This window comes from Methylobacterium sp. ap11 (assembly GCF_900110515.1).
GTDB classification, from domain to species: domain Bacteria; phylum Pseudomonadota; class Alphaproteobacteria; order Rhizobiales; family Beijerinckiaceae; genus Methylobacterium; species Methylobacterium ajmalii.
Window position 1 is genome coordinate 109,005 of record NZ_FOEB01000008.1, and the last position, 53,381, is coordinate 162,385.

General features: G+C 72.7%; 59 protein-coding genes and 1 riboswitch (2 of these 60 cut by a window edge). Of the genes, 23 read left to right on the forward strand and 36 right to left on the reverse strand.

What is annotated here, in order from left to right; all coding sequences use genetic code 11:
• The 6 genes from BMX97_RS13910 to BMX97_RS13935 all read right to left on the reverse strand — a co-directional run.
• A protein-coding gene (locus BMX97_RS13910) for an SGNH/GDSL hydrolase family protein (protein WP_060845810.1) crosses the window boundary here: on the reverse strand, positions 1-62 show its start. It extends 766 nt beyond the left edge of the window; the window shows 62 of its 828 coding nt (coding positions 1-62); its start codon is at positions 60-62; its stop codon lies off the left edge, out of view.
• Between the two features lie 212 nt (positions 63-274).
• On the reverse strand, positions 275-1,000 hold the full coding sequence (locus BMX97_RS13915; RefSeq protein ID WP_091750965.1) for a GntR family transcriptional regulator: 726 nt from the start codon (positions 998-1,000) through the stop codon (positions 275-277).
• Positions 1,001-1,145: 145 nt separating this feature from the next.
• Positions 1,146-2,423, reverse strand: a complete 1,278-nt coding sequence (locus tag BMX97_RS13920; RefSeq protein WP_091750968.1) for an NAD(P)/FAD-dependent oxidoreductase — start codon at positions 2,421-2,423, stop codon at positions 1,146-1,148.
• 135 nt (positions 2,424-2,558) lie between these two features.
• A complete protein-coding gene (locus BMX97_RS13925) occupies positions 2,559-2,870 on the reverse strand; it encodes an AtuA-related protein (RefSeq protein ID WP_060845813.1) in 312 nt (103 codons plus the stop codon).
• 11 nt (positions 2,871-2,881) lie between these two features.
• Positions 2,882-4,222, reverse strand: a complete 1,341-nt coding sequence (locus BMX97_RS13930; RefSeq protein ID WP_091750971.1) for an acyclic terpene utilization AtuA family protein — start codon at positions 4,220-4,222, stop codon at positions 2,882-2,884.
• 100 nt (positions 4,223-4,322) lie between these two features.
• The gene (locus tag BMX97_RS13935) at positions 4,323-5,636 is read right to left on the reverse strand and encodes a CitMHS family transporter (RefSeq protein ID WP_091750974.1); all 1,314 of its coding nucleotides are present in this window, start codon (positions 5,634-5,636) and stop codon (positions 4,323-4,325) included.
• A gap of 116 nt (positions 5,637-5,752) precedes the next feature.
• On the opposite strand from BMX97_RS13935, the gene BMX97_RS13940 reads away from it, so the two are divergent.
• Positions 5,753-6,775 carry a LysR family transcriptional regulator gene (locus BMX97_RS13940; RefSeq protein ID WP_091750977.1) on the forward strand — a complete coding sequence of 341 codons (1,023 nt, stop codon included), beginning with the start codon at positions 5,753-5,755 and terminating at the stop codon, positions 6,773-6,775.
• Here the strand turns inward: BMX97_RS13940 and BMX97_RS13945 are convergent.
• The 7 genes from BMX97_RS13945 to pdxH all read right to left on the reverse strand — a co-directional run bounded on the left by BMX97_RS13945 (position 6,672) and on the right by pdxH (position 11,830).
• On the reverse strand, positions 6,672-7,760 hold the full coding sequence (locus tag BMX97_RS13945; RefSeq protein WP_091750980.1) for an SPL family radical SAM protein: 1,089 nt from the start codon (positions 7,758-7,760) through the stop codon (positions 6,672-6,674). The genes BMX97_RS13940 and BMX97_RS13945 overlap by 104 nt on opposite strands.
• Positions 7,761-7,921: 161 nt before the next feature.
• Positions 7,922-8,185, reverse strand: a complete 264-nt coding sequence (locus BMX97_RS13950; RefSeq protein ID WP_048426713.1) for a hypothetical protein — start codon at positions 8,183-8,185, stop codon at positions 7,922-7,924.
• Positions 8,186-8,382: 197 nt separating this feature from the next.
• Positions 8,383-8,835 (reverse strand): TIGR02301 family protein, encoded by a 453-nt coding sequence (locus tag BMX97_RS13955; protein ID WP_091750983.1) that lies wholly within the window; start codon positions 8,833-8,835, stop codon positions 8,383-8,385.
• A complete protein-coding gene (locus BMX97_RS13960) occupies positions 8,832-9,296 on the reverse strand; it encodes an NUDIX hydrolase (RefSeq protein ID WP_244538419.1) in 465 nt (154 codons plus the stop codon). The genes BMX97_RS13955 and BMX97_RS13960 overlap by 4 nt, the downstream gene beginning before the upstream one ends.
• On the reverse strand, positions 9,293-10,321 hold the full coding sequence (locus BMX97_RS13965) for a hypothetical protein (RefSeq protein ID WP_091750985.1): 1,029 nt from the start codon (positions 10,319-10,321) through the stop codon (positions 9,293-9,295). Before BMX97_RS13965 ends, BMX97_RS13960 begins: the two co-directional genes overlap by 4 nt.
• Positions 10,314-11,036: an SDR family NAD(P)-dependent oxidoreductase gene (locus BMX97_RS13970; protein WP_091750990.1), complete on the reverse strand. Its 723-nt coding sequence runs from the start codon at positions 11,034-11,036 to the stop codon at positions 10,314-10,316. The genes BMX97_RS13965 and BMX97_RS13970 overlap by 8 nt, the downstream gene beginning before the upstream one ends.
• A 185-nt stretch (positions 11,037-11,221) precedes the next feature.
• Positions 11,222-11,830 (reverse strand): pyridoxamine 5'-phosphate oxidase, encoded by a 609-nt coding sequence (pdxH, locus tag BMX97_RS13975; RefSeq protein WP_244538420.1) that lies wholly within the window; start codon positions 11,828-11,830, stop codon positions 11,222-11,224.
• Positions 11,831-11,951: 121 nt separating this feature from the next.
• Here pdxH and BMX97_RS13980 point away from each other — a divergent pair, with 121 nt between their 5' ends.
• The 4 genes from BMX97_RS13980 to BMX97_RS13995 all read left to right on the forward strand — a co-directional run bounded on the left by BMX97_RS13980 (position 11,952) and on the right by BMX97_RS13995 (position 15,841).
• The gene (locus BMX97_RS13980; RefSeq protein ID WP_091751425.1) at positions 11,952-12,431 is read left to right on the forward strand and encodes an RT0821/Lpp0805 family surface protein; all 480 of its coding nucleotides are present in this window, start codon (positions 11,952-11,954) and stop codon (positions 12,429-12,431) included.
• A 178-nt stretch (positions 12,432-12,609) separates the two neighbouring features.
• A complete protein-coding gene (locus BMX97_RS13985; RefSeq protein WP_091750994.1) occupies positions 12,610-13,539 on the forward strand; it encodes a DnaJ C-terminal domain-containing protein in 930 nt (309 codons plus the stop codon).
• Between the two features lie 160 nt (positions 13,540-13,699).
• Positions 13,700-14,566 (forward strand): enoyl-ACP reductase FabI, encoded by an 867-nt coding sequence (gene fabI, locus BMX97_RS13990; RefSeq protein ID WP_091751428.1) that lies wholly within the window; start codon positions 13,700-13,702, stop codon positions 14,564-14,566.
• 69 nt (positions 14,567-14,635) lie between these two features.
• Complete coding sequence (locus BMX97_RS13995; protein ID WP_091750997.1) at positions 14,636-15,841, forward strand: pyrophosphate--fructose-6-phosphate 1-phosphotransferase; 1,206 nt, start codon at positions 14,636-14,638, stop codon at positions 15,839-15,841.
• Between the two features lie 51 nt (positions 15,842-15,892).
• Here BMX97_RS13995 and BMX97_RS14000 read toward each other — a convergent pair whose 3' ends face one another.
• Positions 15,893-16,141 (reverse strand): hypothetical protein, encoded by a 249-nt coding sequence (locus BMX97_RS14000; protein ID WP_091751000.1) that lies wholly within the window; start codon positions 16,139-16,141, stop codon positions 15,893-15,895.
• A gap of 105 nt (positions 16,142-16,246) precedes the next feature.
• Entirely contained in the window at positions 16,247-17,152 is a 906-nt protein-coding gene (locus BMX97_RS14005) for a lytic transglycosylase domain-containing protein (protein ID WP_091751003.1), read from the reverse strand.
• Between the two features lie 162 nt (positions 17,153-17,314).
• Between BMX97_RS14005 and BMX97_RS14010 the strand changes: the two genes are divergently transcribed.
• Together BMX97_RS14010 and BMX97_RS14015 are read left to right on the forward strand one after the other, a co-directional pair.
• The gene (locus BMX97_RS14010) at positions 17,315-18,196 is read left to right on the forward strand and encodes a methyltransferase domain-containing protein (RefSeq protein ID WP_091751006.1); all 882 of its coding nucleotides are present in this window, start codon (positions 17,315-17,317) and stop codon (positions 18,194-18,196) included.
• A complete protein-coding gene (locus tag BMX97_RS14015) occupies positions 18,193-18,546 on the forward strand; it encodes a DUF427 domain-containing protein (protein ID WP_091751009.1) in 354 nt (117 codons plus the stop codon). The genes BMX97_RS14010 and BMX97_RS14015 overlap by 4 nt, the downstream gene beginning before the upstream one ends.
• Before the next feature lie 129 nt (positions 18,547-18,675).
• On the opposite strand, the gene BMX97_RS14020 is transcribed toward BMX97_RS14015, so the two are convergent.
• Positions 18,676-20,871 (reverse strand): transglycosylase domain-containing protein, encoded by a 2,196-nt coding sequence (locus BMX97_RS14020; RefSeq protein WP_091751012.1) that lies wholly within the window; start codon positions 20,869-20,871, stop codon positions 18,676-18,678.
• A gap of 204 nt (positions 20,872-21,075) precedes the next feature.
• Here BMX97_RS14020 and BMX97_RS14025 point away from each other — a divergent pair, with 204 nt between their 5' ends.
• Complete coding sequence (locus BMX97_RS14025) at positions 21,076-21,921, forward strand: type 1 glutamine amidotransferase (protein ID WP_091751015.1); 846 nt, start codon at positions 21,076-21,078, stop codon at positions 21,919-21,921.
• A gap of 12 nt (positions 21,922-21,933) precedes the next feature.
• On the opposite strand, the gene BMX97_RS34180 is transcribed toward BMX97_RS14025, so the two are convergent.
• From BMX97_RS34180 to BMX97_RS14045, 4 genes are all read right to left on the reverse strand, one after another.
• Complete coding sequence (locus BMX97_RS34180; RefSeq protein ID WP_091751018.1) at positions 21,934-23,394, reverse strand: methyl-accepting chemotaxis protein; 1,461 nt, start codon at positions 23,392-23,394, stop codon at positions 21,934-21,936.
• Entirely contained in the window at positions 23,394-23,720 is a 327-nt protein-coding gene (locus BMX97_RS14035) for a hypothetical protein (RefSeq protein ID WP_091751021.1), read from the reverse strand. The genes BMX97_RS34180 and BMX97_RS14035 overlap by 1 nt, the downstream gene beginning before the upstream one ends.
• A 298-nt stretch (positions 23,721-24,018) precedes the next feature.
• Positions 24,019-25,164 carry an acyltransferase family protein gene (locus BMX97_RS14040; protein ID WP_177202219.1) on the reverse strand — a complete coding sequence of 382 codons (1,146 nt, stop codon included), beginning with the start codon at positions 25,162-25,164 and terminating at the stop codon, positions 24,019-24,021.
• Between the two features lie 129 nt (positions 25,165-25,293).
• Positions 25,294-25,668 (reverse strand): HNH endonuclease family protein, encoded by a 375-nt coding sequence (locus BMX97_RS14045; RefSeq protein ID WP_091751024.1) that lies wholly within the window; start codon positions 25,666-25,668, stop codon positions 25,294-25,296.
• Positions 25,669-25,855: 187 nt separating this feature from the next.
• Positions 25,856-25,967, forward strand: a riboswitch (TPP riboswitch).
• A 58-nt stretch (positions 25,968-26,025) separates the two neighbouring features.
• Between BMX97_RS14045 and thiC the strand changes: the two genes are divergently transcribed.
• The 6 genes from thiC to BMX97_RS14075 all read left to right on the forward strand — a co-directional run bounded on the left by thiC (position 26,026) and on the right by BMX97_RS14075 (position 33,689).
• Positions 26,026-27,930, forward strand: a complete 1,905-nt coding sequence (thiC, locus tag BMX97_RS14050) for a phosphomethylpyrimidine synthase ThiC (protein ID WP_091751027.1) — start codon at positions 26,026-26,028, stop codon at positions 27,928-27,930.
• Between the two features lie 953 nt (positions 27,931-28,883).
• Positions 28,884-30,731: an ATP-binding protein gene (locus BMX97_RS14055; protein ID WP_091751434.1), complete on the forward strand. Its 1,848-nt coding sequence runs from the start codon at positions 28,884-28,886 to the stop codon at positions 30,729-30,731.
• 208 nt (positions 30,732-30,939) lie between these two features.
• A complete protein-coding gene (locus BMX97_RS14060) occupies positions 30,940-31,353 on the forward strand; it encodes a response regulator (RefSeq protein ID WP_091751437.1) in 414 nt (137 codons plus the stop codon).
• Positions 31,354-31,355: 2 nt separating this feature from the next.
• Positions 31,356-32,387, forward strand: coding sequence for a sensor histidine kinase (locus BMX97_RS14065; RefSeq protein ID WP_244538422.1), 1,032 nt, complete (start codon positions 31,356-31,358; stop codon positions 32,385-32,387).
• Between the two features lie 276 nt (positions 32,388-32,663).
• Positions 32,664-33,104 carry a hypothetical protein gene (locus tag BMX97_RS14070; protein ID WP_091751033.1) on the forward strand — a complete coding sequence of 147 codons (441 nt, stop codon included), beginning with the start codon at positions 32,664-32,666 and terminating at the stop codon, positions 33,102-33,104.
• Positions 33,105-33,353: 249 nt separating this feature from the next.
• Positions 33,354-33,689: an Hpt domain-containing protein gene (locus tag BMX97_RS14075; protein ID WP_091751036.1), complete on the forward strand. Its 336-nt coding sequence runs from the start codon at positions 33,354-33,356 to the stop codon at positions 33,687-33,689.
• Positions 33,690-33,693: 4 nt separating this feature from the next.
• On the opposite strand, the gene BMX97_RS14080 is transcribed toward BMX97_RS14075, so the two are convergent.
• From BMX97_RS14080 to BMX97_RS14095, 4 genes are all read right to left on the reverse strand, one after another.
• Entirely contained in the window at positions 33,694-35,349 is a 1,656-nt protein-coding gene (locus tag BMX97_RS14080; protein WP_091751039.1) for a DEAD/DEAH box helicase, read from the reverse strand.
• 172 nt (positions 35,350-35,521) lie between these two features.
• Positions 35,522-36,370 (reverse strand): transglutaminase-like domain-containing protein, encoded by an 849-nt coding sequence (locus BMX97_RS14085; RefSeq protein ID WP_091751042.1) that lies wholly within the window; start codon positions 36,368-36,370, stop codon positions 35,522-35,524.
• Positions 36,371-36,522: 152 nt separating this feature from the next.
• Complete coding sequence (locus tag BMX97_RS14090) at positions 36,523-37,857, reverse strand: Nramp family divalent metal transporter (RefSeq protein ID WP_091751045.1); 1,335 nt, start codon at positions 37,855-37,857, stop codon at positions 36,523-36,525.
• 91 nt (positions 37,858-37,948) lie between these two features.
• Complete coding sequence (locus BMX97_RS14095; RefSeq protein ID WP_091751048.1) at positions 37,949-38,437, reverse strand: nucleoside deaminase; 489 nt, start codon at positions 38,435-38,437, stop codon at positions 37,949-37,951.
• A 44-nt stretch (positions 38,438-38,481) separates the two neighbouring features.
• Here BMX97_RS14095 and BMX97_RS14100 point away from each other — a divergent pair, with 44 nt between their 5' ends.
• Together BMX97_RS14100 and rsmD are read left to right on the forward strand one after the other, a co-directional pair.
• Positions 38,482-40,533 carry a pseudouridine synthase gene (locus BMX97_RS14100; RefSeq protein ID WP_091751051.1) on the forward strand — a complete coding sequence of 684 codons (2,052 nt, stop codon included), beginning with the start codon at positions 38,482-38,484 and terminating at the stop codon, positions 40,531-40,533.
• Between the two features lie 10 nt (positions 40,534-40,543).
• On the forward strand, positions 40,544-41,104 hold the full coding sequence (rsmD, locus tag BMX97_RS14105; protein ID WP_091751054.1) for a 16S rRNA (guanine(966)-N(2))-methyltransferase RsmD: 561 nt from the start codon (positions 40,544-40,546) through the stop codon (positions 41,102-41,104).
• Here the strand turns inward: rsmD and BMX97_RS14110 are convergent.
• Positions 41,091-41,900, reverse strand: coding sequence for a trypsin-like serine peptidase (locus tag BMX97_RS14110; protein ID WP_091751056.1), 810 nt, complete (start codon positions 41,898-41,900; stop codon positions 41,091-41,093). The two genes, rsmD and BMX97_RS14110, sit on opposite strands and share 14 nt — an antisense overlap.
• A gap of 275 nt (positions 41,901-42,175) precedes the next feature.
• Between BMX97_RS14110 and BMX97_RS14115 the strand changes: the two genes are divergently transcribed.
• The 3 genes from BMX97_RS14115 (at position 42,176) to BMX97_RS14125 (ending at position 43,958) form a co-directional block, all read left to right on the forward strand.
• On the forward strand, positions 42,176-42,859 hold the full coding sequence (locus tag BMX97_RS14115) for a hypothetical protein (protein WP_091751059.1): 684 nt from the start codon (positions 42,176-42,178) through the stop codon (positions 42,857-42,859).
• A 234-nt stretch (positions 42,860-43,093) separates the two neighbouring features.
• A complete protein-coding gene (locus BMX97_RS14120) occupies positions 43,094-43,492 on the forward strand; it encodes a Rap1a/Tai family immunity protein (protein ID WP_244538423.1) in 399 nt (132 codons plus the stop codon).
• A 148-nt stretch (positions 43,493-43,640) separates the two neighbouring features.
• A complete protein-coding gene (locus tag BMX97_RS14125) occupies positions 43,641-43,958 on the forward strand; it encodes a hypothetical protein (RefSeq protein WP_091751062.1) in 318 nt (105 codons plus the stop codon).
• Positions 43,959-44,112: 154 nt separating this feature from the next.
• Here the strand turns inward: BMX97_RS14125 and flaF are convergent, their stop codons facing one another.
• The gene (flaF, locus tag BMX97_RS14130; protein WP_060845845.1) at positions 44,113-44,478 is read right to left on the reverse strand and encodes a flagellar biosynthesis regulator FlaF; all 366 of its coding nucleotides are present in this window, start codon (positions 44,476-44,478) and stop codon (positions 44,113-44,115) included.
• 174 nt (positions 44,479-44,652) lie between these two features.
• Here flaF and BMX97_RS14135 point away from each other — a divergent pair, with 174 nt between their 5' ends.
• A complete protein-coding gene (locus tag BMX97_RS14135; protein WP_091751065.1) occupies positions 44,653-44,904 on the forward strand; it encodes a hypothetical protein in 252 nt (83 codons plus the stop codon).
• Positions 44,905-44,945: 41 nt separating this feature from the next.
• Here the strand turns inward: BMX97_RS14135 and BMX97_RS32860 are convergent, their stop codons facing one another.
• From BMX97_RS32860 to BMX97_RS14175, 9 genes are all read right to left on the reverse strand, one after another.
• Positions 44,946-45,089, reverse strand: coding sequence for a hypothetical protein (locus tag BMX97_RS32860; protein WP_177202214.1), 144 nt, complete (start codon positions 45,087-45,089; stop codon positions 44,946-44,948).
• A 95-nt stretch (positions 45,090-45,184) separates the two neighbouring features.
• Positions 45,185-45,502 carry a hypothetical protein gene (locus BMX97_RS14140; RefSeq protein WP_091751067.1) on the reverse strand — a complete coding sequence of 106 codons (318 nt, stop codon included), beginning with the start codon at positions 45,500-45,502 and terminating at the stop codon, positions 45,185-45,187.
• A 179-nt stretch (positions 45,503-45,681) separates the two neighbouring features.
• Complete coding sequence (locus BMX97_RS14145; RefSeq protein ID WP_091751070.1) at positions 45,682-46,194, reverse strand: metallophosphoesterase family protein; 513 nt, start codon at positions 46,192-46,194, stop codon at positions 45,682-45,684.
• 110 nt (positions 46,195-46,304) lie between these two features.
• Entirely contained in the window at positions 46,305-47,291 is a 987-nt protein-coding gene (locus BMX97_RS14150; RefSeq protein ID WP_244538424.1) for a TonB family protein, read from the reverse strand.
• Positions 47,292-47,307: 16 nt separating this feature from the next.
• Entirely contained in the window at positions 47,308-47,784 is a 477-nt protein-coding gene (tolR, locus tag BMX97_RS14155; RefSeq protein ID WP_060845850.1) for a protein TolR, read from the reverse strand.
• Positions 47,785-47,878: 94 nt separating this feature from the next.
• A complete protein-coding gene (locus tag BMX97_RS14160; protein WP_060845851.1) occupies positions 47,879-48,571 on the reverse strand; it encodes a MotA/TolQ/ExbB proton channel family protein in 693 nt (230 codons plus the stop codon).
• A gap of 41 nt (positions 48,572-48,612) precedes the next feature.
• Complete coding sequence (locus BMX97_RS14165; protein WP_244538425.1) at positions 48,613-49,155, reverse strand: Tat pathway signal protein; 543 nt, start codon at positions 49,153-49,155, stop codon at positions 48,613-48,615.
• A gap of 266 nt (positions 49,156-49,421) precedes the next feature.
• Positions 49,422-49,925 carry a photosystem reaction center subunit H gene (locus BMX97_RS14170; RefSeq protein ID WP_177202220.1) on the reverse strand — a complete coding sequence of 168 codons (504 nt, stop codon included), beginning with the start codon at positions 49,923-49,925 and terminating at the stop codon, positions 49,422-49,424.
• A 44-nt stretch (positions 49,926-49,969) separates the two neighbouring features.
• A complete protein-coding gene (locus BMX97_RS14175) occupies positions 49,970-50,374 on the reverse strand; it encodes a response regulator (RefSeq protein WP_091751079.1) in 405 nt (134 codons plus the stop codon).
• Between the two features lie 323 nt (positions 50,375-50,697).
• Between BMX97_RS14175 and BMX97_RS14180 the strand changes: the two genes are divergently transcribed.
• The 3 genes from BMX97_RS14180 to BMX97_RS14190 all read left to right on the forward strand — a co-directional run bounded on the left by BMX97_RS14180 (position 50,698) and on the right by BMX97_RS14190 (position 53,323).
• Positions 50,698-51,711 carry a WD40 repeat domain-containing protein gene (locus tag BMX97_RS14180; protein ID WP_091751082.1) on the forward strand — a complete coding sequence of 338 codons (1,014 nt, stop codon included), beginning with the start codon at positions 50,698-50,700 and terminating at the stop codon, positions 51,709-51,711.
• Positions 51,712-51,716: 5 nt separating this feature from the next.
• Entirely contained in the window at positions 51,717-51,989 is a 273-nt protein-coding gene (locus BMX97_RS14185) for a hypothetical protein (RefSeq protein WP_091751085.1), read from the forward strand.
• A 104-nt stretch (positions 51,990-52,093) separates the two neighbouring features.
• Positions 52,094-53,323, forward strand: coding sequence for a peptide ABC transporter permease (locus tag BMX97_RS14190; protein ID WP_091751088.1), 1,230 nt, complete (start codon positions 52,094-52,096; stop codon positions 53,321-53,323).
• A 2-nt stretch (positions 53,324-53,325) separates the two neighbouring features.
• On the opposite strand, the gene BMX97_RS14195 is transcribed toward BMX97_RS14190, so the two are convergent.
• Positions 53,326-53,381: the end of a hypothetical protein gene (locus tag BMX97_RS14195; RefSeq protein WP_091751091.1), read on the reverse strand. Its footprint extends 226 nt past the window's final position; 56 of the gene's 282 nt are visible here — the last part of the coding sequence; the start codon falls outside the window, past its right edge; it ends in the stop codon at positions 53,326-53,328.

Here is a 53,381-nt window from a genome sequence, read left to right on the forward strand (position 1 = left end):
TGACCGGCGAGGACGGCCGCCGACAGGCAGGCCAGCCGGCCGAAGCTGAACCGGAGGAGCATGGCAGGTCCCGAGAGGGGAGAGAGGGACCGAATCGGTCCGTATTTGCCGGGTAACACGCGGGTTCCCGCGGTTCCACTCGAAAATGAAGCTGAGCCAAGTCCAACCCCCGGGCTCTGCTCGGCTGGTCAGCGAGAACCGAGACGATCGCGCCGAAAGCCGCGGATCGGGCCCACCCGGGATTAAGCTTGAGAGTGTGTTGCACTGCGAAACCTCACGCCGCCTCGGCGCCGAGCTTCTCCTTGCGCGAGGCGTTGGCCTTCTGCAGCGTGCGGACCGGATCGCCGAAATGGCGCTCCATCTCGGCGAGCGCCGGCTCGACCGCGCCCCGCTCGATCAGGTCGACGAGGAGCTGATGCTCGTCGATCAGCGCGGCGTTCTCGCTGTAGCCGCCCATCAGCATCTGCAGGCAGAGCCGGGTCTCGGCCTGGAGCGTGGCGAAGCTGCGGGTCAGGCGCTCGCTGCCGGCCTCGTCGACGATGCGGCGGTGGAACTGCATGTCGAGGTCGGCGACCTGCGGCCAGTCTTTGCGCCGGACCGCCGCCTTCATCTGGCGCACGATGCCCGCGAGGTCCCGCACCACCGCTCCCCGGTCGGCGTTCTCCAGGATCCGCCGCATGGCGACGAGTTCGAGGGAGCGGCGCACGAAGTAGATGTCGATGAGGTCGGAGGGAGCCAGTTCGGGCACGAACACGCCGCGATGCGGCTCGCTGCGCAACAGACCCTCCTGGATCAGGCGCTGCATCGCCTCGCGCACCGGCCCGCGGCTGACGCCGAAGGCGGAGGCCAGCTCCATCTCGTTGAGCTGGGCGCCGAGGGGATAGCTGCCGTCGAGGATCGAGGCGCGGATCTGGCCGGCGATCTGGCCCGACAGGGTCGTGCGCGGCAGGCGCTTGCTGGCGGGCGCCGGCTTCACCGCCTTGTCACTCTGGCTCGCCATGCCGTTCCCGCGCCCCGCTGATCGGATGAGAAGACGACCGTCCTAGCGCGGCGCCCGATCGCCCTGCAACCGGGCGCCGCACTAGGTCGTTGATATAGCCGCATTTTCTATTGACGACCCGGTGCCCACTCCGTCGGAAGATGCTCTAGTGCAGGACGTCCTGCAGACGATAATACGCGCCCACGAAGGGAAGGAACCAGGGCGGGCCGAAATGCCCGGGGATGGCCTTCCAGTCCCAGCCCGCGAAGGGGTTGCGCTCGGCGCGCCCCTCCAGCACCTCGGCCATGACCTGCCCCATATGGGTCGCCATCTGGGTGCCGTGGCCGCTATAGCCCATCGAGTAGTACAGCCCGTCGCGGACGCCCGCCCGGGGCAGGCGGTCGGCGGTCATGTCGACGACGCCGCCCCAGCAATAGTCGATCCGGACCCGGGCGAGCTCGGGAAACACCTGGTCGAGGGCACGGCGCAGAACCCGGCCGCTCTTCTCGTCCGAGAGCGGGTTCGAGACCGCGAACCGCGCCCGGCCGCCGAACAGCAGCCGGTCGTCCGGGGTGACCCGGAAATAGGTGCCGACGTTCTTGGTGTTGGTCGCCATGCGGCGGGTCGGCATCAGCCGGTCGAGCACGTCGCGCGGCAGCGGCTCGGTGACGATCACGAACGAGCCGACCGGCACGATGCGGCGGCGGAACCAGCCGAGCGGGCCGACCGTCGAGGCGCCGGTGGCCATCAGCACCTGGTTCGCCGTCAGGGTGCCGCGGGAGGTCGTGACCTCGTGGGCGGTGCCGGAAAGCCGGCGCAGGCGGGTGACGGGGGCGTTCTCGAACACCGCAGCGCCGTGGCCGGCCGCCGCGCGGGCGAGCCCGCGGGCGAACTTGCCGACATGCATGCCGCCGCTCTTGGCGTAGACGAGGCCGCCGTAGAAGGCGTCCGAGCCGACCTCGCCGCGGATGGCGGAAGCCGGGACGAGGTGGGTGTCCGGGTCGGCCCGCGGCGACAGCGCCTCGTAGGTGCGCTGGAGCTTGTCGAAATGCTCGGGCTTGGCCGCCAGCTTGATCTTGCCGGTGCGGCGGAAGTCGCAGTCGATTCCCTCTTCGCGGACCAGCCGCTCGACGCTGTCCACCGCCGCGTCGTAGGCGTGGTAGAGCGCCGCCGCCCGCTCCTCGCCGAACCGGGCCGCGATGGCGCGGTAATCCGAGGCGAAGCCGTTGTTGCACTGGCCGCCGTTGCGGCCGGACGCCGCGCCGCCGACGCCCTCGGCCTCCAGCACCGCCACCCGGGCCCCGCGCTTCGAGAGGGCGAGCGCCGCCGACAGGCCGGTGAAGCCCGCGCCCACCACCGCGACGTCGTAGCGTCCCTCCGACGGGCCGGGGCTGCCGGCCGTGAAGGGCGGCGCGGTCTCGAGCCAGTAGGATGCGAGCTTCATCGGTGACGATCCGGTACGGATGGACGACGCCGGGGCATGGGCCGCGGCTTAGGCCATCATCATTCTTATCGTAGGATTGTCAACAATTATGCACGCGGGCGTCCGGCGCGGGACCGGACGCCTGGCGGGCGATGCTCACGCCTCGTCGGGGATCTCCAGGTCGAGGAGCGCCGCGCTCAGGCCCTTGCCGTGGGCGTCGAGGGCCAGGGAGCGGGTGACGCCGCCGCCGAGCGCGTCCGCCATCACGAAGTTGAGGGCGCCGAGTTGCGGCAGGGCGTAGCGGACGACCTCGCCGTGGACGATGCCGGCGAAGTGGGCCCGCACCCGCTCGGGCGTGACGTGGCGCTCCAGGCGCGGGTAGTCGGCCGGGTCGATCGCGATCAGCGAGACGTTGGCGGTGTTGCCCTTGTCGCCGGTGCGGGAATGGGCGAGCGCGCGCAGCTTCATCGGGGTTCTCCTCACGCCTCGATCATCCGCACGCTCGGCCGGGCGAGCTCTGCGGGCACCAGCACCGAGACCACGCCGACAACCTCGCGGGCCGATTTCCAGGCCCCGCCGCCGCCGGCCGGGCCGTTGGTGTAGAGGGTCTCGACCTCGTTGCCGATCCGCGCCGCCTCGCCGAGGCTGTCGCAGCGCCCGGCGACGCGGATGCGGACCTCGTAGGGCTCCGGCGCCCCGGCGGCGCGGACCGGCCCGTGCAGGGAATCGACGCCGATCAGGTCGAAGCGCAGCTCGCTCGCCGTCACGCCGGTGAGCGACAGGCGCTCGCGCACGATGTCGAGGGCGAGGCGGCCCCGCGCGGCGGCGCCCGGCCCGGCATAGGAGATCTGGCCCTCGCCGATATACGAATCGATCACCCCGACCGAGACCTTGAGGAGCCCGGTCGCCGGGGTGCCGCGCCCGCCGGTCACCCGCACCCGATCCGGTCCGACCTCCTCCATGGCGACGCCCGAGAAATCCGCCACCACGTCGGGCTGGAGATAGCGGGCGGGATCGTGGACCTCGTAGAGGAGTTGCTCCTTGCAGGTCGCGAGCGTCACCTGCCCGCCCGAGCCCGGCACCTTGGTGATCTCGATGTCGCCGTCCTGCGTCACGATGCCGACGGGGAAGCCGAGGCGGGCGAGGCCCGCCACGTCCTTCACCCCCGGATCGGCGAAGTAGCCGCCGGTGACCTGGCCGGCGCACTCGAGGAGATGGCCGGCGAGCGTGCCGCGGCCGAGGCGGTCCCAGTCGTCGGCTGCCCAGCCGAAGGCGTGGATGAGCGGCGCGAGGAAGAGCGCCGGATCGCCGACCCGGCCGGTGACGACGACGTCGGCGCCCCGGGCCAGCGCCTCCACGATCGGGCCGGCGCCGAGATAGGCATTGGCCGAGATCACCCGGTTGCCGAGGTCGCCGACCCGGCCGCCGGTCTCGAGGATCCGGTAGTCGCCGGCGCCCACCGCCTCCAGCACGTCGTCGCCGATCACCGCCGCCACCTTGAGGCCGGTAAGGCCGAGGTCGCGGGCGATGGCCCGGGTCTTCTCGGCGGCGGCGAGCGGGTTGGCCGCGCCCATGTTGGTGACGATGCGGGTGCCGTTGCGGCGGCACGGCTCCAGCACCGCCCGCATCCGGGCCTCCAGCAGGGGGTCGTAGCCGGAGGCGGGATCGCGCAGGCGGGCCTGCTGGGCGAGCGCGATGGTGCGCTCGGCCAGGCACTCGAAAACGAGGTAGTCGAGGGCGCCGTGCTCGGCGAGCTCGACCGCGGGCTCGATCCGGTCGCCGGCATAGCCGGCCCCGGCGCCCAACCGGATGGACTTCATGAATCTCTCCCTCGCTTGCCTTCGCCTCCGGCGAAGGCGTCCGGCGCATCGGCGCCGACGCCCGTTCGGGCTTGCACGGCCCCGTGCGGGTGCTGCGGACTCACAGGGGGAACACCCCGAAGGCGACGGCCGCGAAGGTCATCACCACGGAGGCCGCGAGCAGGAACGGGAAGGTGAACTTCTGGTGGTCGGCGAGGTCGATCCCGCACAACCCGCAGACCAGGAAGGTCGCAGGCGTCAGCGGGCTCACCGGGAAGCCGGTGGTCATCTGGCCGAGCAGCGCGCCTTGCGCCACCTGGAGCGGCGGCACGCCGAGCTGATGAGCGACCTCGGCCACCACCGGCAGCACGCCGAAATAGAACGAGTCGGGGTCGAACAGCATGCTGAGCGGCATCGAGACGAGGCCGAGCGCGAACGGGATGTGGGGCGCGAGGCCGGGCGGCACGAAGGCCACCGCCCCCTGCGCCATCGCCCTGAGCATGCCGGTGCCCTGCATGATGCCGGTGAAGACGCCGGCGGCGAGCAGGATCGACGCCATCAGGATCGCCGCCTTGGCATGCGCGTCGATGCGCTGGCGCTGGGCGTCGACGCTCGGATAGTTGATGATCAAGGCCAAAGCCGTGCCGAGCATGAACATCAGGGCCGGCGGGATCTTCTCCGCCATCAGCACCATCGTGCCGAGGACCACGAGGGTGAGGACGAGGTTCAGCCAGAACCGCTCCGGGCGCCGCAGGGCGCGCTCGGCATCGCTCAAGACTCGCGTTCCGGCGGTCACGGCCTCGGACGCACGACCGGCGCTCGCCAGCTGGAGCCGGCGCTCCTCGCGCAGGCCGAGCCAGTACGAGACCGCGAAGATGAACGCGAGGCCCACCGCCTGCACCGGCACCAGCGGCGTGAAGATGTCGGGGATCGGCAGCTTGAGCGCCGCCGAGGCCCGGATCATCGGCCCGGTCCAGGGCAGGAAGTTGACGCCCGCGGCGAGCGAGGCCGCGCAGGCCAGGATGCGCCGGTCGATCCCGACCCGGTCGTAGAGCGGCAGCATCGCTGGAATCGTGATCAGGAACGTCACCGCGCCCGAGCCGTCGAGGTGGATGAGCAGCGCGAGCAAGGTCGTGCCCGGAACGATCCGGCTCGGCCGGGTGCCGACGGTGGCGAGGATCCGGTCGATGATCGGGTCGAGCAGGCCGGCATCGCTGACGATCCCGAAGAACAGGATCGCGAACACGAACATGCCGACGACCGGCGCCAGGCTCTGGATGCCGGACAGCACGAACTTGCCGGTCTCGAGCCCGAAGCCGCCGACGAGGGCGGCGGCGACCGGGATCACGATCAGCGCCACGAGGGGCGACAGGCGCTTGGTGAGAATGGCCGCGAGCAACAACGCGATGGTGCACAGGCCGAGCAGGGCCAGCATCGCTTCCTCCCAGGGTTCGGCGCTCGGTTGCGGCGCCGTTGATGACCGGGGGATCACAACTCACAGGTTACGATCTAACAATTGAAAAGATCGGATCGCCTCGATAGCGTTTCGTTATGGATCTCAACCTGCGCCACGTCCGCGCCTTCGTGTCGGTGGCGCACCTGCGCAGCTTCACCCGGGCGGCCGCGCTCCTGAACCTGTCGCAGCCAGCGCTCACCGTGCAGATCCGCCGGCTGGAGGAGGCGCTGGCGGTCCGCCTCCTCGACCGGACCAGCCGCAGCGTCGCGCCGACCCGGGCCGGGCGCGAGTTGCTGCCGGTGTTCCAGCGCGTGCTGCGCGAGCTCGACGGCGTGGTGGTCGATACCCGCGACCTCGCGGCGCGGCGCCACGGCATCGTCAGAATCGCGGCCCTGCCCTCGGTGGCGGCGGGTCTCCTGCCGGACGCGATCGCGGGCTTCCGGGCCGCGCATCCGCGGATGGGCTTCGTGGTCAAGGACGTGATCGCCGAGCGGGTGCTCGCCCTGGTGCGCCAGGAGGAGGTCGATCTCGGGGTAACCGGCGGCGAGGTCCGCGATCCGGACGTGACGGTGCTGGCCCGCGCCGCGGACGCGCTCCACGTCGTCTATCCGGACGGCCACCCGATCGGGGAGGGCGCGAGCGTGACGCTGGAGGCCCTGGTCGAGCACCCGCTGGTGCTGATGGACGCCGCGACCAGCGTGCGCGGCGTGGTCGACGCCGCCTTCGTGGCCGCCGGTCGCCGGCCCGTGACCGCCTGCGAGGCCACCTACATGATGACGGCGGTCGGGATGGTGCGGGCCGGGCTCGGGCTCACGATCCTGCCGGGCTCGGCCCGCGAGATCCGGGCCGAGCCCGGCTTGCGCTCGCGCCCGATCTCCGAGGCGAGCTTTTCCCGCCCGGTCTGCCTGATCGCCAAGGCCGGCCGCACCCTGCCGGCCGCCGCCGAGGATTTTCTGGAGGAATTGATTCCGGCCCTGGAGGCGGAGTTCGCGGGAGGCGGGCGAGAGAGCCGCCTCAGGTCCAGTACAGCACCCGCGCCATCGGCAGCCGCTCCGCGAGAGATCGGGTCAGCTCCCCGCGCATCTCCCGCATCAGTTCGGCGGGAAACACGTACTTGACCGAGCCGAACTTCGTGAACTTGCGGCTGCGCTCATCCTCGCGCATCGGCAGGTCGGAGCCCGGATACCAGCCCTCCAGCACCGTCTTCGAGCCGGGGGTGAAGCGGTGGGTGATGAGCTCGGCGGTGAGGTCGAGGTCGGGCGCGCCCGCCAGCGCCTCGGCGGCTTCCACGAAAAGGTCGTCGTAGGCCGCGCGCCAGTCCGGCAGGGGCAGGATCGGCGCCACCGTGAGGCCGACCGGGTAGCCGGCCCGGGCGACCGCGCCGAGGGCGGAGAGCCGCTCGCGCAGAGGGGCGGTGCCGCCCTCGAAGCGGCCGGCCGCCGCGGGGTTGACCGAGAAGCGCAGGCGCGTGCGGCGCCCGTGATCGAGGCCGAGCAGGGGCTCGACCGCGGCGAACTTGGTGGTCGCCCGCAGGCTCACCGGGGCGTCCCAGGCGCCGAAATGCCGGATCGCCGCCGAGAGCGAGCCGGTCAGGTGCTCGATGCCGAGGGGATCGGTGTAGCACGAGGCCTCGAAGCTCGTGCCCTCCTGCACCCGCTCCGCGCTCGCCGAGGTGACGCCGCCGCGCCCGACATAGCCGGAGAGGTTCGACAGGATCTCCGGCAGGTTGGCGTAGACCCGGGTCACCGGCGGGCCCGCGAGCGAACCGGCGAGGTAGCAATACTGGCAATGGGCCGGGCAGCCCTCGGCAAGATCGACCCGCCAGTCGGCGCTTGGGGGAATCGGCTGTAGCTTCAGCTTGGCGGGCGGGGCCACCACCACCGCCAGCGTGCTCTTGGCCTCGATATAGGCCCGGCGCGGATCGGGATGGCGCAGGCCGGTGAGGCGGTTGCCGGGCAGGGCCTCGACCGGCAGGCCCAGCGCCTCGGCCCGGGCCAGGATCGCCCGGCCGTGGGCGTGCTCCCGCGCCGCCGCCGTGACGACGACCCGTCGCGGGCGCCACAGGCGGGCCGTGCGGAGAGAGGCGGGATCGTGGGCGCTCATGCCCTTCGAACGCGCGGGGCCGGCCCGAAGGTCCCGCCCGTTCGTTAACGGGCGGGTCGTGGTCGTTAACGGCAGTTCTTAGTGTCTCTCACAAAACTCCCGATCACCGCCTCGGCTCGCTGTGGTGGCGACATCGCGGCGGGAGTTTTTGTGAGGTGCACTTAATGCCGGGCCTCCGGCCGCACCGTGTAGGTGCCGCCGCGGATGCGCTCGGGAAAGCCTTCCGCGTAGCGCGCGGTGGCTTCCTCGCCGTAGGTCTGCACCAGTTCCTGGAAGGCCGCGAACAGGGCGGCCTGGGCCATGCAGTCGCCGTCGAGCCCGTCCAGGCAGCCTTCCGCGAAGGCTTCGGAGACGTAGCTCAGGGCGGCCCGCTTCGCGTCCTGGTCGGAGTGGAGCTCGGGCTCGTAGGTTTCGAAATCGGTCATCGACAGCCTTGAGATCGGGTCTCTGGAGGAGAACGGCGGTCTCGAATCCGCAGCGGCCTCAGGTGATGTCCCGATTCATAGGATCTCCGCCGGGCGCGAGCCAGCAAGGAATTGCGAAGAGGTTAACGGCGCCGCGAGAATGCCGCTCTCTTCGACGCCACCGCCACAGCTGTGGCATCACCGCAACAGGCCGGCGTTCAGCCGCCGAACCGGCCGGCCAGCGCGACCGACAGCCGCTCGCCCTCGCCGATGAAGCGGGTCGCCGCCTCGACCGCGGAGGGCGTGCAGACCCGGTAGGTGACCGCGTAGCCGCCGTAGCCACGGTTGTAGGCCCCGGCCAGGCGGTCGCGCCGGCCCTGGCTGGTCCCCTCGGAGTCGAGCAAGGCCTTCATGCGGGCGGGCCATTCCGGCGCGTCGGGATGGCCGCACAATTCGCGCAGGAAGCTCAGGGCGCCGATGATCTCCGACAGCCGCAGGAGATCGCGGTCGTACGGCGTGGGCGCGTCCGCCGGCGGGGGCGGGGCAGGGGTCTCCTTCTCCGGCGGCTTGGCGGCGGGCTTCGACCGGCTCTGGGCCTGGACGGGTGCGGCCGCGAGCAGGCAGGCGGCGAGGATCGCGGCACGCGCCCGGACGAGCGAGGACGGCCTCATACCGCGTCCCCCACGGCGGCGAGGGCCTGGGCGATCACGCCGTGCAGCCCCTCGGTGGTCGGCAGGTCATGGGCCTCGTCCGGTGTCACCCAGCGCAGGTCGAGGGCTTCCGGACCGGTCGTCGGCTCGCCGGAACGCCAGCGGGCGGCGTGGGGATGGATCACGAAATGGTGCAGCACCGCTCCCTCGGCGTCGCGGCCGATCACCTCGAGGGGGGAGAGGCCGGCGACGATCTCGGCCACCACCCCGACCTCCTCGTGCAGCTCGCGCAGGGCCGCCACGGCCAGGGTCTCGCCGACCTCCACCTGGCCGCCCGGCAGGGTGTAGACCCCACGCATCGGCGCCTGCCCGCGGGCGGCGAGCAGCACCCGGCCGTCACGCACCACCGCCACCGAGGCGGCCACGAAGGGGCGCACGGGGTAGCGCCGGCGCCAGGCCAGCTCGTCGGATCCGTGGCTCACGGCCGCGCGTCCCCGTCCCGCACGCTCGCGAGCCGCCCATCCGCCAGCGCCACCACGATGGCGGCGCCGCGCCCGGAGCCCAGGACCGCGAGGCCGGCCCCGACCGGTGCCGGCAGGGCCGCGCGGGCCCGCTCCTTCAGGCTGTCGGCCGGGAGGTAGGCCAGCGCCGTGCGGTCGCCGGCCGTCAGCACCCATTCCCCCTCGCCGAGGGCAGCGCCGGGGGCGGCGAACCCCGCTCCCCCGCGCGCCTGCCGGACGGGGGCGCCGCCGGCGAGGGCCCAGCTCTCGGCCCGGCCGTCGGCGCCGCGCACCAGCAGGGCGGCGGGCGTCGCGCCCGGGCGGGCGGCCGCGAGGCTCAGGGGGCCGGGCTCGGGCAGGGTCGCGCCGCGCACCTGCCAGGCACCGTCGCGGCGCCCGATCACCGCGAGGCTCGCGCCCTCCGGCCGCTCGCTCACCGCGAGCAGGTTGACGGTCCCGTCGATCTCGACCGGACGCGGGGAGTCCGTCGAGAAGACCGCGCCGGGGCCCGGCGACACGGTGCTGGTCGCGACCGGCACCGGCTTCGGGTCGGCGCTCATCGCCACCGGCTGGCGCTCGCGCAGGGTGAGGGCTGCCGCGCCCGGACGCCCGTCCGGGCCGGTCCCCGCGCCCGACAGGTAGGCGCTCAACGGCCCGGCCAGCACCCGGCGCGAGCCCGGCACCGCGCCCTTCGGCGTCTCGCCGGCGGTCAGGCCCTCGATCGCGTCGAGGGGGAGGGGGATCACCGTCACCGTGTCGCCCGCCAGGGTGACGACGGCCGCGCCCGTCTCGCCCCAGGCGACCGCCAGCGGCCCGGGCTTGCGGGGCAGCTGCGGCAGGCCGGCGGTGGCGACGGCGAGCGCCGCCTCGCTGCCGGCGTCGCGCAGCTGCGTCACCCGGAACGGCAGGTCGAGGAGCGCGACCCGCGGCTCGGCGGTGGCGGGGGAGGCAAGAAACAGGGCGGCGATGCCGCCGCGAACGAGAGCGAGCGCCGCCCGCTCAGACATGCTGGCCGCCGTTGATGTGCAGCTCGGCGCCGTTCACGTAGGACGAGGCCTCGGTGCACAGGAAGTAGATCGCCTTGGCGACCTCGTCGGGGGTGCCGAGGCGCCGCTGCGGGATCTGCGCCACCAGCTTGTCGGTCCCGGGCGAGAGGATCGAGGTGTCGATCTCGCCGGGCGAGATCGCGTTCACCCGCACGCCGAGCGGCCCGAAATCGGACGCCATCTCCCGGGTGAGGCCGGCGAGCGCGGCCTTGGAGGTGGCGTAGGCCGCCCCCGCGAAGGGATGGACGCGCGAGCCCGCGATCGACGTCACGTTGACGATCGACCCGCGCGACCGGGTCAGCTCGTCGCGCAGGCCGCGCGCGAGCAAGATGGGTGCGAAGAAGTTGACCTGGAACACACGCTGCCAGTCGGAGAACGGGGTGTCGATGGCGCCGAGCCGCGCGCCGCCCGCCCCCTTCGGCGAGATGCCGGCATTGTTGACGAGTGCGTGCAGGAGCCCGCCCTCGGTCTCGAGCCGGCCCGCCACCTCCTTGACGGCGCGGATCGTGTCCTCCGGGTCGGCGAGGTCGACCTGCAGGTGGTCCTCCGGGCCCATCTCCCAGGGGCAGTTCTCCGGGAAGGCGTGGCGCGAGCAGGTGATGACGCGCCAGCCCGCCGCCGAGAAGCGCTTGACGGTGGCATGGCCGATGCCCCGGCTCGCGCCGGTGAGCAGCATCACGCGGCGGCGTTCGTTCGACGGTGGGGCCACGGCCGTTCCTCGGGATGTCCGGTGCGGGCGCCGCCGGTCTTGCGGGGCGCCGAGAGCCTCAGGGTAGGGCCCGGCGACCCGGAAATCCAGGGCTCGCCGCGCCGCAGCAAAGGTTGCGCCTCAGGGATGCGACGCTCCGAGAGGCCCGCCCCTCACGGGTAGAGCCGGTTGCCCGTCCAGGCCTCGCCCTCACGGGTGAAGCGCACCCGGTCGTGCAGGCGGTAGGCGCCGTCCTGCCAGAACTCCATCGTCACCGGGGCGATGCGGTAGCCGGTCCAGTGCGGCGGGCGCGGCACCGCCTCGTCGGGAAAGCGGGCGCGCATCTCGTCCACCGCCCGGATCAGGACGTCGCGGCTCTCCAGCGGCTGCGACTGGCGGCTCGCCCAGGCGCCGAGGCGGCTGTCGCGGGGGCGCGACGCGTAATAGGCGTCGGCTTCCGCGTCCGAGACCTTCGTCACCGTCCCGCGGGCCCGGACCTGCCGGCGCAGGCTCTTCCAGTGCATCACCAGGGCGGCCTGCGGGTTGTCGGCGAGCTCCTGCCCCTTCATCGACAGGGTGTTGGTGTAGAACACGAAACCGCGCTCGTCGGCGTCCTTCAGGAGGACGATGCGCACGTCCGGCAGCCCGTCGGCGCCGCTGGTCGCGAGCGCCATGGCGTTCGGATCCTCCGGCTCGGAGGCCTGCGCGTCGGCAAACCATTGCCGGAACAGGCCCCACGGATCCGGGTTCTGCGTGAAATCACCCTTCGTTAACCCGTCCACGGCATCGTCCTTACCCAAATGGCACTCCGCTTGAGTGCCGCTGTGACAACCGAACCGGGGGCGGGTCGGCGTCGCAAGGTGATGCGTCGCGGCGGGCCGTCCGGTCTTGAGATTAGGTGTAATGCGTCGCGGTGCGTGTAAAGTCGGTTCGGTGACGCTCGGGCTCGCCTGCGCGGCGGGCGTGCTGGGCGGCGTCCTGGCACTCGGCGGCTGCAGCCAGCCGCTCATCATGTTCACCCCGCAGGTGGACGCGGCCCCGCCGGAGCCCGAGAGCACCGGCAGCATCGAGCCGGCGGCGCCGAAGAGCTTCGGCTCCGACCTCTCGGGCGAGGATTGGCGCCGGGCCAAGGCGGCCCTCTCCGTCGCCCTCGACCCGCAGGGCAACGGCCAGCCGGTGAAGTGGGACAACCCGGATTCGGGCATGCGCGGCATGATCAACCCGACCGGGCTGCCCTTCGTGAAGAACGACGAGATCTGCCGCGGCTTCCTCGCCTCGGTGATCGGGCCGGGCAGCAACCGCTTCGTGCGCGGCACCGGCTGCCGCCCGTCCGGCGGCGCCTGGGAGTTGAAGAGCCTCAAGGCCACGTCGAAGCCGGGCTGAGCCGGACCCGCGGCGTTGGCGCTCCCGCGGGAAGTGACGTAACCTGGCCGTCTGCGGCGTCGCCTGCGTTGCAATCCGGCAACAGGGTCGCCAGATACGGCTCATCTCTCTCAAGCCGCGGCCCCGCTCCCGCCCGGATGCGCCGGAATGGGACCGCTCGAATCGCCATCGGATCGCCATGCGCAACCCATACGACGTACTCGGCGTGAGCCGTTCGGCCGACGAGACGGAGATCAAGAAGGCCTTCCGCAAGCTCGCCAAGGCCTACCACCCCGACAGCAACCCGAACGACGCCAAGGCGAAGGACCGCTTCGCCGAGGTCAACCAGGCCTACGAGATCCTGGGCGACGCCAAGAAGCGCGAGCAGTTCGACCGCGGCGCCATCGACGGCGAGGGCAAGCCCCGCTTCACCGGCTTCGAGGGCTTCGGCGGCGGCGCAGGGCGCGGCGGCGGGGCCGGCGGCTTCGACTTCGAGTCGATGGCCCGCGGCCGGGGCGGGGCCGGGCCCGGGGCCGGGGGCTTTGGCGAGGAGATCTTCTCGCACCTGTTCGGCGAGGCGTTCCGTTCGGGCGGCGCCGGCCGCGGCGCGCCCCAGAAGGGCGAGGACGTGGCGGCCGAACTCACGGTCGGCCTCGACCAGGTGGCCGGGGAGGCCAAGCTCCGCCTCAACCTGCCGAGCGGCCGCGAGGTCGACGTGGTGGTGCCCAAGGGCGTGGTCGACGGGCAGGTGATCCGCCTGCGCGGCCTCGGCTATGCCGGCGCGCACGGCGCCGAGCCGGGCGACGCGCTCCTCACCATCCGCTTCGCCCCCGATGCGCGCTTCCAGGTCGAGGGCTCGGACCTGCGCACCTCCGCCGAGGTGCCGCTGGAGGACGCGGTGCTCGGCGGGCCGATCCGGATCCAGACCCTGACCGGCGCGGTCGAGATGAAGATCCCGGCCATGACCAGCTCGGGCCGGGTCTTCCGCCTGCGCGGCAAGGGCCTGCCGAAGAAGGACGGCACCCGCGGCGACCTCCTCGCCACGGTCGCCATCACCCTGCCGGCAGGGGCCGACGAGGCCCTGACCGAGTTCGCCCGCAAGCGCCGCGCCGCCGCCGCGACGGGCTGAACCACGGGACGCGCGCGGCATTAGCGGAGCCGGCGCACTTCCGTCGCCCGCGGGCGTCGGTTAAGGAAACCCCTGGGGAGCCATGTACGGCCGGGTCCGCCCTGCCGCCGCCGGCCCCCCGTGGCGGCTGTTCTTTGGGTGACTCATGGCTGACTCGAACCTGGCTGACTCGAACCGGGCACAGGTGCAGGATGACGGGCAGGCCGCATCCCTGAAGACCGGGCTCCTCGCCGGCAAGCGCGGCCTCGTGCTCGGCGTCGCCAACAACCGCTCGATCGCCTGGGGCATCGCCAAGAGCGCCCACCAGCACGGCGCCGAGCTGGCCTTCACCTACCAGGGCGAGGCGCTGAAGAAGCGCGTCGAGCCGCTGGCCCGCGAGCTCGACGCGGCGGTCGTCGGCCATTGCGACGTCACCGACCCGGCCTCGATCGACGCGGCCTTCGAGGCCACCGGCCGGCACTTCCCCGAGGGGATCGACTTCGTCATCCACTGCATCGCCTTCTCGGACAAGGACGAGCTGACCGGCCGCTACATCGAGACCAGCGAGGCGAACTTCTCGAAGTCGCTGCTGATCTCCTGCTACTCGTTCACGGCGGTGGCGCAGCGGGCCGAGAAGCTGATGCGCAACGGCGGCTCGCTCCTCACGCTGACCTATTACGGCGCCGAGAAGTGGATGCCGCACTACAACGTGATGGGCGTCGCCAAGGCCGCGCTCGAGGCCTCGGTGCGCTACCTCGCTGCCGATCTCGGTCCCCAGAAGATCCGCGTCAACGCGATCTCGGCCGGCCCGATCAAGACCCTCGCGGCCTCCGGCATCGGCGACTTCCGCTACATCCTGAAGTGGAACGAGTACAACGCCCCCCTGCGCCGCACCGTGACGATCGACGAGGTCGGCGAGACCGCCGCCTACCTGATCTCCGACATGTCGCGCGGCATGACCGGCGAGATCCTGCACGTCGATGCCGGCTACCACGTCGTGGGCATGAAGAATCCCGAGGCGCCGGACCTCAGCCTCGACAAGGACTGAGCCCCGGGGGCTGGACCCCACGGCCGTTCGGCCCACTATGGGCTTCGCGTCGGACAAGCGGAGCCCACCATGCCCCACCCCAGGATCGCCATGCTCACCGCGGGCGGCCTCGCCCCCTGCCTGTCGGCGGCGGTCGGCGGGCTGATCGCCCGCTACACCGACCTGGCGCCCGAGGCCGAGATCATCGGCTATCGCAGCGGCTACAAGGGCCTGCTCCTCGGCGACCACATCCCGGTCACCCCTGAGGTGCGGGCGAAGGCACACCTGCTCCTGCGCCACGGCGGATCGCCGCTCGGCAACAGCCGGATCAAGCTCACCAACGTCAAGGACTGCGTGAAGCGCGGCCTGGTGAAGGAAGGCCAGGACCCGCTCAAGGTCGCGGCCGAGCAGCTCACCCGCGATCGGATCACGGTGCTGCACACGATCGGCGGCGACGACACCAACACCACCGCGGCCGACCTCGCGGCCTATCTCGAGGCAAACGGCTACCACCTGACCGTCGTCGGCCTGCCCAAGACCATCGACAACGACGTGGTGCCGATCCGCCAGACGCTGGGCGCCTGGACGGCCGCCGAGCAGGGCGCGCTCTTTGCCGAGAACATCGTCAACGAGCAGAGCGCCAACCCGCGCATGCTGATCGTCCACGAGATCATGGGCCGCAAATGCGGCTGGCTCACCGCCGCGACGGCACGAGCCTATCGCGACCGCCTCGACCGGACGGAGTTCCTGCCGGAATTCGGCCTCGACCGGGCGCACAAGGAGGTGGACGCGGTCTACCTGCCCGAGATGCCCCTCGACATCGCCCGCGAGGCGGCGCGGCTGAAGGCCAGGCTCGACGCCAAGGATTGCGTCACGATCTTCCTCAGCGAGGGCGCGGGCCTCGACGAGATCGTCGCCGAGATCGAGGGGCGGGGCGAGGTGCTGGGTCGCGACCCCTTCGGCCACGTCAAGATCGATACGGTCAACGTCGGCAAGTGGTTCGCCGACCGCTTCGCGCCGATGATCGGGGCGGAAAAATCGCTCGTGCTGAAATCCGGCCATTTCGGCCGCTCGGCGGCACCGAACGCCGACGACCTGCGGCTGATCCAGGGCATGGTCGACTACGCGGTCGAGTGCGGCCTCACCGGCGTCTCCGGCGTGATCGGGCACGACGAGGAGCGGGACGGCCGGCTGCGGGCGATCGAGTTCCCGCGCATCCGCGGCGGCAAGGCGTTCGATCCGCGGGCTGACTGGTTCACCGCGATGCTGGACGCGATCGGCCAGCCCCACGGCTGACGGAGGCCGGCGCCACGATGGACGCCGGCTTTTCGAACTCTAGGTGCTCGATCACGACCCCGTTGCGTCGAGCGCCGGGGCATCGCCGCCGGGCCCGGCGTGGGACGGCCGGCGGATGAACGGAACCACGTTCCCGGCGGTGTCGACCGAGGCCGTCCCGGATGCCGTCGCAGCGACCGCGTCCGGCTTGAGGCCGGATCCGAACGACATCCACCGCACGATCCGGCCGTCGCCATGGCGCATCATGTGCCGCTCGACCCGTCTCCGGGCCCACCGGGGCACGCCGTCGCCGAATTTCATGGGGCTTCCTCCCTGCTCGCCCGCTGCGCGACCCTCGGTCGGCGTCCGAGCGAAACAGGGTGCGCAGGTTGTGTCATCACCCGTTTGGGTGACGTGGCGTGAACCTCAGGTTTTCAGCACCAGGCAGGCGCCGCCGACGCCGCGGATGCGGTTGCACAGCGCCTCGGCACCGGGGCGGGTCTCGGCGGGCACGCGGATGCGGTAGAACGCCCGGGTGCCGCGGTGGCGCAGCCGGGTGCCGATGACCATCGGGCGCACGTCGCCGAGGATCGCCGCGTAGCGGTCGCGGGCCCGGCCGAAGCTCGCCAGGGCGATCGACTTCGAGAAATTGCCGGCGAGCTGGACGCCCCAGGGCGCGAGCGTCGCGGCGGCACCCGCGAAGAAGGTCTCGGTGCGGCCGCGGATACGCAGGGACGCCGTGACCTGCAGGCAGGTCGTGCCCTCCGGCTCGGCGAGGTCGCCCTTGGTGTCGGCCTTGGCGGCGGCGGCCCAGTCCTCGGCGCTGCGCCCGGTGATCGCCGCGACGTAGGCGCGGGTCTCCGCCGGCAGGCCGCCGGTGCCGGCGAGCCAGGACGAGACCCGGCCGGGCCCGCCATTGTAGGCCGCGGCGGCAAGGCCGAGATTACCGAAGCGGGCGCGCAGGTCGAGGAGGAAGCGCGCGGCGGCGGGGATCGCCTGCTCGGGGTCGAACGGGTCGGTCAGCCCGCGCTCCTGCGCCGTGCCGGGCATGAACTGCGCCACGCCCTGGGCGCCGGCAGGGCTCACCACGCCGGGCCGGAAGCTGCTCTCGCGCCAGATCAGCCGGGTCAGGAAGGCGACCGGCAGGCCCTTGGCCTCGGCCGCGCCCTCGATCAGGCGGCACAGGGCCTGCTCGACCGTCTCCTCCTTGCCTCCCGGATCCTTGGCCTGCGACGCAGGCGCCGGCCGCGCCGGCGCCGCCACGGCGGCGGCCGGGAGGACGCAGGCCGCGACGAGAAGCCAGGCCGGGAGGAGGAGAGGGGGGCGGGTCACCAGTCCCTCTTACCTCGATTCCTTGAACGATTCGGCAAGGGGCTCGGCGGTGGGAACGGACGAGGCGGTGATCGCCGCGGCACCCGTCCGCGGCAGGCTTTCCGGTCTCGCGGGCGCATCCGCCCTGGCGCCGGGCCCGGTGCCGCGCCATCTTAGTGGGCGATGTCCTCGCCGCTCCTGTTCGACGCCCCCCTGATCCGCAAGCGGCTCGCCCGCGCCCGCCGCGCCGGCTTCGCCGACTTCCTGGTCGCGCGGGCGGTCGACGACCTGTCCGACCGCCTCGGTGCGGTGTTGCGGGAATTTCCCCACGCCCTCGACCTCGCCACCCCGGTCCCGGCGGCCGCGTCCTGGCTGCGGGCGAGCGGTCGGGCGCGATCCGTCATCCGCCTCGCGCCGGTGGCGGAGTCGGGCGGGCCCGGCCTCGCCGTCGTGGTCGGCGATCCCGAGACCCTGCCGTTCGGCGACAGGAGCTTCGACCTCGCCGTGTCGCTGCTGGCGCTCCAGCACGCCAACGACCTGCCGGGCGCGCTGGTGCAGATCCGCCGGGCCTTGCGGCCCGACGGCCTGTTCGTGGGCTGCCTGCTCGGCGGGCGCACGCTGACCGAGCTGCGCCAGGTCCTCACCCAGGCCGAGAGCGAGGTCGAGGGCGGGGCCAGCCCCCGGGTGGCGCCGTTCGCGGAGGTGCGCGACGTCGGCGGCCTGCTCCAGCGCGCCGGCTTCGCCCTGCCGGTCGCCGACGTCGAGACCGTGACGGTGCGCTACGGCGATCCGTTCGGGCTGATGCGCGACCTGCGCGCGATGGGTCTGACCAACGCGCTGCGCGAGCGCCGCGGCGGCCTGCGCCGCGAGACCCTGATGCGGGCCGCCGCCCTCTACGCCGAACGCTTCGCCGATCCGGACGGGCGCCTGCGGGCGACCTTCGAGATGATCTGGCTCTCGGGCTGGGTGCCGCACGAGAGCCAGCAGAAGCCGCTGCGGCCGGGCAGCGCCCAGGCGCGGCTGGCCGACGCCCTCGGCACCGTGGAACGCAAGGAGCCGTCATGACAGGCACGTCCATCACGATCACGCCGAACCCGCACCGGATCCGCGTCATGCTCGGCGGCACGATCGTCGCCGAGACCACCCGGGCGCTGACCCTGCGCGAGGGCGCCATGCCGCCGGTGCTCTACATCCCGCGCGAGGATGCCGAGATGGACCTCTTCGCGCGGACCGCGCACCGCACCCATTGCCCGCACAAGGGCGATGCCAGCTACTTCTCCCTCACCGCCGGCGGGGTCGAGCGGGCGAACGCGGTCTGGAGCTACGAGGATCCGTTTCCGACGGTGGCGGCGATCAAGGATCATCTCGCGTTCTACCCGGGCAAGGTCGACGCGATCGAGGAATTCAAGGACTGAACGAGCCGTTCGGCGGGCGGCGTAAGGCACGCCTCACATGATTTGCGCATCACCCGACGCGTGCGGGGCGTCGGCGCCACCGTGCGGGCTCGCGAGAGGAATTCCGGCAGACATCGTCCGGACTTCCTCTCACTCCCCGACCCCGAACAGCCGCTCGAGGAAGTTCTTGTCCTCCCGGCTCGGGCCGCCGCGCTGGGGCGCCGGCTGCGGGCGGGCGGGGGCGGGCTGGCCGCCGCCGCCGAGGAGGTCGTCGATCATGCCGCCGATCGTCGGCGGCTCGGCGGGGTTGGCCGCGGCGACGGCGTTGCTGGTGCGGCGCCAGCGGGCGGCGCCGGGAAGCGGCGCCGGCTTGTCGCCGCGCAGGCCCGCCACCATCACCCGGTTCCAGATCTCCACCGGCAGGTTACCGCCCGACACCCGCTTCGTCGGCTCGCCGTCGTCGTTGCCGAGCCAGACGCCGGTCACCAGGGTGGCGGAGAACCCGACCACCCAGGCATCGCGAAAGTCCTGGCTGGTACCGGTCTTGCCGGCCAGATCCCAGCCCGGGATGTCGCCCTTCTTGGCGGTGCCGCTGACGAAGACCTCGTGCATCATCGCGTTCATCATGCCGTCGGCCTGGGGGTCGATCACCCGGCCGAGGCCGCTCGGGGCGCGCTTGTAGACGGTGCGGCCGTCGACGGTCTTCACGCTGGCGATCACGTAGGGGATCACCCCCATGCCGCCATTGGCGAAGGTGGCGTAGGCGCCGACGAGCTCGAGCGGCGTCACCTCCGAGGTGCCGAGCGCGATCGAGGCGTTGGCCTGGAGCGGCGAGGTGATGCCGAGGCGCTGCGCCGTCTGCACCACGGCCTTCGGGCCGACCTCGACGCCGAGCCGCACCGCGACCGTGTTGAGCGAGTGGGCGAGGGCGTCCCGCAGGGTGACGGGCCCGCTGTAGTTGCGGGAATAGTTCTCCGGGTTCCAGCCCTTGATGTTGATCGGCGCGTCCTCCCGCACCGTGTCGGGGGTCAGGCCGCGCTCGACCGCCGCGAGGTAGACGAACGGCTTGAAGGCCGAACCGGGCTGGCGCTTGGCGGTGGTGGCGCGGTTGAACTGGCTCTGCGCGTAGTCGCGCCCGCCGATCAGCGCCCGGATCGCCCCGTCGGGCCGCATCGACACGACCGCGCCCTGGCCGACGTTGTAGCGCCCGCCCTTCTGGTTCAGTTCGTCGACCAGCGACCGCTCGGCCACCGCCTGGAGGCCCGGATCGACGGTGGTCTGGACCGAGACGTCGGTCTCGATCTTGCCGACGTAGTCGTCGAGCACGTCCATCACGAGGTCGGCGACGTAGTTGGCCGAGCCGCCGCCCTTCGCCCGGGCGGGCTTCGCCGGCTGGGCCAGCGCCACCTTCACGTCCGCGGGCTTGGCGAAGCCCAGCTCCTGCATCGCCGCCAGCACCTGCGCGGCGCGGGCCTGGGCCGCCGGCAGGTTGCGATTGGGCGCCAGCCGCGACGGCGCCTGGACGAGGCCGCCGAGCATCGCGGCCTCCGCCAGGGTCACGTCCTTGGCGGGCTTGGCGAAGTAGCGCTGGGCCGCCGCCTCGACGCCGTAGGCGCCGGCGCCGAAATAGACCCGGTTGAGGTAGAGTTCGAGGATCTCGTCCTTGGTGTACTTGTGCTCGAGCCAGAGCGCCAGGATCGCCTCCTGGATCTTGCGCGAGGCCGTGCGCTCCTGGGTCAGGAAGAGGTTCTTGGCGAGCTGCTGGGTCAGGGTCGAGCCGCCCTGGGCGACGCCGCGGCGGGTCAGGTTCTGGCCGATGGCGCGGGCGATGCCGACCGGGTCGATGCCGAGATGGGAGTAGAAGCGCCGGTCCTCGATCGCCACGAAGGCGCGGGGCAGGTAGGGCGGCAATTCGCGGATGCTCACCGTGCGCCCGCCGGTCTCGCCGCGGTTGGCGAGCAGCGAGCCGTCGGCGGCCAGGATCGCGATGTTGGGCGGGCGCTTGGGCACCGCCAGCTGGTCGATCGGCGGCAGCTGCGAGGCGTGGTAGGCGACGATGCCGGCGACCGCGACGAGCCCCCAGAGGCCGAGGATCACCGTACCGTAGACGAGGGAGCCGAGGAACGAGCGTCGCCGGCGCCGCGGAGCCGGGGCCGTCGCACGGGCGGCCCGCTTCGGGGCGGCCTTGGCCGATCCCTTGGCCGATCCCTTGGATGTACCCTTGGCCACGCCGCCCCCCGCCCGATCGCCCCGCGAGAGGCGCAGGTCGAGGGAGGCCGGATCCCCGGTCCCCTCCGCCTCGAAGCGGGGCTCGACCCGACCCGTCCGCTCGCGTCCCTTCGCCATCCTGCCGAGTTCCCCTTCGCCCCCGGACGAACCGGCCCGCGTGGGGCACTCAAGAGACGGTAATTGAGGCGGGTTTAAGGGCCGTTAACCGAAATTTTGTTGAATGTTTCTCGTGGCTTAGCGCTTCGATCCGAGGCATGCGGCAAGCCGCGCCGGAACGCACCACCGCCGAGGGCGTTGCGGAGGCTCTCACAAGGAGCCGACATGCTGCACCTGCTGGTGGCCGATGGGAACGACCGGGCCGGCCGCGAGACGCATCTCTCGGTCTGCGACAAGACCTCCGCCGAGACCTATGCGGGCATCCTGCATGCGCTCGCGCCGGACGCCGTCTGCTACCTCGTCGCCCCGGCCGACGCGGATGCGGTTCTGCCCCGGGCGCTGTCCGACTGCGACGCCCTGGTCCTGACCGGCTCGACCCTGCACGTCGAGGATGGCGGGCCCGCCGTGACGCGGCAGTGCGACCTGGTGCGGGCGGCGCTCGAGGCCGGCGTGCCGGTCTTCGGCTCGTGCTGGGGGGTGCAGGTGGCGGCGACGATCGCCGGCGGCCGGGCCGCCCGCAACCCGCGGGGGCCGGAATACGGGCTCGCCCGTGCCATCACCCGGACGCAGGCCGGGGCGGACCACCCGCTGCTCGCGGGCCGCCCGCCGGCCTGGGACGCCCCGGCGATCCACGACGACGCGGTGGTCGAGCCGCCGCCGGGCAGCACGGTGCTGGCCGGCAACGACCGCCTCGACGTCCAGGCGATCGAGATCCGCCTCGGCGACGGGGTATTCTGGGGCACGCAATACCATCCCGAGCTCGACCTCGACGAGGTCGCGGCGATGCTGCGGCTCTCCGCCGAGGGGGTGGTGGAGGCGGGCCTGTGCCCGGACGAGGCCGCGCTCCACGCCTACGCGGACGCCCTGCGCGACCTGCACGGCGACCCGGAGGGGCGGGCCGACCTCGCCTGGCGCCTCGGCGTCGCCGCCGAGGTGCTGGCGCCGGAGCGGCGCCGGCGCGAGATCGCGAACTTCCTCGACCGGCTGGTGCGGCCGCGGCGGAGGGCGTGAACCCGGGACCGCTCAGGCCGCCCGGACGCCGCCGAGGAAGCGCTCGACCTCGGTGCCGAGATGCTCGGCCTGGTGCGTCAGCGCGTCGGCCGAGGCGAGCACCCGGTCGGCGACGGTGCCGGTGGTGCCGGCGGCCTCGGCCACCGCGCCGATCGTCGCGGTGAGCGAGCCGGTTCCGGCGGTGGCGCGCTCCATCGCGCGCAGGATCTCCTGGGTCGCCGCCTCCTGCTCCTCGACCGCCGCCGCCACCGCGGCCGCCACGCCGTCGATGCCGCGGATGCGCCCGCCGATCGCCTCGATCGCCCGCACGGCGTCGTCGGTCGCCCCCTGGATGCGGCCGATCTGGCCGCCGATCTCGCCGGTGGCCTTGGCGGTCTGGGCGGCGAGTTCCTTGACCTCGGCGGCCACCACCGCGAAGCCGCGGCCCGCGGCCCCCGCGCGGGCCGCCTCGATCGTGGCGTTGAGCGCCAGGAGGTTGGTCTGGTCGGCGATCGCCGAGATCATCGTGACGACGTCGCCGATCCGGGCTGCCGCCTCGCTGAGAGCGCCCACCAGGGCGGCGGAGCGGTCGGCCTCGGCGACGGCGGCCCGGGCGAGCCCGGCGGTCTCGCCGACCTGCTGGCCGACCTCGCGCACGGAGGCGCCGAGCTCCCGGGTCGCCGCCGCGACCGCGCCGACGTCGTCCGCCGCCCGGCCGGCGGCGGCGTCGGCCTCGGCCGAGCGGTCGGCGGCGGTACCGGCGGTCCGCGACATCGCCCGGGCGGTCGCCTGCAGGTCGCCCGCCGAGGCCGCGACCTCGCCGACGATGCCGCCCACCGCCGCCTCGAAGGCCGCCGCCATCCGCAGCACGCCCTCGCGCCGCTCGTGCTCGGCGGTGCGACGGGCCGCCTCGCCGTCCTGCTCCATGGCGCGCAGGCGGGCCATCTGGTCCTTGGCCTCCCGCTCGGAGGCGGCGAGCCCGGCCAGCGTCCCGGCGACGGTGTGGCAGATCCGGGCCAGCACCGCCGCCTCGATCGTCAGGATCACCGCGTGCAGGACCACCCGGCCGAGGTCGCCCCCCGCCGGGAAGATCGCGGCCGGCAGCACGAGGTTGAGCACGAGGTGGTGCAAAGCCGTGGCGCCGGTGGCGGCCAGGATCACCCGCCAGTCGCACCAGCCGGCGAGCACCGCCAGGCAGGCGAAGAAGTACATGTGCAGGTCGACCTGCCAGGGATGGCCGGCGCTGGCGTAGAGCAGCAGGGCCGCCATGCCGACGAGGGCGAGCGCGCAGGCGAGCCGGGTCCGCAGCCCGATCGGGTCCCGCCACCACGACAGGGTGGCGACGCCCGCGAGTACGGCTGCCGCCAGGCCCGGCACCGGCGTGGCGCCGTCGCCGGCGATCAAGGGCACCGCGGCGGCGACCGGCACGTGCGCCCACAGGAGCGGGATCAGGATGCGGGCGAAGGAGCGGCGGAGGTCGTCGGCGTCGGTCATCAGCGGGCGGTGCTCGGTGACGGGAGAGGATTGCGGGACGTCCCGGCGGGGGCGGAGGGGCCGCACCCGCCTGCGACGAGGGGATCGAGGACCAGCCAAGCGCCGGCACCGTAGAGGCGCCGGACGAAGCCGGGCTCCTCGGAGCGCGCCACCATCAGGCCGCCCGGACCGGGGCGAACGAGCCGGCCGCCGGCGGCGGCGACGATCGCCACCGTCTCGCCGATCCCGCCGCCCGGACGGCCGAGCACCGCCACCGCATCCGAGCGCGGTGCGGCGACGACCAGGAACGGGACCAGGATCAGGAGCAGCAGACCGGCGCCGTCCATGACGCGGAATCGCGCATCCATGAGGCTCGCCCCGTGGGTGTGAACTTGCGGGATCTTGCGGGGGAATGCCTTACGGACGGTAAAGCGGGTTCTACGGTTTTGCCCGGATTGGTCCTCGACTTGAGTATCGGTATATCGCGAGCGGTACCAGCGTAACGGTTAGCTGACGTGAGACCCGCTCGTCCGCGATGGTCGCGCGCACCAACGAAAAACGGCGCCCCGGGGGGCGCCGTCATGTCGGTTCGCGTGATTCGGCCGGCCGAGAGCTTGGCCGAGGGGGCGCCCGGACCGAACGCGGTCAGGCCGTCGGCGCCGGGGCGAGGCGCGGCGCCGGGCGGCCGCCATCCTCGCCGACGAGGTGGAAGGCGGCCGGGCGGCGGAACAGGAAGCGGGCCGGGGTGTGGCGAACCACCCGCTCGATGGCGAGCGGCACCACCACCGCGGTCAGCGTCACCAGCAGCGCGACGAGGCCGATATCCTCGATCACCCCGCTGCGCACGAGCGCCGTGCGCAGGGCCGCCATCGGCAGGAAGAAGGCGAGGTAGATCACGATCGAGCGCTCGCCACAGGCGCGCAGGGCCGCGGTCACCGGACCCCCGGCCCGGGTCAGGAGGGCGGCGGTCGCCACGATGGCGAGCGCGCCCGCGGCGCCGAGCATCAGGCTCACCACCGGCAGGCTCGCGAGCGTCGGGTGGGAGGTGAGCCCGGTCGGCGTAAAGACGAGGACGGCCTCGATCAGCGCCCAGGCCGCGAGGCCGGCGAGCGCGAGGCCGGAGCGCGCCCGCACCCAGTCGGCCAGGGCGAAGATCCGGGCGGCGAACAGGTAGCCGGCGACGAAGTAGACCAGCCGGTCGCAGAACTCGTCGATCAGGGTCGAGCCGGTATGGACCGGGGCGAGCTGGAGAAGCGCCGCGCCGATCAGCAGCACCGGCCAGGGCAGCCGGCGCAGGAGCTTGACGACGACCGAGAACACCGCCAGCAGGTAGATGAACCACAGGGTCGAGTAGGGCTCGATCAGGCCGTGGGCGAGGTGGGCCAGGAACGCGCCGGGCCCGGCGCCGTCGGTGATCTGGCCGTACTTCACCGCGGACTGGAGCACCATCCACAGCAGGTAGAAATACGCGAAGTGGACGATGCGCCGGTCGGCGAAGAGGCGCCAGTCGCGGTCGACGACACGGCCGACGAACAGGCCGGAGAGCAGGAAGAAGTCCGGGATCCGGAACGGCTTGGCGAACTCCACGACGTGGTGCATGAAGCCCTCGCCGCCCATCGCCTCGCCGACCCCGAGGGTGGAGTGCATCATCACGACGAGGATGATGCAGATGCCCTTGGCGACGTCGACCCAGGCGAGGCGCCCGGTGCCCGGTGCGGCCCCGGCGCGCGGGCGCACCGGATCGTCCGGCCGGACCGAGAGGGCGGGTTCGGTGTTGGGGCGGACGGACATCGGGCGTCTCCGGAGGTTCGGCCGGAAGGCTGCCAGGGAGACGTAAAGATCGGATCGGGCCCGATCCCGCGAATCGCGCCCAAATGCGAAAGACGGGATTTACCCTGATCGGCCGCGGCGAGCCCTCCGCTACCGAACGCTGCGCTTCGTCTCCCGGCGCGTCCGGGTCATCCGCGTCGCGGCGTGGAAGTCGTCGGGCTTCGTCCGCACCCAGGCCAGGAAGCGGGCGATCTCCGGCTCGGCCCGCAGGCTCTCGACGTCGCTGAGCCGCCGCGCCAGCTCCGCCTCGCTGTGCCGGGCATGGATCGCCGAGTGGCAGATCTGGTGCAGTTGCACGGTCTCGCCGTGGGTGCCGCCCTTCAGCTTCGGCGTCAGGTGGTGGCGGCTCTGGCGGGCGCCGGACGGGATCGGCCGCTCGCAGAGCGGGCAGATCACCGCCGGGCGGGTTGCCGGGCCATGGGTCGAGGGGTCGTCGTCGTTCCAGCGCCGCTCTCGGCGTCCCAAGGCCTGCTCCTCTGCAAGGGCGGGGGTGGATCGTCCGTATCTGGGTCGCCGGGCGGGCGGGGCGCAAGGTCGCGCGGGTCATGTCGCGGGAGCACCGATGCCGCAGTTCTCGGACTCCATGCCGTCCCTTGCGGCAGAACCCCCCGGACCGGCGATTGACAAACCTCACACCCGGCGGGAGATTGATCCCGTTACCGAGGGGAGCCCCGCCAACGGGGGCTGAGATTGGACGAGCGCGCGTCCTGACCCTTGAACCTGATCCGGTTCGTACCGGCGGAGGGACGGGAACCTGCCATGACCGACGTGACCCGTGCGTCCTCGCGCCTCGAGGCCGGATCGTCTCCCAGGGAGAGATCCATGAACGCACCGATCCCCGCCCACAATCTTCCCCCCAAAGATCTTCCCAAGGATCTTCCGAAGACCGTCACCACCGGGCCGGTCACCGGCTCGGTGAAGGCCTATGCGGCCCCGCGCGGGCGCCCCGACCTGCGCGTGCCCTACCGCGAGATCGCCCTGACGGACCCGGGCGAGGCCCCGGTGCGGGTCTACGATCCCTCCGGCCCCTATACCGAGACCGACGCGCGCATCGACCTCTCCGCCGGGCTGCCCGAGATCCGCGCCGGCTGGCTCGCCGCCCGCGGCTACGGGGCGGTGGCGCCCCGGGCGGTCAAGCCCGAGGATAACGGCTTCGTGGCCAAGGACCGGCTGGTGGCGCCGTGCCCGGCCGCCCGCACCGTGCGGCGCGGGGCGCCCGGCCAGCTCGTCACGCAGTACGAGTTCGCCCGGGCCGGGATCGTCACCGAGGAGATGATCTACGTCGCCCACCGCGAGAACCTGTGCCGCGAGGCGATGCTGGCCCAGGCAGAGGACAAGATCGCCGACGGCGAGAGCTTCGGGGCCGCGATCCCGCCCTTCATCACCCCCGAATTCGTGCGCGACGAGGTGGCGCGCGGGCGGGCGATCATCCCGGCCAACATCAACCACACCGAGGTCGAGCCGATGGCGATCGGCCGCAACTTCCTCGTCAAGATCAACGCCAACATCGGCAACTCGGCGGTGACCTCCTCGGCCGCCGAGGAGGTCGAGAAGATGGTGTGGGCGATCCGCTGGGGCGCCGACACCGTCATGGACCTCTCGACCGGCCGCAACATCCACAACATCCGCGGCTGGATCCTGCGCAACGCTCCGGTGCCGATCGGCACGGTGCCGATCTACCAGGCGCTGGAGAAGGTCGGCGGCGATCCGCTCAAGCTCGACTGGGAGGTGTTCAAGGACACCCTGATCGAGCAGGCCGAGCAGGGGGTGGACTACTTCACCATCCATGCCGGCGTGCGCCTCGCCCACGTGCCGCTCACCGCGCGGCGCGTCACCGGCATCGTCTCGCGCGGCGGCTCGATCATGGCGCGCTGGTGCCTCGCCGGGCACCGGGAATCGTTCCTCTACGAGCGCTTCGAGGAGATCTGCGACATCTGCCGGGAGTACGACGTGTCGTTCTCGCTCGGCGACGGGCTGCGCCCGGGCTCGATCGCGGATGCCAACGACGCGGCGCAGTTCGCCGAACTGGAGACGCTCGGCGAGCTCACCAAGGTCGCCTGGGGCAAGGGCTGCCAGGTGATGATCGAGGGCCCCGGCCACGTCCCGATGCACAAGATCAAGGTCAATATGGACAAGCAGCTCGCCGAGTGCGGCGAGGCGCCGTTCTACACGCTCGGCCCGCTGACCACCGACGTGGCGCCCGGCTACGACCACATCACCTCGGGGATCGGCGCGGCGATGATCGGCTGGTTCGGCACCGCGATGCTCTGCTACGTGACCCCCAAGGAGCATCTCGGCCTGCCCAACCGCGACGACGTGAAGACCGGCGTCGTCACCTACAAGATCGCCGCGCATGCCGCCGACCTCGCCAAGGGCCACCCGGCCGCGCAGGTCCGGGACGACGCCCTGTCGCGGGCCCGGTTCGACTTCCGCTGGGAGGACCAGTTCAACCTCTCGCTGGATCCCGACACCGCCCGGGCCTACCACGACGAAACCCTGCCGAAAGACGCCCACAAGGTTGCGCATTTCTGCTCGATGTGCGGCCCGAAGTTCTGCTCGATGAAGATCACCCAGGACCTGCGCGCCGACGTGCTGGCGATGGAGGCGGCGAGCGCGGTGGTCGGCGAGGCCACACCGCTCGACGAAGCGGCCCGCGCGGCCGGCATGGCCCAAAAATCGGCGGAATTCTTGGGCGAGGGCGGGAGACTCTACGTCGACGCCGGATGAGCGCGACCCCCGCGCCCCCGGCCCGACCGGCCGGGGGCGCGGGGATCGATCCGGGCGCCGGCGCGCCGCGCGAGGACCCACGAATGCTGATGCAGGCCCAGAAGGCCCCGCCGGAACCGGCCCGGCCGGCTCCCGCACGATCGCGCCCCGGCTCGATCGTGCGGCGCCTCGTCGTCTTCGCCCTCGGGCTGGCGGTGCCGATCCTGATCTTCGGCGGCGTGGTGCTGTGGCAGTTCGCCGGCGCGGCGCGGGCGCGCCTCGAGGCGGATGCCCTGGGCCGGGCCCGGATGGAGGCGGCGGCGGTCGACCGCGAGGTCGCGAGCCTGATCGCCACGCTCGAGGCGCTGAGCCTCTCGAACGCGCTCCAACGCGGCGACGTGACGGCGTTCCGCGACCAGATGCAGGAACTGGCGCGGCGCAGCGGCCTCTCGGCGACCCTGCGCGATCCCGACGGGCGGCGGCTGATCGACATCGGCCCCGAGCCGATGCCGGAACGCCTCGACGGGGCGGACGCCCAGGCCCTCGCCGGCCGGCCGGCGGTCTCGGGCGTGGTCGATGGGCGCTTCCGGGTGACGGTGCCGGTGGTGCGCCGGGGCGGCGAGGCGGTGCTCTACCTCCTGTCGTTCTCCCTGCCGGCCGACCGGATCCGCAACCTCCTGGCCTCCGGCGGGGTGCCGAAGGACTGGGTGATGAGCGTCGTCGACCGCGACGACCGGGTGCTCACCCGCACCCGCGCGCCCGAGCGCTTCACCGGCATCCAGGCGCCCGACGACCTGCGCCGGGCCTCCGGCCCGGAGGGGAGCTGGCGCGGCACCTCGCTGGAGGGCGAGCCGCTCTTCATCGCCTACGCGCGGGCCGGCGTGCCGGACTGGCGCATCGCCGTCGGGGTGCCCGAGGAGGCGCTGGCAGCGCCCGTGCGGGCCTCGCTCGTGTGGTTCGCCGCGCTCGGGGGCATGCTCGCCGCCGTCGCGGCCGTGCTGGCGCTGGCCTTCGCCCGCGGCATCGCGGCGCCGCTCCAGGCCCTGCGCGACCAGGCGGTAGCGCTCGGCCGCGGCCGGCCCGCCCCGGTGCTCGCCGGGGTGCCGGCGGAGGTGGCGGCGGTGAGCGCCGAGATCGCCGATGCGGCGCAGCGCCAGCGCGAGCGGACGAGCGAGCGCGAGGGCGCCGCCGCGGCGCTCCGCTCCGAGACCCAGCGCCTCGAGGTGCTGAACCGCCTCGGCACGGCGCTGGCGAGCGAGCTCGACCGCCAGCGCCTCGGCGACGCGGTGGTGGAGGCCGCGACCCGCCTGACCGGCGCGGCCTACGGCGCCCTGTTCGAGCGGGTGCCGGAGGGGCCCGAGGGGCCGGAGCACTGGCAGCTCCTCAGCCTCACCGGTGCGCCCCGCGAGGCCTTCACCCGCTTCGGCCTGCCGCGGGTGACGACCCTGTTCAGCGAGACCTTCGCGGCCGGCGGCGTGGTCCTGAGCGAGGACGTGACGAACGATCCGCGCTACGGCAGCCACGGCGGCATGCCGAAGGGCCACCTGCCGGTGCGCAGCTACCTCGCGGTGCCGGTGGTGTCGGGGACCGGCGCCACCCTCGGCGCGCTGCTGTTCGGCCACCCCGAGTCGCATCGCTTCGGCTCGCGCGAGGCGGCGCTGGTCGAGGGTCTGGCCGGCCAGGCGGCGGTGGCGATGGACAATGCCCGCCTGTTCGCCTCGGTGCGGCGCGAGCAGGACCGGTTCGAGGCCGCCGTCCAGGCGGTGCGCGGCGTCTTGTGGACCAACGGCCGCGACGGCCGGATGACCGGCGACCAGCCCGCCTGGGCCGCGCTCACCGGGCAGACGCCGGAGCAGTATGTCGGGTTCGGCTGGGCCGAGGCGGTGCACCCGGACGATCGCGCCGCCAGCGTCGAGAGCTGGAACGCCGCGGTGGCCGAGCGCCGGCGCTACACCCACGAGCACCGGGTGCGCCGCCACGACGGGGTGTTTCGCACCTTCGCCATCCAGGCGGTGCCGGTGCTCGACCCCGACGGCGAGATCCGCGAATGGGTCGGCGTGCATTCCGACATCACCGAGCAGCGCGCCGCGGAAGCCGCGCTGCGCGAATCGAACGAGGAGATCCAGCGCTACGCCTACATCGTGAGCCACGACCTGCGGGCGCCGCTCGTCAACATCATGGGCTTCACGAGCGAGATCGAGGCGAGCCAGGACGACATCCGCACCGCCCTCGCCGGACGGCCGGAGGCGTCGCGGATCGATGCCGACCTCGCCGAATCGGTGAGCTTCATCAAGGCGGCCATCACCAAGATGGACGGCCTGATCAATGCCATCCTGAAGCTCTCGCGGGAGGGCCGGCGCAACTTCCAGTCCGAGCCGCTGGCGATGACCGCCCTGGTCCAGGGGCTCGCCGACGCGCAGCGCCACCAGGCCGAGACGGCGGGCGCCGCGATCGCGATCGGCGACCTGCCGGGGATCACCGCCGACCGGGTCGCGGTGGAGCAGATCTTCGGCAACCTGATCGACAACGCGATCAAGTACCTGGCCAAGGACCGCCCGGGCCGGATCGCGGTCACCGGTGCGGTGTCGGACGGGCTCGCGGTCTTCCACGTCGCCGATAACGGCCGCGGCATCGACGCCCGCGACCACGCCCGGGTGTTCGAGCTCTTCCGCCGCTCCGGCACCCAGGACCGGCCCGGGGACGGGATCGGGCTCGCCCATGTCCGCACCCTGGTGCGGGCGCTCGGCGGGCGGATCGACCTCGCCTCGCGGATCGGGGAGGGAACAACCTTCACGGTCACGCTGCCGCTGCGGCAGCCATGACCGTAGGTTGCGGGAGAGGGCGCCGTTAACGCGATCGCGATGTTTTCCGCTCCATCCCCATGCGCAAGGGTGGAAATGTAGTCTAGAGAGGATCGGCGGGAGCCCGGCTCCCGCCCCGTCCGCGATCGGCGCGGCTGGAGAAGAGGCGCACCGGCCCGGCCGGTTACCCGCCGTGGGGAGGAGCCAGGTGCCGGCCGTACACATCGTGATGATCGAGGACGACGAGGGCCATGCCCGGCTGATCGAGCGGAACATCCGCCGCGCCGGCGTGAACAACGTCATCGAGTCGTTCCGCGACGGCACCTCCGCACTCGCCGCCCTGTTCGGGCCGGACGGCAGCGGCGAGATCAATGCCGGCCGGTCGCTCCTGATCCTGCTCGACCTCAACCTGCCGGACATGACCGGGATCGACATCCTGCAGAAGGTGAAGTCGAACCCGCACCTGAAGCGCTCGCCCGTGGTGATCCTGACCACCACCGACGACCAGCGCGAGATCCAGCGCTGCTACGACCTCGGCTGCAACGTCTACATCACCAAGCCGGTGAACTACGAGGGCTTCGCCAACGCGATCCGCCAGCTCGGCCTGTTCTTCTCGGTGATGCAGGTCCCGGAAAGCGCGTGACGGTGAGCGACCCGGTCCGCCTGCTCTACATCGACGACGATCCCGGGCTGGCACGGCTGGTGAGCCGCACGCTCGCGGCGCGGGGCTGCACGGTGGAGCACGCGGTCGACGGGGAGACCGGGCTCGCACGCATCGCCGCGGAGCGCTTCGACGTCGTCGCTCTCGACCATCACATGCCGCTCGAGACCGGCCTCGACGTCCTGCCGCGCATCCGGGCGCTCGCCGACGCGCCGCCGGTCATCTACGTCACCGGCTCGGAGGACAGCCGGGTCGCCGTCGCCGCGCTCAAGGCCGGCGCGGTCGACTACGTCTGGAAGGACCTCCAGGGTCACTTTCGCGAGCTGCTCGCCGAGGCGGTGGCGACCGCGGTGCTCCAGGACCGCACCCGCCGGGAGAAGGAACGGGCCGAGGCCGAGGTGCGCGAGGCGCGCGACCGGGCCGAGCTGCTCCTGCGCGAGGTCAACCACCGGGTCGCCAACAGCCTCGCCCTCGTGGCGGCGCTCGTGCGGATGCAGGCCAACACCGTCACAGACGCCTCCGCTCGCGCGGCCCTGGAAGAAACCCAGACCCGCATCACGGCGATCGCCGGCATCCACCGGCGGCTCTACACCTCCGACGACGTGCGGATCGTGGCGGTCGACGCCTACCTGGCGACCCTGGTGGAAGACCTCGACGGGGCGATGAACGCCACCGGCCAGCGCCACCGCATCGTCCTCGACGCCGCCCCGATCGAGGTGGCGACCGACAAGGCGGTGTCCCTCGGCGTGATCGTCACCGAGCTCGTCACCAACGCCTACAAGTACGCCTATCCCGAGGGCGTCACCGGCGAGATCCGGATCACGGCGCGCCGCGACGGCGAGACCTTGCGCCTCACGGTCGCCGACGACGGCGTCGGCTGGCAGGGCGCGGGCACCCCTCGGGGCACCGGCCTCGGCTCGCGCATCGTGCGCGCCATGGCGTCGAACCTGCGCGCCCAGATCGATTACGGCCAGGCCGAGCGCGGCACCGCCGCGAGCATCGACATCGCTCTCTGAGCCGTCACGCGGTTTCCCGCATCGTCGCCCGCCCGGAGACGACTGCGGGGCGTGCGGCCGCTCGCACCCGAGACCGACGAGCATCCGCGCGGGATACCATAGTTTCCCCTACGGAAATATTGATTTAGTCCTTGCGACAGCGCATTCGGTAAAATTGCTTAATACAGCATAACCGAACCTTAAGATCGCCTTTCATCATCCGTCCCTCATTAACGTCCGGGTAGGGTTCTCGGTCGTTAGCTCGACAGGAAAGGATGGCTCCGAAAGGATTTCGCAGTGATCGAGACCAGCAGCCTCACCGCGGCGCTCGCGCCGGTCGCGGTCGAGCCCGTGATGCGCAGCAACGCCGAGCGCTTCCCCCGTCCCAGTGCGGACCCGCCCCTCGATCCGCCGGTGACCCTGGACCTGAGCCCGAACGCCCTGCGGACGTCGGGTGCCGCCGCGGGCGACGCGACGACGGACGACGCGAAGGCCGCCGAGGTCGAGACTGCCGCGGCGCAGGCCGCCGAGGCACCCGAGCCGGAGCCCGCCTCGCTCACCGCCCGGTTCCGGCCCGACCTCGACAGCCGGCAGATCGTGTTCCAGGTCGTCGGACGGGACGGCACGGTGGTGGAGCAGTTGCCCTCCGCGGCCTTCCTGCGGGCGCAGACCTACGCCCGCGAGGCCGAGGCCGCCGGCAAGGCCGAGATCGGGACCTCGGTGGCACGCACCGCCTGATCCCGGCGAAGCCCGGGGAGCCGGAGGGGTCGGCCTGTGGCCGAGCACCGCGGCCGCGCCATATCCGCCAAGCGGATTTCGCAAAGGTGGCCACCGGTTTTGCGACAAAAATCTGCGAAACGACAATGACCTAGGCGGACGAAGCGTTGGCCTGCCAACGCAAGTCCGCTTAGGATCGCGCTCCGAGAGCCGAGGGCGGCCCGTCACGACGGGCCGCCTGCGAGGCCGCCAGCACCGGAGCCGGACGCCATGCCGACGACGCCCCCCTCCCTCGACGCCGCGACCTATGCCGACCTGCGCCAGGCCGTCGGCGACGACGCGCTGCCGGTGCTGCTCGGGCGCTTCCGGCAACAGCTCGTCGACTGGTCGGTGACCGGGGAGCCCCAGGCCCTCGGCGCGGCCGCGCACGGGGTCATCGCCTCCTCGGGGCTGATCGGGTTCGTGCGGCTGTCGCGCCTCTGCGCCGCGCTCGAGGCGGCCTGCCAGGCCGGTAACCTCGAGGACGTCCGCGACCTCGCCCGGCAGGTCCTGGCCGAGAAGGCGGTCGCGGAGGCCGAGACTACTCGGCTGATGGCGCTGGGGTGAGCGGTCAGGCGACGCGGCGCGTATCGGTCCAGGTCGCGCCGCCGGCGAGTCGATAATCCACGGTCTCGGAGAGCCGCCCCGTCGGCACCACCCGCACCGCCTCCGGCCGGACGAGCTCGTCGCTGCGGTCCAGCGCCTCCTCGATGTCCAGCGGCGGGGGCATCTCGCCGCCGAGGCGGCGCCACCACTGCACCGCCTTCTCGCGGGCGAAGCCCGTCGCCTCGAGGTCGAGCCGCACGGTCATCGCGTCCTCGTCGCCCTCGAGCGCCACGGTCAGCACGTCGGGGCCGCGCGCCCGCGCCTCGCGGCCGAAGCGCCAGCCGGCGACCGGCCACCACCGGGCATGGGCCTCGCGCACCACCGCGACGGTGCCGGCGGAGAGGACCGCGGTCTCGTCGTCGGCCACCGCCTCGTGCGGCAGGTCGGCCTCGTCCTCCTCCTCGGGCTCGGTCCAGCACCCCTCGCAGGTGCTGGCGTTGAGCGCGATCAGCGCACCGCATCCCGGGCAGGGCTTGGCCCGCGGCGCGCCGGTCTCGCCGAGGAGCCGGGCGCGGGCCACGGCATTCGCCGTGAGCACGTCGATCGGCCCGTGCCGGCGCACGAGGCCGGCGTAATCGAGGACGAGCGCGTCGGTCTTGCCCTTCGCCCGGCGCAGGCCGCGGCCGACCTGCTGCACGTAGAGCCCGGTGCTCTGGGTCGGGCGCAGGAGCGCGATAAGATCGACCTCCGGCACGTTGAAGCCGGTCGCCAAGACGCCGACCGAGGTGAGGCAGCGCAGCCGCCCGGCCCGGAAGTCGCGCACGATCCGGTCGCGCTCGCGCTTGGGCGTCTCGCCGGAGATCGATTCGCAGGAGAAGCCCTCGGCCCGGATCGCGTCGCGTACCGCGTCGGCATGCTTCACCCCGGCGCAGAAGGCGAGCCAGGCGCGTCGGTCGGCGCCGTAGGTCACCATCTCGGCCACCGCCGCCTTGGTGATGACGTCGCGGTTCACCGCCGCCTCCAGGGCGCCTGGCACGTAATCGCCGGCCCGCAAGGGAACGCCGCTGACGTCGAGGACCGTCGCGGTCGCCTTCGAGACGAGGAGCGCGAGGTGGCCCTCGCGGATCAGGTCGCCGACCTGGGCCTCGTACACGATGGCGTCGAAGACGCGGCCCCGGCCCTCGTCGAGGCGGCCGCTGTCGAGGCGGTAGGGGGTGGCGGTGAGGCCGACGAGGCGCATGTCGGGCGAGCGCGCCCGCACCGCTTCGAGGAAGCGGCCGTAGCGGGTCTCGGCGTCGCGGGGGATCAGGTGGGCCTCGTCGACGATCACCAGATCGAAGCCGCCGATCGCCTCGACGCGGTTCCACACCGACTGGATGCCGCAGAACAGGATCGGCCGCGTCTCCTCGCGCCGGCCGAGCCCGGCCGACACGATGCCGGCCGGCGCGTCCGGCCACAGACCCAGGAGCTCGGCGTGGTTCTGGGCGATGAGTTCGCGGGTATGGGTGACGACGGCGATGCGGGCGCCCGCGTCGCGGACCATCGTCTCCCGCACCAGGGTGGCGATGACGAGGCTCTTGCCGGCCCCGGTCGGGAGCACGATCAGGCCGTTGCGGCCGCCGCGCGCCCAATCGGCCTGGAGCGCGTCGAGGCTCGCGCGCTGGTAGGGACGAAGCAGCATCGCGCCGCCATAGCCGGAGACGGCGCGATCATCCAGGCTTGACAGGGCGGGGAGGCACCGGAAGCACCTCCCGTCGCCCGGAACGAATCGGCATGCGGTCTTGGATCGCTGATCCTTGGATTGCTCATGGCGCGGCGTCCCGGCCATGAGCGACGGGCGGACGCTGCGCGTCCTACTCGGCGGCCTGCAACCAGGCCGCCTGCTGCGGCGCCGCCTCCAGCACCTCGTCGGTGTGTACCTCGAACTTGGCGAGGCGGGCCGGGCCGAAGCTCGTCGAGATCGCCACGTCGGTGGCGTCGCGACCGCGGGCGATGACGATGCGGCCGATCCGCGGGCGGTTGTGGCGGGCGTCGAACGTGTACCAGCGGCCGCCGAGATAGACCTCGAACCAGGCCGAGAAATCCATCGGATCGGGCACCGCCGGCACGCCGATATCGCCGAGATAGCCGGTGCAGTAGCGCGCCGGGATGTTCATGCAGCGGCAGAAGGTGACAGCGAGATGCGCGAAGTCGCGGCACACGCCCTCGCGCTGGTTGAACCCGTCGAGGGCACTGCGGGTCGAGTCGGCGCGCTGGTAGTCGAACCGGATGTGGTTGTGGACGAAGTCCACGATCGCCTGCACCCGGGCCCAGCCCTCCGGCGTCTGGCCGAAGAGCTGCCAGGCGGTGTCCGACAGCTTGTCGGTGTCGCAGTAGCGGCTGGCGAGAAGGAACGGCAGCACGTCATCGGGCAGGTCCTGCACCGGGTGCTGCACGGCGTCGGGCGCGTAGTCGTCGACGAGGCCGCTGTCCTGCACGAGGCAATCGGCCGAGACCGTGATGCGGCCGCCCGGAGCGGTGAGGCGGGTGCAGACGTTGCCGAACGAATCCACGAAGGTGTGGGCGGGGACCGGCGGGTCGATGGTCATGGTGTCGGGCGTGATCAGATCGCCGGCCCGGTCGGGATGCACGTTCAGCATCAGGACCATCGGGGTCTGACCGGGCGTATCGAAGGCGATCGAGTAGCCGGTGCGGATTTTCATCGTGGCGTCCACGTCAGTCGAAAAACGTGGAGCTTAAAGTCGGTACGGGCCCGGTTGTTCCGAGTGTCGGCCCGGTCCGAACCACCGGTTGCGCCCAAATGTTGTGCAGGCGCCACACCTGCGACGCCTGCATCTGCTTCCCGACATCCGCGTCAGCTGCCCATGACGACGTCCGCCAGGAGCTTCAGATTCAGGCCGACGATCAGAGCGGCGATGGTCCAGGACAGGACCGTCAGCCAGGCCGGGATGACGAAGACGCCCATCTTCGACTTGTCCGACACGAAGCTGACCAGGGGGATCACCGCGAAGGGCAGCTGCATCGAGAGCACGACCTGGCTCAGGACCAGGAGCCGCGCGGTGCCGGCCTCGCCGTAGAGGCCGGTCACCACCACCACCGGCACGATGGCGATGCCCCGGGTGACGAGGCGGCGCGCCCAGTCGGGCAGCCGCAGCCGCAGGAACCCCTCCATCACGATCTGCCCAGCGAGCGTGGCGGTGACGGTGGAGTTGAGGCCCGAGGCGAGCAGCGCCAGGGCGAACAGGGTCGAGGCGAGCCCGATGCCGAGCAGCGGCGAGAGCAGCGCGTGCGCCTCCTCGATCTCCTGCACGCCGGTCTGCCCGGCGCCGTGGAAGACCTTGGCCGCCATGATCAGGATTGCGGCGTTGACGAAGAGCGCCAGCGTCAGCGCGATGGTCGAATCGACGGTCGCGAAGCGGATCGCGCCGCGGCGGCCGGGCTCGTCGCGCGGATAGGCCCGGGTCTGCACGATCGACGAGTGCAGGTAGAGGTTGTGCGGCATCACCGTGGCGCCGATGATGCCGATGGCGAGGTAGAGCGCCGCCGGATCGGTGACGATCGTCGCCGAGGGCACGAACCCGGCGAGCACGTCGTGGATCGGCGGCGCCGCCATGGCGATCTGGATCGCGAAGCAGGCGAAGATGATCGTGAGCAGCGCGATCACGAAGGCTTCGAGCGCGCGAAAGCCCCGGCGCATCAGGAGCAGGATCAGCAGCACGTCGAGCCCGGTCAGAACCGCGCCGAGGAGCAGCGGCAGGCCGAACAGCAGCTTGAGGGCGATGGCGGTGCCGATCACCTCGGCGAGGTCGCAGGCGATGATCGCCGCCTCGCAGGCGAGCCAGAGCGCGATGCCGACCGGGCGCGGATAGGCATCGCGGCAAGCCTGCGCCAGGTCGCGCCCGGTGGCGATGCCGAGCCGGGCGGCCAGCGCCTGGAGGACCACCGCCATCAGGTTCGAGAGCAGGATGACGGCGAGCAGCGTGTAGCCGAACTGCGCCCCGCCGGCGATGTCGGTGGCCCAGTTGCCCGGGTCCATGTAGCCGACCGACACCATGTAGCCGGGGCCGAGGAACGCCAGCAGCCGCCGCGGCCAGGAGCCGGTGGCGAGCACCGGCACGCTCGCGTTCATCGCCCCGAGGCTCGGCTCCGCCACCCCGTCCCCGGCGCGCCACGCCCGTCCGTCCCGCATCCGCCCGCGCTCCCAACCATCCCGCCCCGCTTCGGGCCCGCCTCATATAGCCATTGCTATATTGATTTGAGAAGGCTGAATTCGAGGGCCGTCAGGGCCGCCGGTCGCGAAAAAAGTCGCGCAGGAGCGTCGCGGCCTCGCTCTCGCGCAGGCCGCCATAGACCTCCGGCGCGTGGTGGCAGGTCGGCTGGTTGAAGAAGCGCGGGCCGTTCTCGACGGCGCCGCCCTTGGGGTCGGCGGCGGCGAAGTAGAGCCGGCGGATCCGCGAGAAGCTGATGGCGCCGGCGCACATCGCGCAGGGCTCGAGGGTGACGTACAGGTCGCAGCCGGTGAGCCGCTCGTCGCCGAGAACCGCGCAGGCGGCGCGGATCGCCAGGATCTCGGCATGCGCCGTCGGGTCGCGGTCGGCCCGGGGGCGGTTGCCGGCGACCGCCAGCACGACGCCGTCCCGCACCACCGCGGCGCCGACCGGCACCTCGCCGCGCGCCGCCGCCGCCCGGGCGGCGTCGAAGGCGAGGCCGAGGGGGTCCCGATGCGGAGCCCCGCTGGCAGTCAGGTCACCCCTTGCAAAATCGCGCATCGGTTCCACTCGCCTGAACAAACCCCGTCTGGTATCAGGCCCGCATGAGCGACATCAACGACGACGAGACCGGGGCGCCGCAGCGGCGTCGCGGACGGGACGAGGCATCCGCGGGCTCCACCGGCGAGCAGGCGTCCAGCAAGAAGGCGGCACCGCAGGCGGAGCCCGAGCCGGAACGCATCGCCAAGGCGATCGCCCGGGCGGGCGTGGCCTCGCGCCGCGACGCCGAGGCGATGATCGCGGAGGGCCGCGTGACCCTGAACGGCCAGCGCCTCGACTCGCCGGCCGTCAACGTGACCCCGAGCGACCGCATCACCATCGACGGCGAGCCGCTGCCGACCCGCGAGCGCACCCGGCTGTGGCTCTTCCACAAGCCGCGGGGCGTCGTCACCACCGCCCGCGACCCCGAGGGGCGCCAGACGGTGTTCGACGTGCTGCCCGAGGACATGCCCCGGGTGGTGGCGGTCGGCCGGCTCGACATCAACACCGAGGGGCTGCTGCTCCTCACCAACGACGGCGGCCTCGCCAAGGTCATCGCCCATCCGGAGACCGGCTGGCTGCGCCGCTACCGCGTGCGGGCCTTCGGCGACGTCGACCAGGCGATGCTCGACGGCCTGCGCAAGGGCGTCACCATCGACGGGATGGAGTACGGCCCGATCGAGGCGACGATCGACCGGGCGCAGGGCGACAACGTCTGGCTGACGCTCGGCCTGCGCGAGGGCAAGAACCGCGAGGTCAAGCGCATCCTCGAGCATCTCGGCCTCTCGGTGAACCGGCTGATCCGGCTCTCCTTCGGGCCGTTCCAGCTCGGCGAGCTCGAGGTCGGCCTCGTCGACGAGATCCGCACCCGGGTGCTCAAGGACCAGCTCGGCAACTCGCTGGCCGAGCAGGCCGGGGTCGACTTCACCAGCCCGGTGCGCGAGCCGATCGCGGCCTTCGGCTCGCCCAAGGCCGCCGCCCGCAAGGCGGCGCAGGAGAGCGCGCCCCGCGGGCGCGACCCGGCCCGGCCGCAATTCGGCAAGCCGCCCGCGGCGCCGGCGGCGCGGCGCGCCCCGGTGCGCACGGTGTGGCGCGATTCCGAGGCCGAGGCCGCCGGCGACCTGCCGAATCGCGGCCGGGTGCACCGGCGCGGCGACAGCCCGCAGGAAATCCGCGCCGCGATGGCGGATGCCCCGCGCAAGCGCGTCGGCGCCATCGCGTCGGGCGACCGCCGGGTGCTGGTCGAGCGCCTGGTGGCCCCGCCGCAGGAGGAGGCGACGCCGCACCGCCGCACCCGGTTCCGCGACGACGCGCCGGGCCGGGGTCCGGGCGGCGACGACCGGCCGATGCGCCGGGACCGCGACGGCTTCGCTCCGCGGGGCGGCGCCAAGGCTGGCCTCGGCGACGAGGGTGGGCGCGGCTTCGGCCGCTCCGGCGGACGCTCCGACGGCGGCGAGGGCCGCGGGTTCGGGGGCAACAAGAGCTTCGGGGGCCGCGGCGAGGGCCGTTCGTTCGAGGGCCGGTCGGGCGGCGAAGGCAGGTCCTTCGGCGGTGAGGGCCGGGGTCCGGGCGGTGGTCGCTCGTTCGAGGGGCGGTCCGGCGGCGAGGGACGCTCATTCGGCGGTGGGAATCGCGGCTTCGGCGGCAGAAGCGAAGGGCGCTCGGGTGGCGAGGGCGGCCGGTCCTTCGGCGGCGAGGGTCGCGGTCCCGGCGGCGGCCGTTCGTTCGAGGGCCGGTCCGGCGGCGAGAACCGCGGCTTCGGCGGCAGAGGAGAGGGCCGTTCGGGCGAAGGGCGTTCGGGCGGCGGCGGCCGTTCGTTCGAGGGACGCGCCGGTGGCGGTGAAGGCCGTTCGTTCGGCGGCAAGCCGGGCGGCAAGTCCTTCGGGGGCAAGCCGGGCGGTAATTCCTTCGGGGGCAAGCCCGGGGGCGGTAAGTCCTTCGGGGCGAAGTCCTTCAGCGGCAAGAGCGAGGGTCGTCCCGGCGGCGGCGGCCGGCCGGGCAGGAAGTCCTTCGGCAAGCCGGGCGGCGGGTTCCGCTCGGGCGGCGCCGGCGGGGGCAAGCCCGGCGGGCGCGGTGGCCGTCCCGGCGGCGGCGGCGGCCGTCCGCAGCGTGGTTGAGCCCTAGCCGATGCGGATCGTCGGAGGATCCTTGCGGGGCCGGGCTCTCGCCGGGCCGCGCAGCGACGCGATCCGGCCGACCTCGGACCGGCTGCGCGAGGCGATGTTCAACGTCCTGGCGCATGCCTACGACGACCCGGTGGAGGGCGCCCGCGTCCTCGACCTGTTCGCCGGCACGGGCGCGCTCTCCTGCGAGGCGATCTCCCGCGGCGCCGCCTTCGCGCTCCTCGTCGACGACGGGGCGGAGGCGCGCGGCGTGATCCGGTCGAACCTCGACGCCCTCGGGCTCGGCGGTACGACCCGCCTGTTTCGCCGCGACGCCACGCGCCTCGGCGCGGCGCCCCCGGGCGCGCCGTTCGGCCTCGTCTTCTGCGACCCGCCCTACGGCCGCGACCTCGCCCCCAAGGCGCTGAGCGCGGCCGCCGAGGGCGGCTGGCTCGTTCCCGGGGCGCTGGTGGTGGTGGAGGAGGCGGCCTCCGCCGCGCTCGCCGCACCGGACGGCTTCGCCGAGAGCGAGCGCCGGACCTACGGCGAGACCCAGGTGGCGTTCTGGCGCTTCAGCGCGGCCTGACCATCTCGTCGAGGGCGGGGGCGAAGCTTCCGGCAGCGACGCCGATGCCGGTCGCCGACCGGTAGGCCCGGCCAACCCGCGCGCCGTTCGTCACCGCGGTGTGGATGCCGACGAGGGCGGCGGCCCCGTCGACCTCGAGCAGCAGGACCGGCGCGCCGGATTCCCCCGACATCGACTCGCAGGAATCGCTGAGCAATCCGGCGGCCGGCGCGTCGATCCGGACGCTGCAGCCGCGGTCGATCACCGGCAGGTAGGGCCGGTCCGCGGCGTAGCCGGCGAGCGCCACCACGATGCCGGGCCGGCTGCCCGGGAGTTCCGCCCCCGGCAGCACGCGCCAGGGCACCGGCCTTCCCGGCAGGGACTGGCGCAGGGTGAGGATCGCCCAGTCCCGCCCGACCATTCCGGGCGCGATGCCGCCGGGCGGCCGGGCGGCGGCTGTCAGGTCGATCCCGGGGGCGAGCCGGATCGCCTCGATCCCGGCGGTACCGGCATTGGCGTCCCGGGCCTGGCCGGCGACGAAATGGACCTGGTGCGGCTTCACCCAGGCGTCGATCCGGGCGTCGAACAGGCAATGGGCGGCGGTCAGGACGTGGCGCGGCCCGACGAGCGTGCCGGTGCAGTGGCTGCGATGCGCGGGCCCCTGCACCACGTTGACCCGGCCGATCGCCGTGAACGGCCAGGCGGTCGGCTCGAGGGGCACGCGCCGGTCGGGGGCGGGGGCCTGACCCGCGAGCGCGAGCCCGGCGGCGATCGCCGCCCAGCCGTGAAGAGACAGAAGCGCATTCCGTAACGTCATGGATTGTCCTGCGCTCGACGGTCCGGCGGCCAGTCTTCGCGGGGAGATCGCGAAGACGTGGGACAGAGCAGGCCGGGTCGAAGGGGTCCGCCGCAGCCCGCGCCGTGCCGGCGGTGCGCGGACCTGATCGAACCGGGACGCGCCGGCGGCACCACGCTCATAAATCGTTCATCTTCGTTACGAAACCCGGAACTGGCGGGCCGCCGTCGAGGTTATCCGGCCGAGTACCAGTACAGATCTCCCAACCCCACCGAAGTCCCGACTGGAGAGGCTCGATGCCGCTGCCCCAGACCATGCCGGCTGTCCGGTTGCGTGCCACGCTCCTGACGGTCGCGTCGGGCTGCCTGCTGATCGCCTCGCAGGCGGGAGCCCGGGCGGCGGATGGCGACGGCCTCGACTTCCTGCGCCAGATCTTCAACCCGCCGCCGGCCTACGCCCCGGCGCCGGTGGCCCAGCCCTCCTTGGTCCAACCTTACGATGCGCCGATCCGCCAGCGGGCCAGCCGGCGCAACCGCCTCGCGATCCAGGCCAAGGCCCTGCGCGGCCGCACCCGCTACGTGGCGCTGCCGAAGGCCGAGGTGAAGCCCGAGAAGACCGACACCAAGCCCCTCGCCATCGCGGTCTCGCCGCTCAAGTCGCTCGATGCGCGCACCGCGCTCCTGCGCGACCCGACCCTGCGCCCGGGCGACATCGTGATCATGCCGGAGGGGCCGCGGGTGTTCCAGGGCACTTCCGACACCGACCAGCACAAGATGAGCGACTTCCAGGACGTGAACCGTCCCGGCGTGGTGGCCAGCAAGACCCGCAAGGAGCTGCTGGCGATGACCGCGCCGATCGGGGCGCTGCCTGCGGATGCCGCCCGCCGGCTGATGGCGCGCTACCAGAAGGCCGGGCCGGCGACCGAAGCCGTGACCCGCGCCGAGGCGACGCTTGCCCGGGTGGTCTATCCGGCCCGCTGATCGGGCCCCGCAACGACGCGGGTGCGAGCCTCGGGCTGCGGCGGCGCGCACCCTGCGGCAACGAAGGTGTGGCTGGCCGCGCGGCGACCGGGGCGGCCAGCCGCCGCGCTTGCTAGGATGCGGCGGGCCGCAGGCAGGCGGTCCGTCGTACCGAGTCGAGTCCCCATGTCGATCCTAAGCAGGTTTGCGTGCCGCGCGCCGTCCTCCGGCGAGAACCTGCGGAGCCGGGGGCGCGTGCGCCTGCCAAACGCCCTCGTTCTACTCGGTGCGCTCGCGACGTCCGGGCTGCTCCCGGAGCCGGCCCGCGCCGCCGAGGGCGCCGTGCTGGTGGCGCAGTGCAAGGTCCTGCTGCGCAGCGCCAAGGCCCGCGGCGACCAAGTGGAGTTCCGCCAGGATCCCGAGACCGTCGGCTGCTGGTCGTTCATGGGCGCCGTCCAGGATCTCGCCGGCGTGGCCGACACGGCGAACCAGCCGCCGATTCTCGGCACCTGCCTGCCGCCGAACGGCAACCGGCTGCAGCTCGTCCGGGCCGTCGTCGCGTACGGGGCGGCTCACCCGCCGGCCCTGCGCGAACCGGCCGGCGTGCTGGCGCTCCTCGCCCTGCGCGACGCGTTTCCATGCCGGAAGGACTGACGGCGCCGAGGCGCCAACGTCTTGTTTCAAAGAGGTTCCCGGGAATATTTGCGGCCGCCGCGCTTGCTGCGGGCGGGTCTATTCATACTCTTACCCGGTACAGGGAGTGCGGCCGGTCCGCACCCCGTCGGACGACCGGAGGATGGGCATGGCCAAGGCCGATAGGCACAACATGGGTCCCGGAGCGCAGGGCAAAGGCTCGGGCACCGGAGCGATGACCGAGCTGCCCGAGGGCATCCTCGAGGAGAACATGGTCCTCAGCAACCGCGACAAGTCCCAGCACGGCGCAGAGCGGGGCCTCGACGGCAAGCACGTCCAGACCGAGCAGTACCACGACCACGCTGCCAACCGACGCAACTTCGACCAGACGATGCCGACGCGCGGCGAGGACGACACCAGCGGCGGCGAGGCGCCGATGCCGACAGCCTCGGGCGCCGACGGTGCCCCCGACCGGCAACGATCCTAAGCAGATTTCGCCGAGGTGGTGACCGGTTCGGCGCCGGAAATCTGCGACAAAACAAGAACCTAAGCGGGCGAAGCGTTGGCCTGCCAACGCAAGTCTGCTTAGGCCGGCGCATCCCCGTCCCGCCAGGGGCGGGGATGTTTCCGCGCGGCCGCCGTCAGGCGTTGCCGCGCAGCCCGTTCGCGAGGTTGCGGTTGATCTCGATCAATGCTGTCAGCTTGTCGGCGCTCGGCTCGACCAGCGTGTCGAGGGTGCGGGTGAACACGAAGGCGCCGAGCTGGGCCATGGAGACCTTGAGCTCCTGGGACAGCGGCGAATCCGCCTCGGTCGCCGAGGTGGCGAGCAACGTCCAGACCTTGCGGTTGTAGCCGAGGGCATCGTCCAGCGTCAGTTGATGGGCGCCCCAATTGTCCTGCACCGCCTGCAGGCTCACGGCGGCCTTGATCAGGATCGCGGCCTCCGCCTCGCGGGGTGTCAGCGCCACCTGGGACGTGCGCGCATAGGCGTTCGCCGCGTAGCTCATCGTCTTGCGTCTCCGTCGGGCCCTGCGATGGCCCGGCGGCAGGTTTGCCATCGATTTGTTAAGCTTGAGTTGTGAAAGAACCGACGTTGCGGCGCACCGGTCGGGCTTGACGGCCGGCCGGAGGTGAGGGACCGCCCTCAAACCGCTACGATGTCGGCGCAAGGATCGGCCGCTATGCTGAACTTCCTCCTCGGCGCCGTCGCGGGCGCATTGATGGCTGCCGTGGCGACGGTCGCGGCTCTGCGTAATCCGGACGTCCAGGTGAGGATGGGGATCGTCCGTCCCGAGCCGGTCGTGGTCCAGACGCGACGGCCGGATCCCGTCTGCCCGCCGGCGGCGCCGGTGCAGGCGCAGGCGGGGAGCCCGCAGGTCGGTCAGCCGGAGATGCTGTTTGCCCGGCGCCGGTTCTGGTCGGTGGCGCCGTAGGTCCGGCGCACACCCTGGAGGCAGTGCCTCGGACGCAGCGATCAGACGCTGCTGAGCAGCAGCATCACCACGGTGGTCGCCGCGGTCGAGCCGAGGAAACCGCACAAAGCCGCCGCGAAGGAATGCGCACCGGCGGTCGGAGTGGAGAGGCGGGACTCGGTCGAGGTCTGGGTGATGCTGGTCATGGCGAGGGGTCCGATCTGGCGCGCCGAATCACGGCACCGCCCGGCAAGAGGAATGGGTTAAGCGTCGATGAAACGGTGTGCGCTACGGCACCCCGTCAGTCGCAGCGGAAGAAGCGCTTTTCCTGCCGGACCGAGCGCAGGGCGCTCTTGAGGTCGACCGAGGCGACGGTCAGCCCGCAATCGTCAAGCTTGTCGCGGGCATCCTCGTAGCGATCCTCGGCATCGCCGAGGTTGTCGCAAACCCGGTCGCGGTCGCCGATGCGGGCGTCCTGGCGGGCCTGGAAGCGAAGGGCACCGGCCTCGTCGATCTTGCGCTGGGCGCCGAGGCAGGCCGGCTGCGCGAGGGCGGGACCGGCGGCGAGGAGCAGGGCGGCGACGGGCCAGCCGAGCGGGAGACGACGCGTGAAGGCCATCGTTGAACTCACGTACTGATTCGGGATCCGCAGCTGCGGCGATCCGCCTCAAGGAAGAGGGCCGATGCCAAGCTTGCTTATTATGAGCGAGGAACGTCGTGGGCGGGCGTGGGGTTCCGCGCAAAACTGCCCGGATGCTCGGCAGGACCGCCTGTGAGGCCGCCGGAGCGAGGACGGGATCAGTCCGCCTTGCGCCGCCGCCGGGTCGCGCGGATCGTCTCCAGGGTCACCGGGCGGAAATCCCGGGCATCGACGCCGACGTCGTATTGCCGGGTCGCCGGCGTGAGCTTGCCGTGGGAATGGCCGTGCAGGTTCACGACCCCGCGGCCCATGCGGTTCCAGGTCCGAAATGCGTAGTGGCACAGGACGAGGTGCTGCCCGTCGACGTCGATCTCGGCGTAGTGGGCGGTGGTGAGCCAGCCCGGCGCGTCGAGCGTCGCGGGCCCGTCGTTGTTGCCGACGATCAGGTGCTTGTGCCCGTTCAGGGCCGCGAGCAGGGCCCGCACCCGCTCCGGCGGCGGTCCGAGGGCGAAGTCGCCGAGATGCCAGACCGTGTCGTCCGGCTCCACCACGGCGTTCCAGTTCTCGACCAAAGCAGCGTCGTGGGTCGCGAGGTCGGGGAAGGGCCGGCGATCGATGCGCAGCACCCGCGGGTCGCCGAAATGGGTGTCGCTGGTGAAGTAGATGGTCATGTGACGGAGGTCGTCCTGCGCCGGCCGGGCGCCCGGCACAGGCCGGGCCGCTGACCGGAAGACCCGGCGCGCGCGACCGGGTTCCGGTCGCGCGCCTTAGGCTGATGGCCTCAGTTGAACCGCACCGGCAGGGTGAAGCTCTGCTGCGCACCGGTGAATTCCGGCGGGGCCGGCGGCAGGCTGCCGGAGGCCGCCGCCACCGCGGCGGCGTCGATGCTGCCGTTGCCGCTGCTCCCGGCGAGGGATGCGCCGAGAACCCGGCCGGACCGGGAGACGGTGAAGCGGACCGTCGCGGTACCGGCCGCCCCGACGCTGCGGGCGCGGCCCTGGATCGCCCCGCGCACCATCGCGCCCCACATCCGGGCGGCGTTGGCGCTCGCGGCCGCCGAGGCGCCGCTGTCGTTCATCCGCGAGGCCGACGCGGCGGCGCGGCGCTGGCGAGCGGCTTCCGCGCGGCGCTCGGCCGCCTGCTCGGCCTCGCGCTTGACGTCGCGCGTGGGCTTCGGCGGCGGCTTCTTCGCCTCGACGGGCTTCGGCTTCTCGACGGGCTTCGGCCGCTCGACGGGCTTGGGCTTGGCCACGGGCTTCGGGACCGGCTTGGGCTCCGGCTTGGGCTCGGTCACCGGGCGGGCCACCACGGTCGCGGGAGCGTCCTGGGCGGTCGAGGTGACGACCTGCTCCTCGGGCTCCTGCACCGCCTCGGTCACGGGCTCGGGCGGCTTCTCCATCGGGACCGCCTCGGCCGGCACCGGCTCGACCGGGGTCTCCTGCGGCGTCTCCTCCACCTTGGTGTCGGGCGGCGGCGGCGTCTCGACCGGCACGGTGTCGGAGGGCGGCTCGGCCGTCGGCACCGTGGTCGGCGGGGTCACGTCGGTCGGCGTCGGCGTGCTCTCGCTGTCCTTCGACTCGTTCGGCACGTCGACCGCCGCGAGGTCGGGCGCCAGATCGATGGTGATCTCGTTCTCGCCGGGCGGGGTCGCGGGGCTGCGCCAGTAGGTGAGGGCGAAGAGGCCGGCGGCATGGAGCGCCAGCGCCACCAGGAAGGCGGCGCCGAGGCCCGTCCCCGGCTCGCGCGGCTCCGGCGCGTCGGTCGTCACGGTCTGACTCATCGGATCAGCGCGGGGCGGCCGGGGCGGGCGCGGCGGCGGCGGCCCCGCCCGACGGCGCGTTGGCGATCAGCGAGACCTTGGCGAAGCCGGCCTGGCCGACGAGGCCCATCACCTCCATGACCTTGCCGTAGGGCACGTCCTTGTCGCCGCGCACCAGCACGGTCTGGCCCGGATCCTCGGCGGCCGCCTGCTTGAGGCGCGCGAGCGCCGTATCGGCCGGCAGCGCCTCCTTGGCCAGGAAGGCCTGGCCGTCCTTGTCGACCGAGACGACGACGGGCTTCTTCGATTCGGCGCTCTTGGCCGCCGCGGTCTTCGGCAGCTGCACCGGCACGCCGACGGTCATGAGCGGCGCAGCGACCATGAAGATGATCAGGAGCACCAGCATCACGTCGACCATCGGGGTGACGTTGATCTCGGACATCGGCGCGGCGTCGAAGCCATCCTCGTCGCCGGCGCCGCCCTGCACAGGTCCCATACCCATCTGGCGGGCCTCTCCCGGAGCCTGCCGCGACGGGGCAGGCGAAGTCGTGAAACCAAGGGGCGCGGGGGATTTCCCGCGCCGGCTCGCGCCGCGCCTACTCGGCGGCGGCGCTGCGGGCGTGGTGGCCGCGGTCCCGGGCCAGCCGGTTGCCGAGGATGCCGATGCCGGAGACGAACGAGGCCTGCACCTTGGCGAGGTCGGTCGAGAACTTGTTGTAGGCGAGCACCGCGGGAATCGCGACGACGAGGCCGATCGCGGTGGCGAACAGCGCCTCGGCGATGCCCGGGGCCACCACCGCGAGGCTGGTGTCCTGGCTCTTCGCGATCGACGAGAACGAGTTCATGATGCCCCAGACGGTGCCGAACAGGCCGATGAACGGCGCCGCCGAGCCGGCGCTGGCCAGGAACGGCAGGCCGATCTGCAGACGCTTCAGGTCGAGGGTGAGGACGGCCCGCATGGCGCGCTCGATGCGCTCGCGCCGCTCGGCCCGGGTCTCGCTGGCGTCCTGGTCGCGCCAGGCTTCCTGGGCGGCGCCGACCACGCGGGCGGAGATGCCCGAGCGCGCCTCCGGCATGCCGCCGCTGGCGACGAGGCGGGCGAAGGCCTTGGCCTGGCGGCGGGCGCCGGCGATGCGCACCACCTTCTCGATGATGATCGTCCAGGAGACCACGGAGGCGAGGACCAGGAGGATCATCACCCCCTTCACGATCGGGTCGGCCTGCAGGAAGAGGCCGAGGAAGGAGAAGTCGTGGCCGGCAGTCGCGGCGGGCGCGGTGGTCGGATCCATCTCGGCGGTCTCCGGGAGAAAGGATGAGGGGAAAGCGGCGGTCAGCGCACGAACGGTGCGGCGCCCTTGGCGGAGGACGGCTCGATGCGATCGAGGCAGGCCTCGCGGGTCAGGTCGTGACCCGAGGGCTCCTTGCCGTCGCAGGCCGCCACGTCGTTGAGCAGCACCCGGCCGACCTGGGGGCAGGGGGTGGGGGCGATCTCGAACTGGCGGAGCGCCGTCTTGCGGGCCGGCACCGGGCCGAGCTCGACCATGCTGCGCTTCTGCACCACGCCGTCGGTGTCGAAGGCGTAGAGGTCGAGTCGCAGCGACTTGATCGCGCCGCCCTTGCCGTTCTCGACGATCATCACCGCCTTGCAGGCCTCGCCGGCGGTCTCGAGCTTGTTCAGCTCGACGCGCAGCGGCGTGCCGGCGCCGGCCGGGGTGACGGCCGCCTGGGTCACGGCCGCAGGGGCCGCGGCAGGGGCTTCGGTCGCGGCGGCGGGGTGGGCCGTCGCGGCGGCGAGCAGCACCAGCGACGGCACGAGGCGAAAGGCCAGGCCGGGGGAACGGCCCCGGCGGCGCGGCAACCCTTGCGTCAGCACGTCTCGAACTCCTCTGGACGGCGAACACGAACGGGCCGTCCCTGCGCGCGCCGTCGTCCCGGGCGGGCGACGGCGCGACGCCGCTCGCGGCTCCCGCTCCGGTTCGTCGGACAAGGCCGGTTCCGGCCCGGGAAAGCCCCGGACCGCCGACACGACCGAACTAGCGAGGTGGCCGGGCGGGATCAAGGCCGCCGCAGAAACTCAGAGGAATTCCAATCTGTTACAGAGGCCCGGGATAATTCGGCAATTCGGCTGCCGGCCGGCCTCTACTTCTTGGTCGTCTCGGCGGCGGACTCCGGGGACTTGGCCGGCGCCTTGGGCTCGGCCGCCTTGCTCTCGGAGTTCTTGCTCTCGGACTGCTTGCCGTCCTGAAGCTTCGGCTTGCGCGCCTCCTCGACCGCCTCGGCCTTCTCCTCGTCGGTGTCGCCGCCCTGGTCGATCGCCCGCTCGGGGTTGGCGATCAGCCCGCGCAGGACCGCCAGGACCCGGGCGCAGACCTCCGGGTGCTTGTAGGTGTCGAGCACCACCGCGGCATCGCGCAGGGTACGCAGGTCGCGCACGGCCTGCTCGTTCGCGGGCTTCTTCAGTTCGGACGACTTGGCGATCACGTCCTCGAGCCGCAGGCCGACGATGTCGCAGGTCGCGCTCGGCGCTGCCGCCGTCGGGGCGGGGGCCACGTCCTTGGGCGTGGCGTCCTTGGCGCCCGCGGTCAGGGCCTGGACGGCGAGGAGGCCGGCCAGGAGACCGGTCATGACGAGGGGCGCGCGCATCGGTGTCTGTCTCCTGAAGGGAAGGAACGGGTTTTCGGGTCGGGTCAGTGCCCAAGGATCCGGTTGGCGAGGGCCACGATCTGGCTCGGGCGGTAGGGCTTGGGGACGAAGACCGAGCCGGTGACGGCCTCGCCCGCCGGGAGGGTGTGGCGGCCGCCCGAGGTATAGACGACCGGCAGGCGCGGGCAGTGGCGCCTGGCGTCGCGGGCCAGCGCGACCCCGTTGGTGTTGCGGGCGAGGTCGATGTCGGTGAACAGCATGTCGACCCGCTCGGCCTGCAGGATGCGCTCCGCCTCGACCGCGTCGGCGGCGGTCAGCACGCGGTAGCCCTCGTCCGCCAGGGCCTCGGCGGCGATCTCGCAGACCATCGCCTCGTCCTCGACCACCAGGACCGTCTCCCAGGAGAGGGCGGTGGGCGGCACCATCGCCGCGTAGGCAGACTGGATCATGACGCAACTCGCTTCCCGGGAGGGTAGGGGCCGCCGGCTCGCCCGAGGTGCGGTCCGGCGACGGTTCGAGGGAAGAACCGCCGGAACCGCGGCCGTGTTCGGGGTCGATCCATCGAATTGACGGGGTTTGGTGAGCGAAGCCTTAACCCTGCGGGACGGCCGGTTAATGCCCGCGGGAACCGGCCCCGCCCGCGCGATCGAACCCCCGCGCACCCCCGTGTACCCTTGCGCGATGCCGTCCCGTGTGAGAGGCCCGCCCCTCCGGGTTCGGGAGAACCGGCCCCTCCCGCCCGGACGACGCCCCAGAGGTTCAGAGACGAGCGATGAGCGCCTCCGCTGCCCCCTCCCTCACCCAGCAGGTCACCGACGTGGCGGCCGGCGCCCACGTCATCGCGGCGCACTGGCTCGGCCGGACCCTCGCCCTGTCCCTCGGCGACGGGACGGTGCTGCTCGTCCACGAGGGCGGCGAGACCGCGCGGGTCGAGGCCCACCCCGAGGCCGGGATCCTGGTGGCGGCCGGCGACGGCAAGCGCCTCGTCACCGGGGGCGACGACGGCCGGATCGTCGCGATCAAGGCCGGCGGCACGGCCGAGACGGTCGCGACGGCGCAGGGTGCCGCCTGGATCGACGCCCTGGCGCTGCATTCCGACGGCGGGGTCGCGTTCGCGGCGGGCAAGCGCGTCGTCGCCCGCGACGCCAAGGGCCGCGAGAAGGTGTTCGAGGCGCCCTCGACCGCCCGCGGACTCGCCTTCGCGCCCAAGGGATACCGGCTCGCGGTGTCGCATTACGGCGGGGCGACGCTGTGGTACCCCAACCTCGACACCCCGCCCGAGCCCCTGACCTGGAAGGGCTCGCACATCGACGTCACCTGGTCGACGGACGGACGCTTCGTCATCACCACCATGCAGGAGAACGCCCTGCACGGCTGGCGCCTCCAGCCCGACCGCGGCCACATGCGGATGACCGGCTACCCCGCCAAGGTGCGCTCCTATGCCTGGTCCTCGGACGGGGACTGGCTGGCGACGAGCGGCGCCGAGGCCGTGATCGTGTGGCCGTTCGATTCCAAGGAAGGCCCGACCGGCAAGGCGCCGCGGGAATGCGGCGTGCGCCCGGCCCGGGTCTCGCGGGTGGCCTTCCACCCGAAGTCCCCGGTCCTGGCGGCGGGCTACGAGGACGGCTGCGTGCTGCTGATCCGCTTCACCGACGCCTCCGAGCTCCTGGTGCGCCCGGCGGTGCGGGGCAGCGCCGTGACGGCCCTGAGCTGGCACGCGGGTGGCGAGCACCTCGCCTTCGGCTGCGCCGACGGGCAGGCCGGCCTCCTCAGCCTGCCGCGCTAGGGGTCATGGGCCTCCTCGGCGCCTTCCGCCGACGCCCGGGGCCGGACGCGGCCGCGCGCGCCCGGGTCGCGGAGGCCGCCCGCCGGCTCGGCGGTCTCGGCCCCGAGGTCAGCCTGACGGTGAGCGAGATCGTCTGCGCCGATCCGGCCTGCCCGGGCACCGAAACGGTGATCCTGGTGATGATCCCGGGCGCCCGCTCGCGCGCCTGCAAGATCGGGAAGCCCCTGGAGACGGTCACGGACGAGGACGTGGCGACGGTGCTCCGACCGCCCGGGTGAGGCGCGCCCGCCTCAGTGTTGCGCTCCATCTACAGCGCACGAGCCGCCCTCTCGACTAGGAGGGGAGAACGGCGCCCGCCGGGCCGCCAGCCGGAAAAGCCGCCATGCCGCGCGCGACGACGCAAACCACCGATCCCGCCGTCGACGCGGCGGCGCTGCTGCGGCGCCTCGCCTTCTTCGGCCTGACCGTGGTGATCCCGGTCACCGCCCTGGTGTCGCGGCGCACGGTGGTGATCCTGGCACCGATCGGCATCGCGCTCCTGATCGTCGCCGCCTTCCTCGACGGGGCCCAGCGCCCGCTGGGCGCCGGGCTGGCGCGCCTCGGCGGCGCCCGGGCGATCCTGGCCGGCGTCCTCCTGCTCGGCTGGTGCGCGCTCTCGCTGGTCTGGACGCCGTTTCCCGGCCCGGCGAGCGAGCGCCTGCTCAACCTCGCCGCCACTTTGGGACTGACGGTGGCGGGCTACCTCGCGCTGCCCGACCGGATGCGCTCGGCCAACCTCTACCTCCTGCCGCTCGGCGTCGGCGCGGCGGCGATCGGGGCGATCCTCCTCGGCCTGTCCAGCGGCACCGCCGTGAGGAGCGCGCTCGAGGACGACGGCGCCCTCGAGCGCGGCGCGATGCTGCTCGCCCTGCTGGTCTGGCCCGCCGCCGCCTGGCTGCGCTCGCGCCGGCGCGACATGCAGGCCCTCGGCCTCGCCCTGGCGGTCGCGGTCGCCCTGGTGCTCTCTCCCGGTCCCGTGCCGCTGCTCGCCCTCGCGGTCGGGGCGGCGGCCTTCGCGCTGTCGGCCTGGCGCCAGGGGCTCGGGGTGCGGGTCACCGCGGGCGTGGCCGCGGGCCTCGTCGCGCTGGCGCCGCTGCTGCCCTTCCTGCTGCGGCCGCTGCTCACCCCGGTGCTCGGGCCGCTCCACCCGACGATCCTGTCGCTGAAGGCCTGGCAGCGGGTTGTGACGACCGAGCCGCTGCGCCTGATCACCGGCCACGGCCTCGAGACGGCCCTGCGCGGCAAGGCGATCGGCATGCTGCCGATCAACGCCCCGGCCTCGCTGCTGTTCGAGATCTGGTACGAACTCGGCATCGTCGGCGCCTTCGCGGCGGCCTTCGTGCTGTGGAACGGCATCCGCCATTCCGGCCGCGAGCACCCGGTGCTGACACCCGGCGCGATGGCGACCGCCGCCACCGCCTTCGCCTCCGCCTGCCTCGGCATCGGCACCACCGCGAGCTGGTGGTTCACCAGCGTGACCGTGGTGGTGCTGGTGTTCATCGCGGTGGAGCGCGGGCAGTTCCGCACCAGCCGCCCGAAGGCGAGCGCCCTGCCGCCGCGCAGCGCGGCGTAGCCTCAGGCGTCCGCGCCGCCCGGTACGGACCGGGCGCTCCGGTCGGCGAGCCAGGCCC

Coding starts and splice junctions, on each gene's coding strand:
- BMX97_RS14060 (WP_091751437.1), top strand. CDS start 30,940: ATGATCGAGGACGACGAGGGCCATGCCCGGCTGATCGAGCGGAACATC.
- BMX97_RS14055 (WP_091751434.1), top strand. CDS start 28,884: ATGCTCGCCGCCGTCGCGGCCGTGCTGGCGCTGGCCTTCGCCCGCGGC.
- BMX97_RS32860 (WP_177202214.1), bottom strand. CDS start 45,089: ATGACCAGCATCACCCAGACCTCGACCGAGTCCCGCCTCTCCACTCCG.
- BMX97_RS14180 (WP_091751082.1), top strand. CDS start 50,698: ATGAGCGCCTCCGCTGCCCCCTCCCTCACCCAGCAGGTCACCGACGTG.
- BMX97_RS14145 (WP_091751070.1), bottom strand. CDS start 46,194: ATGACCATCTACTTCACCAGCGACACCCATTTCGGCGACCCGCGGGTG.
- BMX97_RS14125 (WP_091751062.1), top strand. CDS start 43,641: ATGGCCAAGGCCGATAGGCACAACATGGGTCCCGGAGCGCAGGGCAAA.
- BMX97_RS13970 (WP_091750990.1), bottom strand. CDS start 11,036: ATGCTGCTCACCGGCGCGAGCCGGGGCATCGGCCATGCCACCGTCAAG.
- BMX97_RS13950 (WP_048426713.1), bottom strand. CDS start 8,185: ATGACCGATTTCGAAACCTACGAGCCCGAGCTCCACTCCGACCAGGAC.
- BMX97_RS14185 (WP_091751085.1), top strand. CDS start 51,717: ATGGGCCTCCTCGGCGCCTTCCGCCGACGCCCGGGGCCGGACGCGGCC.
- BMX97_RS13995 (WP_091750997.1), top strand. CDS start 14,636: ATGCCCCACCCCAGGATCGCCATGCTCACCGCGGGCGGCCTCGCCCCC.
- BMX97_RS14175 (WP_091751079.1), bottom strand. CDS start 50,374: ATGATCCAGTCTGCCTACGCGGCGATGGTGCCGCCCACCGCCCTCTCC.
- BMX97_RS14160 (WP_060845851.1), bottom strand. CDS start 48,571: ATGGATCCGACCACCGCGCCCGCCGCGACTGCCGGCCACGACTTCTCC.
- BMX97_RS14115 (WP_091751059.1), top strand. CDS start 42,176: ATGCCGCTGCCCCAGACCATGCCGGCTGTCCGGTTGCGTGCCACGCTC.
- BMX97_RS14095 (WP_091751048.1), bottom strand. CDS start 38,437: ATGCGCGATTTTGCAAGGGGTGACCTGACTGCCAGCGGGGCTCCGCAT.
- thiC (WP_091751027.1), top strand. CDS start 26,026: ATGAACGCACCGATCCCCGCCCACAATCTTCCCCCCAAAGATCTTCCC.
- BMX97_RS13940 (WP_091750977.1), top strand. CDS start 5,753: ATGGATCTCAACCTGCGCCACGTCCGCGCCTTCGTGTCGGTGGCGCAC.
- BMX97_RS14075 (WP_091751036.1), top strand. CDS start 33,354: ATGCCGACGACGCCCCCCTCCCTCGACGCCGCGACCTATGCCGACCTG.
- BMX97_RS14000 (WP_091751000.1), bottom strand. CDS start 16,141: ATGAAATTCGGCGACGGCGTGCCCCGGTGGGCCCGGAGACGGGTCGAG.
- BMX97_RS14190 (WP_091751088.1), top strand. CDS start 52,094: ATGCCGCGCGCGACGACGCAAACCACCGATCCCGCCGTCGACGCGGCG.
- BMX97_RS13985 (WP_091750994.1), top strand. CDS start 12,610: ATGCGCAACCCATACGACGTACTCGGCGTGAGCCGTTCGGCCGACGAG.
- BMX97_RS14085 (WP_091751042.1), bottom strand. CDS start 36,370: ATGAAAATCCGCACCGGCTACTCGATCGCCTTCGATACGCCCGGTCAG.
- BMX97_RS14140 (WP_091751067.1), bottom strand. CDS start 45,502: ATGGCCTTCACGCGTCGTCTCCCGCTCGGCTGGCCCGTCGCCGCCCTG.
- BMX97_RS14135 (WP_091751065.1), top strand. CDS start 44,653: ATGCTGAACTTCCTCCTCGGCGCCGTCGCGGGCGCATTGATGGCTGCC.
- flaF (WP_060845845.1), bottom strand. CDS start 44,478: ATGAGCTACGCGGCGAACGCCTATGCGCGCACGTCCCAGGTGGCGCTG.
- BMX97_RS14080 (WP_091751039.1), bottom strand. CDS start 35,349: ATGCTGCTTCGTCCCTACCAGCGCGCGAGCCTCGACGCGCTCCAGGCC.
- BMX97_RS14010 (WP_091751006.1), top strand. CDS start 17,315: ATGTCCTCGCCGCTCCTGTTCGACGCCCCCCTGATCCGCAAGCGGCTC.
- BMX97_RS13920 (WP_091750968.1), bottom strand. CDS start 2,423: ATGAAGCTCGCATCCTACTGGCTCGAGACCGCGCCGCCCTTCACGGCC.
- BMX97_RS14015 (WP_091751009.1), top strand. CDS start 18,193: ATGACAGGCACGTCCATCACGATCACGCCGAACCCGCACCGGATCCGC.
- rsmD (WP_091751054.1), top strand. CDS start 40,544: ATGCGGATCGTCGGAGGATCCTTGCGGGGCCGGGCTCTCGCCGGGCCG.
- BMX97_RS14110 (WP_091751056.1), bottom strand. CDS start 41,900: ATGACGTTACGGAATGCGCTTCTGTCTCTTCACGGCTGGGCGGCGATC.
- tolR (WP_060845850.1), bottom strand. CDS start 47,784: ATGGGTATGGGACCTGTGCAGGGCGGCGCCGGCGACGAGGATGGCTTC.
- BMX97_RS14035 (WP_091751021.1), bottom strand. CDS start 23,720: ATGGACGGCGCCGGTCTGCTGCTCCTGATCCTGGTCCCGTTCCTGGTC.
- BMX97_RS13935 (WP_091750974.1), bottom strand. CDS start 5,636: ATGCTGGCCCTGCTCGGCCTGTGCACCATCGCGTTGTTGCTCGCGGCC.
- BMX97_RS14040 (WP_177202219.1), bottom strand. CDS start 25,164: ATGTCCGTCCGCCCCAACACCGAACCCGCCCTCTCGGTCCGGCCGGAC.
- BMX97_RS13980 (WP_091751425.1), top strand. CDS start 11,952: ATGCGTCGCGGTGCGTGTAAAGTCGGTTCGGTGACGCTCGGGCTCGCC.
- BMX97_RS13925 (WP_060845813.1), bottom strand. CDS start 2,870: ATGAAGCTGCGCGCGCTCGCCCATTCCCGCACCGGCGACAAGGGCAAC.
- BMX97_RS13915 (WP_091750965.1), bottom strand. CDS start 1,000: ATGGCGAGCCAGAGTGACAAGGCGGTGAAGCCGGCGCCCGCCAGCAAG.
- BMX97_RS13945 (WP_091750980.1), bottom strand. CDS start 7,760: ATGAGCGCCCACGATCCCGCCTCTCTCCGCACGGCCCGCCTGTGGCGC.
- BMX97_RS13930 (WP_091750971.1), bottom strand. CDS start 4,222: ATGAAGTCCATCCGGTTGGGCGCCGGGGCCGGCTATGCCGGCGACCGG.
- BMX97_RS34180 (WP_091751018.1), bottom strand. CDS start 23,394: ATGACCGACGCCGACGACCTCCGCCGCTCCTTCGCCCGCATCCTGATC.
- BMX97_RS13955 (WP_091750983.1), bottom strand. CDS start 8,835: ATGAGGCCGTCCTCGCTCGTCCGGGCGCGTGCCGCGATCCTCGCCGCC.
- BMX97_RS14100 (WP_091751051.1), top strand. CDS start 38,482: ATGAGCGACATCAACGACGACGAGACCGGGGCGCCGCAGCGGCGTCGC.
- BMX97_RS13965 (WP_091750985.1), bottom strand. CDS start 10,321: ATGTCTGAGCGGGCGGCGCTCGCTCTCGTTCGCGGCGGCATCGCCGCC.
- BMX97_RS14020 (WP_091751012.1), bottom strand. CDS start 20,871: ATGGCGAAGGGACGCGAGCGGACGGGTCGGGTCGAGCCCCGCTTCGAG.
- BMX97_RS14090 (WP_091751045.1), bottom strand. CDS start 37,857: ATGCGGGACGGACGGGCGTGGCGCGCCGGGGACGGGGTGGCGGAGCCG.
- BMX97_RS14025 (WP_091751015.1), top strand. CDS start 21,076: ATGCTGCACCTGCTGGTGGCCGATGGGAACGACCGGGCCGGCCGCGAG.
- BMX97_RS14170 (WP_177202220.1), bottom strand. CDS start 49,925: ATGCGCGCGCCCCTCGTCATGACCGGTCTCCTGGCCGGCCTCCTCGCC.